This is a genomic window from Streptococcus sp. M334 (assembly GCF_000187745.1).
Lineage (GTDB): Bacteria > Bacillota > Bacilli > Lactobacillales > Streptococcaceae > Streptococcus.
In genome coordinates, this window is sequence record NZ_GL732491.1 from 1 (window position 1) to 57,671 (window position 57,671).

The window sequence follows — 57,671 nt, forward strand, 5'->3', positions numbered from 1 at the left end:
CAACATCTACTCTTATGCGGTATTAGCTATCGTTTCCAATAGTTATCCCCCGCTACCAGGCAGGTTACCTACGCGTTACTCACCCGTTCGCAACTCATCCAGAGAAGCAAGCTCCTCCTTCAGCGTTCTACTTGCATGTATTAGGCACGCCGCCAGCGTTCGTCCTGAGCCAGGATCAAACTCTCATTAAAAGTTTGAGTTCTCACTCATTTCTGTCACTGACAGATTTATTGTTTTTTCATTGTTCAGTACTACAACAGTTGTTGTAGTGCCCTGCACATTGGTTCGTCTTGTTCAGTTTTCAAAGGTCTTTGTCACTCGCTTCTCTCAAGCGACAACTATATTAGTATATCACAGTCACTTTCGCTTGTCAACACTTTTTTGAAACTTTTTTTAATTTTTTCAATCAGTATTTCATCTGCAACATACCATAGTCCGTACGGGATTCGAACCCGTGTTACCGCCGTGAAAAGGCGGTGTCTTAACCCCTTGACCAACGGACCTGAGCTGGTGTTTTCAACTCTTACTATTATACCGACTTTTTAAACTTTGTCAACACCTTTTTTAAACTTTTTTATTTTTTTGCATGAATTCCTAATGAGTACGGATGTCAAACTCTTTAAACACAATACGTAAGTCCTTTAGCACTCTTTGACGCCCTCGGAAGCGTTCATCTCTTAAGACGCGTTCTAACTCTTCTTGTTTGTCTTTACTTTGTTTGTTTCTGTAATCTCTCAATGTTTCATGAAAGAGATAATAATCATCTAGCCAGAGTCCTCCCTCACTTACACGATGACTTATCTCACCTACTTCTTCATACGGTTCTTTATCATATCTTCGTTTTTGACTTTCTTGTTTACGGATATAATCTAAAATCCGATTCCGGAACTTAGTCTTAAAATATTTCCTTAAACGAGGAATATCTTCTACTATTCCTTCTTCTCTACTAATCAATTCATGTAAGCAAATCATTCCCTCTTGGTCCCAATCCGATAACTCCCATAAATGAAGGTAATATTCATTTCTACACTTGTACACAATCCCTTGGACTTCTTCATACATTTTTTTAAGCATAATCTTCCCCTTTCTAGATACAGTCTAACAGATTCAGATACACTTTTGGCACATTTCATCCATTCTGCACCCTTTAGTTCCTCAACTGCACAAAAAAGAGAGGACATGCCTCTCTCAGGGTTATTTTTCATCATTCATTTTTGACTTTACTTCATCGTAAGATAGTGCATGTGATTCCTCTTCTACTGTTTCAGGCATCTTTCCTGTTTCGTAAAGAGATTTAATTTGTGTGCTATCCAATGTTTCGTATTTCAATAATGCTTCTGCAATCAACTTGTGAGTTTCACGATTTGACTGAATAATTTCAGCAGCTTTATTTCGTGCTTCATTTAATAATGAGCGAACCTCTTCGTCAATTTCATAAGCTGTTTGTTCTGAAATTGATTTTTGTGGGCTTTGTGCTCCAAACATAGCATGATTGCCCTCATATTGTACTGGGCCAAGTTTTTCACTCATACCGTACTCTGTAACCATTGCACGCGCCATTTGTGTCGCTTGTTCAAAATCGTTTGAAGCTCCTGTAGTTTGGACATTAAAGATAATTTCTTCAGCTACACGTCCACCCATTAATCCAGCCAATTGCTCTTTCATATCTTCTTTAGAAAGAAGCATTTGATCTTCTTTAGGAAGTGCAATCATGTATCCGCCTGCACGTCCGCGTGGTACGATAGTAACTTTATGAACAACACGGGCATTCGACAAGACTAGACCAACAATGGTATGTCCTGCCTCATGATAGGCAACCAATTCACGTTCTTTTTGTGAAACTGTCTTATCTTTCTTAGAAGGTCCAGCAATAACTCTATCTTCTGCTTCATCAATATCTGAGGAATCAATGATTGATTTATTACGACGAGCAGCAACTAAAGCTGCTTCATTCAAGACATTCTCTAAATCAGCACCAACAAAGCCAGGAGTTTGTTGAGCCACTAATTTCAAATCAACATTTTCTGCTAAAGGCTTGTTCTTAGCATGAACTTTCAAGATTGCTTCGCGACCTTTAACATCAGGACGGCCAACCAATACTTTTCTATCAAAACGTCCTGGACGCAGAAGGGCAGGGTCTAGTACATCTGAACGGTTCGTTGCAGCAATGACAATAATTCCTTCATTTCCCTCAAAACCATCCATCTCAATCAAGAGTTGGTTCAAGGTTTGTTCACGTTCATCATTTCCTCCGCCAAGACCAACTCCACGTTGACGTCCAACAGCATCAATTTCATCGATAAAGATGATAGCTGGTGCTGCTTTTTTGGCATCTTCAAAAAGAGAACGAACACGACTTGCACCAACCCCGACAAACATTTCTACAAAGTCAGAACCTGAAATACTAAAGAATGGAACACCTGCTTCTCCGGCGACTGCTTTAGCAAGCAAAGTCTTACCTGTTCCCGGAGGTCCCTCCAAAAGAACACCTGCTGGAATCCGAGCTCCAAGTTTTGTAAATCGTTTTGGATCTTTTAAAAATTCAACAACTTCAACTAGTTCTTGTTTTTCTTCCTCAGCTCCAGCCACATCTGAAAATCTTACTTTAATATCTTCTTTATTTGCGGCTTTAGCCTTACTTCGTCCAAAACTCATTGGGTTACGGCCATTATTTCCTCCCATATTTCCCATCATAGAGAATAGGAAGAAGAAAAGAATACCGAATGGCACAATGGATACAAGAATATTAATCCACATACCACTTGAACTTTCATGCTTAACAGTTACTTCCGCCTTATGGTCAGAAGCAAGTTTTTGCAATTCTGATACTGTAGTATCTGAAGGAAGAATAATACTTGAAAATTTCTCTACTGTTGTAGCAGAAGGAGAAAAGAACTGGATACCTGTTTCTTCTTTACTTGTTTTAGGATTTTTATAAACACCTGAAACTTCGATAACACTGCCATTTGGTTGGTAAGTCAATTCTTTTACATTGTCATCGGTAATTTCTTTTACCAATTCTGTATAATTAATTTGCTCACTTTTCCCTGCAACACTACCTGTACTAAAATACTGGTAACCTGTAACTAGGAGAAAAATAAGTAATAACCATAGAAAAGGATTTTTAATTAAACCATTATTTTGTTTTTTCATTAAAAATTGTTCTTTCTAATTTGAATACACTTCTTCTTTCAATACTCCAACATAAGGAAGGTTACGATAATTTTCTTTGTAATCTAAACCATAACCTACTACAAACTCATTTGGAATAGTAAAGCAGGTATAGTCTGCCTCAATTTCTACAACACGACCCTCTGGTTTATCCAACAAGGTTGCAATGTTAACAGAAGCTGCATCTCTTGCAATAAACATATCTCGCAAATTCTTCAAAGTTTGACCTGTATCAATGATATCTTCTACAAATAGAACATGTCTTCCTTTGATATCTTGAGTCACATCTTGTTTAATATTGATAACACCACTACTTGCTGTTCCACCATGGTAACTAGAAACCATCATGAAGTCCATTTCAATATGTGTGTCGATATGTTTGACCAATTCAGCCATAAAAGGAATAGATCCTTTTAAAATCCCAACTAAAATTGGATTTTTTCCTGCATAGTCCTTAGTTAATTGAGCACCTAATTTTTTAGCAGCTTCTGTAATTTCATCGTGTGAAACGAGGATTTTTTTAATATCGTTTTCTAACATTTTTTTACCTATCTATTTTTTCTATATAAAGTACAGTGTTCATTATATCATTTTTCGTGTTTTTACTCAAATTACTGGTCGCAATTCCCAAAATTGAGACAATTTCACCAAATTGCTCAATAATCAGGACAGAGTTTCGCTTTTCCATAGGAATTTTCAAATCAATAAATAGACGTCTGAGTTTTTTTCTATGCCCATTTTGAATCAAAACATCTCCTGGTTTTCGATGACGAATGTATATGGATGTTTCGCGTGAAACAGGTATTTGTTGAATTGACTCACCTTCTAAAGGAAGTCCAAAGGAAAATAAATATCCTTGATAAGTAACCTGATTTTGATAGTGTAACACAAATTCATCTTCCTTTTCATCAGCCTGCGGACTGATTTTACAAATCTGAAACTTTTGATACTCTTTTATCAATTCATAGCCATTTTTAAGCAGATGACGATACTGGCTTTTAATTTTTAAAATCTGCCGAACTTCTTCAAACTGAGCTTTTGTAAGATTCAAATCTGGAAAACGATTCAGATAAGTTTGAAGTAAAACTCTTTGTGTCGAATCAGAGTAAGACAATAGTTGCTCTAAATTTTCTACATCAATATTCTTTGATAGTTCAGCTATTGCCAAATCATAATCTAAAATTTCATTGCCGAGACTTAAGATTGCATCCCTAAATCGAGGATTTTCTTTTTCCAATTCTGGTAAATAAGAGTTTCGAATACGATTTCGAAAATAATGATTTTCCTGATTTGATATATCTTCAAAATGAAAAATTGATGGAAAGTCTTTTTTATGAAATTGCAAGAAGGGACGAATCATTTCTATATCCCCGACTACTTGCTTCTCCTTAATTCCTGATAGATAGCGCAAGCGAGTGCCTCGAATCAAACGCATCAAAATCGTTTCCACCTGGTCATCAGCATGGTGGGCAGTGACCAAGGCTGTAGCACCTGTCTTTTTCATGACCTCTTGAAAAAAATCATAACGAAAATCTCGAGCACGCGCTTCTGAAAATTCTCCTGAAAAATTGCTGATATAAATAGGAAGCTCTGCTTCAGCAGCTAACTTCCTTAATTCCTTTTCTTCCCAATCTGATTCTACTCTCTGCTTATGATTCACATGAGCTAGAATCAATTCAATTTCTAACTCTTCTTGATACGTAGACAATACCTTAAATAGAAACATAGAATCTAATCCACCAGAAAGAGCTAGCACCACCTTAGTATGTTTTTTAAAATATCCTCTCTTGAGAAAATGATTTAAAAAATCCTGTTCCCTCATTTTAGAACCTCATAAACATCTTTAGCTATCTGAGAAATCGTATCATAATCAGAATTTTTAGTGAAAATAGAAAGAACAAATGGAGAATCTGCATAGACAACACCCGTATCATGCTCAAATTCGTCCGCATCCCCAATTTTATGAGCTACCTTCACAGAAACACCTTTGGCAATTCGCTCATTATCAAAATCTGTTTTTGTTAAAGACTCCAATACAAATCCATTTTGATTATAAATAGCTTCCATGACTTTCCCAGCCATTTTAGAAGAAATCAATTTTTCTTTCGTATCCCAATCATCTCCCATAATAGCAGACATCTTGGACTTAAATGTTGTATCAGATTGATTTGAAATGTAATATCCCAATAGATTATGAGCTACATTGTCCGATTCTTTAGCTACTTTCGTAATTAAATCTTTTAAAGAATACTCTTTATTATCCTCTTTTTTAGGGAGACTACCACTTCCCTCTGGTTTATAAGAACCTGGAAAATCATTAACTGCTGATACGTATTTTACAGTCGTATCTAACTGATATAGACCCTCATTTATTTTTTCTTGCGTATAGTAGAGATAAGGGAGTTTTAAAACACTAGCTGCATACATCTTTTCATCTTGATTGATACCAGCTTCTTTTCCAGTAGTCAATTGCTTAACATAAATAGAGAAAGAATCTTTTTGATATTTTTCAGATAACATTTCTTGGACTTTACTCATCCGATTATCTTCTTCAGAAGTTGACTCTTTATCCACCCATCCGGCCTGATCAATATGTAGAAATTCTTTTCCTTCTACAAACATGGTCTTATCGATTGATACCTGCGAATAAGCTGATAAGAATGATTTCACCTCTTTTAAATCATAAGGACTATTATACAGTTTAAAACCTGATTCTAACCATACTTTTTTTATTGTTGGAGTTACCTCTGACTGATCATATAAAAATCGTTTGTCTGCAGCTATAAATTGATGGTTGGATAACTTAAATACTGGAATTCCTTGTTTATTTAAGCGCCACTCGGTTATTTGAAAACTTGTTTTAGGAGTCAATTTTCCAGATTCTACCACTAAATCTTCATTTGCATAGACAGGAACTTCTCCATAAACCATAGGAGTACTTAGCTTTTCTCTAAAATAAATACCAAAGTCAGATTGTGAAAGGTAATAAATTTCTTTCGAAGTATAGACAACTTCTTTTTCTGTGCTAACGACTTTTGAAATGGTCAAAAAACTCGGTAGCAACAAAATAATTAAGAATTTACGCATTCTTCCTTTCCTTTTCTTCTTGTAAACGCAATAATTGATTTTTATCAGCTAGCTCTTCCAGCTTTTCATCCGATAGACTCAAAAATTGCTCAATTACATCTAATAAATTTTCCATTTTATCACCTTGGAAGCAAGTCAGGAATCGTATAAACAGCTTCCCGATTCTTAGAATAATAATATTTTGCACGCATGTATTTAGCAGCGTAATCTTCATCTTTCAACTTTGTAGCAAAAGCTGTCTCCTTCTCCTTTTCCTCACTCAAGGTTTGATACTGAGTTTGCAAGTCTGACAACTGTTGACGTCTTTGGAGTAATTGGTGATAGCTTTGAGCAAGGTTATAAGTTGGTAAAATGAACAATAAAATCATCAAAATCAGAACCCAACCCATGAAACGATTACGTTTTTGTCGTTCTTTCATCAGATAGCGACGACGTTGGTGCTCATTTTGAATAAAAGAATTATTCAATTGTACGATATTTTTAGACATTTTCTTCTACCCGTGTTTCACTGATGATTTCATACATGCCTGCTGCATCTTCTTTTTTTGTACTATCTTTCATCTCCAGTACTTTGACAAGTAGCAACTTATTGCCAAAACGAATTTCAACTTGATCATTAACTTTCAAATCTGTTGAACTTTTGGCCAAGATTCCATTCACCTTGATTCTACCTTTATCAGCTACTTCCTTTGCGACTGTACGACGCTTGATAATTCTTGATACTTTTAAATATTTGTCTAATCTCATTTTTATTACCTCAAATTATTATTGTACCATTTTTATCCATTTTATAGAAGAAAAATGTTAAAGGGAATTGCTTTCTTTTGACTCTTTTATCTCTAATAAACTTTCTCCAAAAATGAGCAGACTTTCTAAAATTTCATAGTCCTTCTTGTTTCGGACATCAAATACGACTTCCATTAGTCCCTTATTCTCAGCTATGGCTGCTTTTAAATTCGTTGCGGATAAAGATTTAAAATAATCTTGAGCCAAGAACAGTCGCTGAGTAATTTTTTCAAATTGAACTGTAATCTTATTTTCTTTTCTTTCCACACGTTCTACAAAGACCTTATCAAAATATGACTTGACTAGACCAATTTCTAAAAGATAGGCTACAACGTCTGGATACTCTCCAAAACGATCCATCAACTCCTCTTGTAACTCTTCATAATTGACACGGTTGTCAATTTGACGAATTTTCTTGTAAATTTCGATTTTATGTCTTTGATCAGAAATATAAGTATCAGGAAGATAGGCATCAATTTGCAAAATCAATTCGGCATTCCCTTTGGTTCTTGTGTTAGTGTTAGCATTACCGTTTCTTCTAGCAATAGCTTCCTCTAGTAACTGCGAATATAATTCAAAACCAACAGAATCAATGAAACCAGACTGAGACTTTCCTAAAAGATTTCCTGCTCCACGAATCGAAAGATCTCGCATTGCAATCTTAAATCCGGAGCCCAATTCTGTAAATCCTTTAATTGCCTCTAATCTCTTTTCAGAGACCTCACTGATTGATTTTTCTGGACGATACATGAGATAGGCATAAGCAATGCGGTTGCTACGACCAACTCTTCCTCTTAACTGATACAAAGTTGACAAGCCCATATGGTCTGCATTTTCGATAAACAAGGTATTGGCATTTGGAATGTCCACCCCTGTCTCGATAATGGTAGTCGTCACCAAAATATCATACTGACCTTCAATGAAATCCAGTAGAGTATTTTCTAACTGAATCTCACTCATTTGCCCGTGAACATATCCAATCGAAGCCTCTGGAATCAACTCCTGTAATTCTGAAACCTTTTGGTCAATCGTGTCAACTTTGTTGTAAAGATAGTAAACTTGACCTCCACGCTCCATTTCACGCAAGACCGCATCACGAATGACACTATCATTCTTTTCCAAAACATAGGTTTGCACTGGATAACGATTAGTCGGCGGAGTTTCAATAACAGACAAATCTCTGATTCCCAGCATAGACATATGAAGGGTACGAGGAATTGGCGTTGCTGTCAAGGTCAGGACATCCACTTGTTTCTTCAGTTCTTTCAAGGTTTCCTTATGCTTGACACCAAATCGCTGTTCCTCATCTATAATCATCAAGCCCAAATCAGCAAACACAACATCTTTAGACAAAACACGATGGGTTCCAATCAAAATATCAACTTGACCGTTTTTCAATTTTTCAAGTGTTTCAGTCTGCTCTTTTTTACTTCTAAAACGACTTAACACATCAATATTAACTGCAAAATTTTGGAATCGTTCCTTAAAATTCGTATAGTGCTGTTGTGCTAAAACCGTCGTCGGAACTAGAACGACAACCTGTTTGTGATCATTGACTGCCTTAAAGGCTGCACGCATAGCAACTTCAGTCTTTCCAAAACCAACATCCCCAACTAAAAGTCGATCCATTGGCTGAGAATCCTGCATATCTCTCTTGATTTCCTCAACACTACGAAGTTGATCATCCGTTTCAACATAAGGGAAGGCATCATCAAAAGCATGTTGATCTTCATCATCAGATGAGAAAGCAAAACCCTTCAACTGGCTGCGTTCAGAATAGAGTTTGATTAAATCATCAGCTATATCCTCTACCTGATTCTTAACCTTTTGCTTGGCCTTTTTAAAATGACCGTCATTTAATTTATTGAGTTTGGGCGCTTTACCATCACTTGAAACATATTTAGATAGTAGATGAATCTGTTCCACTGGGATGGAGATTTGATCCCCATTTTGATACTGGACACTGACATAATCGCGGTGGATTCCTTTTATTTCAATTGTTTCAATTCCTAGATATTGACCAATTCCATGAATATGGTGAACAACGTAATCTCCTTTTTCAAGTTCATTGTAATCTTTTAATCTCTCTGCGTTTGAAACATGTTGTCTTCGAAAACGACGTTTCAATTTCTTTTGAAAAATCTCATGTTCAGTAATCAATAAAATCTTTTCATCTACAAAATGAAAACCATGTCTGAGATTACCCTCAATTAAGTTTACAGATTCTTTACAGATATTTGACTTATCTCTAGAATCCAATTTAATCTGGTATTCCTCTAAAACATCCTCCAATGTTTTACTTCCCATTGAATTGCTAGACTGCAGAATAATAGTGTAATCCATTTTTTTGTATCGCTCAATTTCTTCTTTTAGAAAAGAAAATTGATTGAAAAACTCCTGCATAGGATATTGATTAAATTGATAAATTTTGTCAAACTTGAGATTTCCTAACCCCTTTTGCAGATTAGAGAAAAAGGTAACCGGACTCTGTTTTTTATAGATCTGCTCTGTATCTGCAAAATACTGCATTTCAGAAACTGCTTTACCATTCTGTAATTCTTCTGTAAAGTATTGCGCTAATTCTCTTTCAAATATTTCATACTGATTCATCAATTTTTGATAATCATCAAAGAATATTGGGGTATCTTTTTCAATATAGTCAAAAACAGTCCATGTCTTGTCATAACACAAAGATAAAAATTTCCGTGAATCAGAATGAATTTGTTTTTGGTGAAAACTTGAAAGAATTTCTTCTAAGTATAATTTTAAAATAGGTGATAAAGTTTTTGAAATCTGTTTTTCTAAAACTGACTGACCTTGTTGATAATCCTTTTCTTTCAAAAGAATATCACTAGCTGGAAATATGGTGAGTTCTGTCTGATTTTTTTTCGATAATTGTGTTTCGACTTCAAATGACCTGATACCATCGACTTCATCACCAAAAAACTCAATTCGGTAAGGTTCTAACTGGGATATTTCAAAAATATCTAAAATATCTCCTCGCATACTAAATTCGCCTTGAGTTTGTACTTGTGTAACTTTTCGATAGCCTATTCCCTTTAACTGATGGATAAGCGCGTGTTGATCATATTCTTCACCAACTGAGATTTTTACAATACTATCTTTAAATACATTGGGAGACGGTAAAATCAATCGACTTGCTGCGATATTACAAACTAAAATCCCTTTCTTAGATGAATCAGTCAAAAAACGCAATGCTTCAACCCGTGAAATGATTTTTTCTTGTGAAGACATCAAAAACTCGACTATAGGGGAGTCATCTACCAAAAATGGATAGACAAGTTCCTCACCCAAGATAGAGATAAGATCACTAACAAGTCCTTCTGCTTCTCCATAAGTTGACGTCAACAACATAATCTTATCTTCTTTTTCTAAACTGCTTGCAATTGCAAAAGCCTTAGTAGACGTTGATAAACCAAGTATTAGTTGTCTTTTCTTATCTGTTAAACTTTGATGCCATTTTTTAATCTGATCATTTTCTGAGAATAAATCTAATAAGGTCACCATTTATCCGTTATACCTCTGCATTGTTTTCTCAAAATTTTTCTCTTGTAAATAGTAGTTTACAGAATCGTCAACTTTGTCAATAGACTGTAAAATACCAATATAATCATCCTTGTCAAACTTACTCAAAACATGGTGAACAACTGACATACCATTTTTAGGTCTTCCGATTCCAATCTTAACACGGTTAAAGACCTGAGTTCCAATATGTTGAATAATAGACTTAATACCATTGTGACCACCTGCAGAGCCCTTTGCTCTTAAACGAATCTTTCCAACTTCCATGTCAAGATCATCGTAAATGATAAGTAAATCTTCAATATCCAAACCATAGTAAGTCAATAAAGCATGAACTGCTTTTCCACTTTCATTCATAAAGGTCGTTGGTTTGACCAGATAAATTTTTTCTCCATTTAGGAAAAAAGATGCTAGGTCAGCTTGAAATATCTTATCGTGTGTAAAAGTGACATTTTGTTTTTTCGCTAGTTGATCAATCAGCATAAAGCCAACGTTGTGTTTGGTTTCAAAATATTTATCTCCTGGATTTCCCAATCCCACAAGTATTTTTGTCATTTATTTTTCCTTTCAAAAGCCAAAAGGGTTGGAATTATTTTCCAACCTAATTGACATTATTTTTAATATTGATTAAACGTTAAAGCGGAATTCCATAATATCGCCATCTTGCACGACATATTCTTTTCCTTCTTCACGCAAGCGTCCAGCTTCTTTTACGGCTTTTTCAGATCCGTATTTCACTAAATCCTCATATGACATGGTTACTGCACGAATAAAGCCTTTTTCAAAGTCTGAGTGGATAATACCAGCTGCTTGTGGAGCCTTCATACCACGTTTGAATGTCCAAGCTCGAACTTCTTTTTCACCAGCTGTGAAGTAAGTTCCCAGTCCAAGCAAGTGGTAAGCTGCACGAGTCAACTTGTCAACGCCTGATTCTGTCAAACCAAGTGCTTCAAGAAACTCTTGCTTGTCTTCTTCGTCTAACTCAGAAATTTCTTCCTCAGCACGCGCAGAAATAACAACTACTTCAGCATTTTCTGTCGCTGCGAATTCACGAATTTGTTTAACATAGTCGATAGAGTCAGGATCTGAAACCACATCCTCGTCCACATTCGCTACATAAAGAACTGGTTTAGTCGTCAACAGGAAGAGACCTTTGACAACTTTTTGTTCTTCATCTGTAAACTCGATTGTACGAGCTGATTTTCCATCTTCAAGGACTGGTTTAATCTTTTGAAGAACATTAAATTCTGCTACAGATTCTTTATCTTTTTGCGTACGTGCCATCTTTTCTACACGCGCATAGCGTTTATTGACTGATTCCAAGTCAGCAAGAATCAATTCTAGGTTAATGGTATCAATATCTGCAAGTGGATCCACAAAGGCATCTTCACGTCCTTGCTCGCGCATGACGTTTTCATCATCAAAAGCACGAACTACGTGAACAATCGCATCTACTTCACGAATATTGGCCAAAAATTTATTCCCTAGTCCTTCTCCTTTTGAAGCTCCTTTTACAATCCCTGCAATATCTGTAAATTCAAATGTTGTTGGAACTGTCTTTTTAGGAGTAATCATTTCAGTTAGTTTTTGTAGGCGTTCATCTGGAACTTCTACCATTCCAACGTTTGGATCAATCGTCGCAAATGGGTAGTTTGCTGCCTCTGCTCCTGCTTTTGTAATTGCATTAAATAGTGTTGATTTACCAACGTTTGGCAAACCAACGATACCTGCTGTTAAAACCATATTTTCTCATTCTCCGTTTTCATTTCAATCCCTAATATTATAACACAAAAAGGGAAAACTTGCTAACCCTCTAACTAAGGGTTTTCAGTCAATAATTTTATTCATTTTTCGATCAAAATCATAGCGTCCCATCATGACAACATGGTCACAATTACTGCATTTGATTTTGATATCTGCCCCTACACGTGTAATTTCCCAACGATTTGCTTTTTTACCAGTTGACTTGATAGTACAAGCATGTGGTTTTTTCATCTCAACAAAATTTCCAACTTGATACATACTACTCTCCTTTTCTTTTTCGATTATATCATAAAAGAGGCGAGCTAGGCTCAACCTCTTTCACTTAATTTGTACGAACTGGTGTAATGAGTTGCATGAAGTCCTCGTCAGTATCTGCTGGTACAAGAGTAAATGGACGAACAGCTGAGATAAAGCTAATAGTCACCTTTTCGCTATTTAAAGCCTTAAGAGAATCAATCAAGTAAGTTGGGTTGAAACTAATGGTCAAATCTTCACCAGTAACCTGGTCAGTATCAATTTCTTCGTTTACTTTACCAACTTCTGGAGAGTGAACATGAGCGCTAACAACCCCATCTTTTATTTCAAGTTTCACAGTACCATTTTGAGTAGCACTTGATAAAAGACGAGCACGTTCCATTGACTGGCGTAAGTTTACAACATCAAAAGTAATTGTAGTGTTAAAGTCTGTTGGAATCAAACGATCTGTATCAGGATAGTTACCTTCTAACAAACGAGTATAGAAGCTAATATTTTCGCTTCTAAAGAGGATTTGGTTATTGGCAAAGAAAATCTCTACAGTTTCAATATCATCTGTAAATACCGCTGAGAATTCGCGTAGAGAACGGCTAGGAATCACGACATCAAAATCATCACTATTTTTTTCAAGAGTCAATTTTTTCTGGCTTAGACGATGAGAGTCTGTTGCAACTGTTTTTAACTCTTTGTGTTGGCTCAATACAAAATGAACACCTGTTAAAATCGGACGACTTTCTTGTGTACTTGCAGCAAATGCTGTTTCATTGATAATTTTCTTGAGTAATTTTGTTTCAAGAACCAAAGGAGTACTTGCTGAAATTTCTTGAATTCGTGGATATTGTTCGCTATCTTTTCCTTTTAGGGTAATTTCTGATTTGCCACTGGTTAAAACAATTTGATTTTGTTCAATTTCTTTAAAATCAAGAGTCACATCAGGTAGACTAGATACCACATTGATGAAGAAAGAAGCTTCAAGAAGGATAGAACCTAAAGAAGTAATTAACAAACCAGCATCTTCATTTTTTTGAGAAATAAAATTTTCAATTGAAATTTGACCATTTGAACCAATTAAAGTAACACCTTCATTGGTTACGTCAATTTTTACGGTTGATAAAATAGGAATGGCATTTTTAGAGCTAATAGCTCTCTTAGTAGTATTTAAGGCTTGTAGAAATAAATTTTTATTAATTGAAAAATGAATCATGGATTCTCCTTTATTTATTTTTAGTATTAGAAGGATAATAGTAATAATAGAGTCTGTGAAATCTGTGGAAAACAGACTTAAAGCAAGTCATATCAAGATTTTTGGATTGTTTAAAAAATGTGGATAAAAAAGATAAAAATGCGAAAGTTATCCACAAGTTATTTTATTTTCTTTTTGATTGATTCAATTTCTAAACGTAAATTATCGTCTTCATCAATCAAAGATTTAATTTTTGCATGGGCATGAATGACTGTTGTATGATCTTTTCCTCCAAATTCCTTCCCAATTTTTGGAAGACTATTATCTGTTAGTTCTCTAGATAAATACATGGCTACTTGACGGGCTAACACAATATTTTGAAGGCGTCTGCTTCCCTTCATTTCTTTGATACTGACACCATAAAAGTTACCAACTTCATTTTGGATTTTGTCAATTGGGATGACGAGCATTTGGCTAACATCTTGTTTGCGAGCTCTAATGGCTTCTGCAGCAATATCAATAGTGATATCCTTGATTTTTTTTACTCTGGCAATTAAAGTGATGTCGTTGATGGCTCCCTCAAGATCTCGAACATTTGAATCAAATTGCCCAGCTAGGTATTCTAGAGTATCACTTTGGAAATTGTAGCCTAAATGTTCCGTTTTACTTTGTAAAATGGCAATACGTGTTTCAAAGTCAGGAGGTGTGATAGTTTGGGTTAACCCCCAACTAAAGCGCGTGACAAGCCTTTCTTCGAGCCCTTCTAAATGTTTTGGACTACGATCACTCGTTAGGACAATCTGTTTTTGCTTGTCATGAAGGGCGTTAAAGGTATTGAAAAATTCTTCCTGAGTTGCGACTTTTTTTCCGCTGAGTGACTGGATATCATCGATTAACAAAAGATCAAGGCTACGGTATGTCTTTTTAAACTTTTCCATTTCCCCTAGTCTTAAGTGATCAAGAAAGTCATTAATAAAACTTTCAGCAGGTATATATTTGACACGTGCATTCGGAATATTTTTTAGAATTTCATTTCCAATAGCGTTTAATAAGTGAGTCTTACCAAGCCCAGGTCCTCCATAGATAAAAAGAGGGTTATAGGTCAGAGCCAAATCTTCAGAGACAGCTAAAGCGGCTGATACAGCCCAAACATTTCCATCCCCTTGGATAAAATTATCAAAGGTATACTTCTCTTTTAATCCAGTATCCGAATAAGGAATAGATGCCAACTTTGGACTATAGTCATAAAGAGTTGAATTGGTAGCTTCTTCAACTTGTGAGATAGTCGTATCTTGAGGTTTAGTGAAAATATAGTGGGGAGTAATCTCAGCATCATAAATTTCAAATCCAGCAACGACAATAATATCTTTTAGTTGTTTTTCCCAGACCATTTCCATTTCAGATCGTGGTAAAAATATAGTAGCAACATTTTCCTCTACCTTGATGAGTTCAGCTTGAATAGCATAGAAATCATACATGGATCGAGTCAGTCTTTCTTGCGCAAATTCTAAGATACGATTCCAAAATTGTTTTTCTTTCAATTCTTTCTCCTCCTTTACTATTTAAAAGTTTAATACTAGACCTATTTTACCATAGAGAGCAAGAATTTTCCACAAGCTGTGAAAAATAATCCACAATGTTACCAAGTTTTATCCACAGGTTGGGGATAAAACCAAAAACTATTGACTTTTTAAGCTTTTTATTGAAAAAAAATAGTGGATAACCTTGTGAGATAAAAAAATAAAAGAACAGCCTTATTTCAGGCTGTTGATAATTCTACTGTATTCTTCTTGATTTGAAAAAGAAATAATGATTTTTCCACTATCTTTTTTAGACAGTTTGATTTCTACATCTAATCCGAGTAGTTTTTTTAATTGTTCTTCCTCATTTTGTATGAAATGATTCGTTTTTTGAAGTTTCTTTTGTTTTTTCTCTGTCAGAAGAGCTTCTAACTTCCTTACAGAAATATCTTCCTCGATGATTCGTTGAAAGAAATAGTCTTGTTGTTCCTTATTCAAACCAACTAGCGAACGTGCATGTGCTTGTGATAGTTTGCCATTTTCTACTTCTGAGAGGATCTGTTCTGGCAAGGAAAGCAAGCGAATGGAGTTGCTGATGTAAGGACGAGACTTGCCCATTTTATCTGCAATTTCAGCATGGGTAAATCCTTTCTCTACGAGAGATTCATAGGCGCGTGCTTCTTCTATTGGATTTAAATTTTCTCTCTGTAAATTTTCAATGATGGACTGAACCATCATCTCTTGGTCTGAAAGCTGCTTAACAACAGCTGGGATAGACGTTAGACCTGCTAAAAGTGAAGCCCGATAGCGTCTCTCTCCTGCAAGGATTTCATAACCAATTACAGGAGATTGACGAACAATAATCGGTTGGATGACCCCATTTTCTTTAATAGACTGTGATAGTTCATGTAATTTTTCTCTATCAAATTCTTTTCGGGGTTGATAGGGATTTTTTTGTATATCTGTGATAGAAATCATTTCAAATTTTTCCATGATTCTACACTAACACATCTTTTCTCTTATGTAAAGCTTTCTTTACATAGATGTCAATTAAGATTCTAAATCACCTGAACTCTTGTCAAGTTTGATAGATGTAGTTTCTTCTTTACCGTTACGATAGTAAGTTATCTTAATGGTGTCTCCGATAGAATGATTGTAAAGAGCACTTTGTAAGTCTGTTGATGAAGCAATCTCTTTGTCATCTACTTTTGTAATAACGTCGTATTTTTCAAGATGGCCATTAGCAGGCATATTGCTCTGCACAGAACGAACAACTACACCAGATGTTACATTACTTGGAATATTCAATCTTCTAATATCACTTGTATTAATATTTGAGAGATTGACCATTTGGATGCCCAAAGCTGGACGCGTCACTTTTCCGTTCTTTTCTAATTGTTCAATAATATTGATAGCATCATTTGCAGGGATTGCAAAACCAAGACCTTCTACAGAGGTTCCTCCATTTGTGGCAATTTTACTTGAGGTAATTCCGATAACCTGTCCTTGAATATTGATAAGTGGGCCACCAGAGTTACCTGGGTTAATAGCAGTATCAGTTTGGATGGCTTTTGTAGAAATGGCTTGTCCATCTTCAGATTTTAAAGATACATTTCGATTAAGACTAGATACGATACCTTGAGTAACAGTATTTGCATATTCAGAACCTAACGGGCTACCGATGGCAATAGCAGTTTCTCCTACGGTTAACTTGCTAGAATCACCAAACTCAGCTACTGTTGTCACTTTTTCTGAAGAGATTTTGATGACAGCAATATCAGAGAAAGTGTCAGCTCCGACAATTTCTCCAGGTACTTTAGTTCCATCTGACAAACGAATATCTACTTTGCTGGCACCATTTATAACGTGATTGTTGGTGACAATGTAAGCTTCTTTGTCATTCTTTTTATAAATAACTCCAGATCCTTCACTAGAGATTTGTTGAGAATCTGTATCAGTATCATCATTACCAAATACGCTATTTTGTCTGTTTGCTGAATAAGTAATAACAGAAACAACGGCATCTTTTACTTTATTAACAGCCTGAGTTGTTGAATTTTCGTTCTTATAGGCAGTCTGTGTAATAGTACTATTGTTGTTAGAGGTACTTACAGTACTTTTTTGAGTTAGTTGAGCTATTGAAAAACCACCCAAGGATCCACTAAAAAAGCTAATGACGATAACGACTAATAATTGAAACCCTTTTTTGTAAAATGTTTTTAGATGTTTCATATTTGCCTCCATTTATTTGAAATTACTGAAAGTATAAACTGACTAGCTTAATTATAACTTAAACACAAAAGTTTTTCACAGATTGTGGATAACTTTCAAAAATCTGTGATTTTCTCGGCTAAAATTAACCTTTTATTTTGTGAATAAGATGTGAAAAAATAGAGAATATGTTAGAATAGAGTCATGAAAATTAAAGTTGTAACAGTTGGGAAACTGAAAGAAAAGTATTTAAAAGATGGTATCGCAGAATATTCAAAACGAATTTCTCGATTTGCTAAGCTTGAAATGATTGAGTTAGCAGATGAAAAAACACCAGATAGGGCCAGTGAATCAGAAAATCAAAAGATTTTAGAAATAGAAGGTCAGAGAATTTTATCAAAAGTTGGTGACCGTGATTTCGTTATTGTCTTGGCTATAGAAGGGAAAACTTTCTCCTCGGAAGAATTTAGTAAGCAGTTAGAAGAAGCTTCTATAAAAGGATTTTCTACTCTTACTTTTATTATTGGGGGAAGTTTAGGATTGTCATCATCTGTAAAAAAGAGAGCTAATCTTTCTGTCAGTTTTGGTCGTCTAACTTTGCCCCATCAGTTAATGAGACTAGTCCTTGTTGAACAAATCTATCGCGCTTTTACGATTCAGCAGGGATCCCCCTATCATAAATAGAAAATTGACTTTTAATTGAATTTTTGGTAGAATGATTGTGTTAGGTCTCATAGCTCAGCTGGATAGAGCATTCGCCTTCTAAGCGAACGGTCGCAGGTTCGAATCCTGCTGGGATCAATATAGTAGCAAAGCTGGGAATTTTCCCGGCTTTTTTCTTAAAAAAAGTACACTTGGGGAGAAAAAAATGACAGTTGAGAGAATTTTATCTAAAATGAAATTCCATTTTGTATAATGGTTTTTGTAAGTTAGCTTACAAGAAAAAAACATTTTAGGAGATTTTATTATGAAAAACACAGTTAAATTGGAACAGTTTGTAGCCTTGAAGGAAAAAGACTTGCAAAAGATTCAAGGTGGGGAGATGAGGAAACTAGATGATGCTTTGTTTAATTTGTTTAATTTCTTTAGAAGAAGATAAAGGAGTGGCAGAATGGATTTTTTCTTAGTAGTAGATTTTATATTATATTTTTTAATTATTAGTCACAGTTACCATTTAATTTGTAAAGGTCAAATAAAATCAAAGGAATTATACATTTTTGGTGCTTATACACTACTATTACAAATAGTCCTTGGTCTTCCTTTTTATTTTCTATCTTTAGATGGGTTAGGGATTGCAACATTTTTATTTCCTTTGGGCCTATATTCCTATTTTCGATGGATTAAACAGTATGAGAGGGATAGAGGACTATTCCTAAGTTTACTACTATCTCTTTTATATGAGAGTCCTCACACCTTTCTGTCCGTAACTTTTTCCTCTATAACAGGAGACAATTTTGTTTTACAATATTATGGGTTATTCTTTTTCGTTGTAACGGTGTTGACTTATGTCGTTATCGTAACAATCATTCATTATTTCCATTTGGAACTAGCCTATTTTGACAAGGACTACCTTTATCCCTTCTTGAAAAAAGTATTTTTTGCTTTACTACTGCTCCATACTGCATCTTTCGTTTCAGATATGGTAAGTACGATTAAACATTTGAATAGTTTTGGAAGTATTTTATCATCTATTGTCTTTATTTCTCTCCTTTTGACCTTCTTTGCAATGAATTCGCATAAAGAACAAATAGAAAAAGAGATTGCTTTGAAGCAGAAGAAATTTGAACAGAAACATTTACAAAACTACACAGATGAAATTGTCGGTCTGTATAATGAAATTCGTGGTTTTCGACATGACTATGCTGGGATGCTTGTCAGTATGCAGATGGCAATTGACAGTGGTGATTTACAGGAAATTGACAGAGTTTACAATGAAGTTTTGGTCAAAGCAAATCATAAACTGCGTTCAGATAAGTACACTTACTTTGATTTGAACAATATAGAAGATTCAGCTTTACGAAGCTTGGTTGCACAGTCAATTGTCTATGCTCGAAATAATGGTGTAGAGTTTACACTGGAAGTAAAAGATACGATTACCAAGCTCCCAATTGAACTATTGGATTTGGTTCGTATCATGAGCGTTTTATTGAACAATGCTGTCGAAGGATCGGCTGATAGCTATAAAAAGCAGATGGAAGTAGCAGTTATTAAGATGGAAACTGAAACAGTTATTGTGATTCAGAATTCATGTAAAATGACGATGACTCCTTCAGGAGATCTATTTGCTTTAGGATTCTCCACTAAGGGAAGAAATCGCGGAGTAGGATTAAATAATGTGAAAGAACTACTAGATAAGTACAACAATATTATTTTAGAAACAGAGATGGAAGGAAGTACATTTAGACAAATTATTAGATTTAAGAGGGAATTTGAATGAAAGTTTTAATTTTAGAGGATGTTATTGAACATCAAGTGAGACTAGAAAGAATATTGGATGAAATTTCGAAAGAATCGAATATTCCAATATCATACAAGACAACGGGAAAAGTCCGTGAATTTGAAGAATACATTGAAAATGATGAAGTAAATCAGCTTTATTTCCTAGATATTGATATTCATGGAATTGAGAAAAAAGGATTTGAGGTTGCTCAGCTCATTCGTCATTACAATCCTTACGCTATTATCGTCTTTATCACCAGTCGATCAGAGTTTGCGACTCTAACCTATAAATACCAGGTATCAGCCCTAGATTTTGTTGATAAGGATATCAATGATGAGATGTTTAAGAAGAGAATTGAGCAAAATATATTCTACACGAAGAGTATGTTACTTGAAAATGAAGATGTTGTAGATTATTTTGATTACAATTACAAGGGAAATGATTTAAAAATTCCTTACCATGATATTTTGTATATTGAAACGACAGGTGTCTCTCATAAATTACGCATTATTGGTAAGAATTTTGCAAAAGAGTTCTATGGAACAATGACAGATATTCAGGAAAAGGACAAACATACTCAGCGATTTTATTCTCCTCATAAGTCATTTTTGGTAAATATAGGCAATATCAGAGAAATTGATCGAAAAAATCTGGAAATTGTTTTCTATGAAGACCATCGTTGTCCTATTTCAAGGTTAAAAATTAGAAAATTAAAAGATATTCTAGAGAAAAAATCTAAAAAGTGATTGACAATTAGTAAGAAATTGATATAATGGTTATATCTGCTACAGATAGAAGGTCCGTTGGTCAAGGGGTTAAGACACCGCCTTTTCACGGCGGTAACACGGGTTCGAATCCCGTACGGACTATTTTATCCGCCATAGCTCAGTTGGTAGTAGCGCATGACTGTTAATCATGATGTCGTAGGTTCGAGTCCTACTGGCGGAGTATAGATAAAAGGGAACATAGTGTTGTTCCCTTTTTTGTATCAATTTGTATCACCAAGCATCTTCATAAGGAAGTCTGTTATTTCTTGAGGACTTTCTTTTTTTCCATGTGCAATCCAAGTTTGGCAGACACCAAAAAGTGCGTGAGTTAGATAGATGCTACTATATTCTAATTCAGTGGTATTGAGATTCAGTTGCATAAAGCGTTTTTGTAAATCTGTGCTGAGCATGATATGAAGTTTATTTCTTAAGAAATTTTGGATTTCTTTGGTACCATTTTCAGAAAGCAGAGCAGCCAGAAGTGGTTCTGACTCTAGATATTCAAATACTTCTAAAATAGCATCTCTTTTGTGCTGAGCATGTTTTTGAAAAATATATTCAAATGTATGAAATAGCTTGCTTTGATAGTGCTCAATCATATCATACTTATCCTTATAGTGAGTATAGAAGCTGGAACGACTAATTCCGGCTTTTTCTGCTAACTTGACAGTAGAAATTTGATCAAATGGCTGTTCCATCAGTAGTTGTACCATAGCATTTTCAATAGTTTGCTTTGTTTTTAAGCGTTTGTTACTTTCTTGCATACTTCCTCCTTGTAAACAAATTAGACTATATGTCTAAAAATAGATTTTTTATCTTGTAATTTAGATTTTTTAATGTATAATCTATTATATCAAAATTTTAGACAATATGTTTAAAAAAGGAGAAACTATGTTTAAAGAATGGAAAGCAATTTTTAAAAAACCAACCTTTATTATTGTCATGATAGGAATTTCTCTTGTTCCAGCTCTGTACAATGTCATATTTTTGTCCTCAATGTGGGATCCATATGGGCAATTGTCTGATTTACCTGTGGCAGTTGTCAATAATGATAAAGAGGCTTCCTATAATGGTAATAGCATGTCTATAGGAAAAGACATGGTGTCCAATTTAAAAGAAAATAAAACTTTGGATTTTCATTTTGTAGATGAAGAAGAAGGTAAGAAGGGCTTAGAAAATGGTGATTACTATATGGTAGTGACTTTACCAAGTGATTTATCTGAAAAAGCAGCTTCTATTTTAACGGATCATCCAGAGCAAATGCAAATCGATTATCAGACTTCAAGTGGTCATAGTTTTATTGCTAGCAAGATGAGCGATTCTGCTATGACACAATTAAAGCAGAATGTTTCTACTAATGTAACCAAGACCTATACCAAAGCTTTATTTAACAAAATGATTGATTTAAAGGATGGTATGAATCAAGCAGCTTCAGGCAGTGAAAAATTAACTGATGGAGCGAATCAGTTAGTGGCAGGAAGTCAAACATTAACAACTAACCTAAACTCTTTAGCAGATTCAAGTTTAACATTTTCAAATGGAACGGAGCAGTTTACTAAAGGATTATCCTCATATGTCTCTGGTGTTGAACAACTTCATCTTGGCTTAGGGAATTTTAATAGTGGTTTAGTTACATATACTGGTGCAGTGAGTCAGTTATCTAGTCAATCAGCTACCCTTCAAATGGGTGTGGAGCAATTAAGTGAAGGGATTCAACAACTTTCTAGTAAGTTAGATGCTTCGTCTGGGCAAAAAGATCAAATTAATCAATTATCTTCTGGTCTGAATCAGTTAAATCAAGTTATTCAAAATATTGATGTTGGAGATACAAAACAGTTAGATTCTGTTTTATCAAGTATAGTATCTCTTTCTAATCAAATGCTAGTAAGTGCTCAGTCTGAAAAAGCAACTACATTAGCCAATATTCAATCAACAGCAGCTTATCAATCCTTGACAAGTGAGCAACAAGCTGAGATAAGTGCTTCTGTATCTCAAAATTCGACTGATAGTATTCAATCGGCTCAGTCAATTATAGCTTTAGTACAAGGTTTACAGGGAAGTTTAGAAAACTTACAAAATCAATCTTCTAATCTTTCGACGTTAAAAAATCAAGCTAATCAAGTATTACCGCGTGCTTCTACTTCTTTGACAGGATTGTCAAGTGGATTAACAGAGATACAAGGAGCTGTTACTAGTAAATTAGTTCCTGCCAGTCAGTCAATTGCATCAGGTGTAAACGCATATACTACAGGTGTTGATAAAGTTTCTCAGGGCGCAAGTCAACTAAGTGAAAAGAATTCCACCTTGACAGGTAGTTTGGATCAACTAGTTTCAGGCTCAACTACCTTGACACAAAAATCTTCTAACTTGACAGCAGGAGTTGGTCAATTAGTTGAAAAAACTCCAGAATTAGTGTCTGGTATTGAAAAATTATCAACTGGCTCTAACCAATTGAATCAAAATAGCCAAGAATTAATAGCAGGAGTTGATAAATTGCAGTTAGGATCGGGCCAATTAGCTGATAAATCCAGTCAGTTACTTTCAGGTGCTTCTCAATTAGAGAATGGAGCTAATAAATTGGCAGATGGAGCTGGGAAACTAGCAGAAGGTGGAACAAAGTTAACTTCCGGATTGGAAGGTCTACAGACAGGACTTGCTTCTTTAGGACAAGGATTGAGTAATGCTAGTGATCAACTCAAATCAGCATCTACGGAATCTAAAAATGCAGAGATTTTATCAAATCCTCTCAGTCTTTCTAAAACAGACAATGATCAAGTTCCTGTAAATGGAGTTGCAATGGCTCCTTATATGATATCAGTTGCTCTTTTTGTTGTAGCAATATCAACGAATATGATCTTTGCGAAGCTGCCTTCAGGACGTCATCCAGAGAGCCGTTGGGCTTGGTTGAAATCTAGAGCTGAAATAAATGGTATTATAGCTATTTTAGCAGGGATTTTGGTATATGGAGGAGTTCATCTTATTGGTCTAACTGCTAATCATGAAATGAGAACATTTATTCTCATCATCTTAACAAGTTTAGTATTCATGTCTATGGTGACTGCTTTAACAACGTGGAATAGCCGTATAGGAGCTTTCTTCTCTCTTATCTTGCTTTTATTACAGTTGGCATCAAGTGCCGGTACTTATCCACTTGCTTTGACAAATGATTTCTTTAGAGCTATTAATCCTTGGTTACCAATGAGTTATTCAGTTTCGGGATTACGACAAACAATCTCTATGACAGGAAATATTCATCATCAAGTCATTTTCCTTGCTGTGATACTAGCTCTATTTATTGGTTTAGGTATGCTAGCCCATCAATCTAAGAAAATGGAAGAAGATTAAAAAAATCGACCGCTTAACTGGTCGATTTTTTATGTCTTAGATGACTTTCGTTTGTGATTATAGATTCCAAATAGTAAGAGAGAAGTAAAGGAACAGATTGCTCCAACAACAAACCCATTAGGAATAAAGGAAAGTGTAATAGTTCCTTTTCCCTTAGGAACGTCAACTTTCATAAAACCAGTTTGAGCTTGTTTAATTTCTATTTTCTTACCATCTTGGTAGGCAGACCAGCCTTTGTCATAAGGAATGGTGAAGAAAATGGACGTATCTTGTTTAACATTATATCTAGCAAAGACCTTGTTTTTAGAAGTTGATACTGTTACAGGTTGCTCTTTAATTTTTTGAATGGCCTCAGTTAAAGTTTGGGGATCTAAACGATAGAAGGTAGGAGGTTCAAATGATACTTGTGAATTTCCAGGGAAACTAACATGAATATTGAAAGTTTTTTTCTCTTTTGTATAGCCTAGATTAAAGAAGGAGAAGGCATTATCAGTTGTAAAAGTTTTCTTCTCCCCATTGACAAGAATGTCAACCTTTTTTTGTTTATCATTAGAAAAGTGAAGGTTTGTGAACGAAAGATAAACCTGGCTGTTTTCTGGTATTTCAATTTGATACTGGATTGCTGCATCCTCATTTGAAGAACTTGTAAGACTAATCAAATCATTAGTATTTTCTATTTTGTCATGAGGGATTGGAGAAAAATAATCAAAATTGACGTTAGCAAGTTGATTTAAAAACGAGGCCTGATTATCCAAGGTATGTTCATTGAACTTGACATCATTGTAAACAGATTGACTAGCAAAGGCAATCGGAAGAGAGAATTGATTTTCATATAGGGCAAGATTATCTTTTTGATATACAACTTGGAAACCATACTTATCAATAGGGTTTTCTGAGATATTGTACTGAATTCCAAATAAACTATCAGCTAAAATGCTATTATTGGCATAACGGAGATTGAGATTGGTCCCAGAGGATTTAAACCCAAGTTTATCTAAAGTAGAGCTTGCTGAACGATTTCGAACAGAAGAAAATTGAGAGATTCCATTGTAATTGAATTTCATACTGTCATTTCCTGTTTGAGTTTCTAGTTTTTCAGTACGAGTAAATTGATTTCTAATATATGTTGAGAAAGAGTCCATAGCTGGGATATCTCGATTATAAGCACTTCGAGAAGCAAATCCCCATTCCTTAGCAATTCCGTCCATTTGAGATGAGGCATTTAAACTCATTTCAACCATTATAAATAAAGAGATTAGAATGGCAAATAGATTTACAGTGATAAACTTTTTAATAACTGCAAGGAGTAAAAGCGAATAGACAACCAAAAATTCAAGAGTCAGTAGAATATTCAAATCTGTTAAAAAAGAATAATGCGATTTGAGATAGATGGTAGCTAAAAATCCTGTTACTGCAAGAAAAAGCGAAGATAAAAAATTCCATACTTTAAGTTCTTTCAGACGATTTAAGACTTCTGCTGCTGTGTAAATTAACAAGGTAGAAAAAATCCAAGCATAGCGATGTAAAAACATATTTGGAGTATGCATGCCTTGCCAAAATAAATCAAGCACTTCTATATAAAAGCTTGCAATTAGAAATGTAAAGAAAATTGCATAGATAAGTTTCACGTGAAACTTAATAGATTTCAGTGTAAAAAATAAAATGGTCAAAATAAAGGGAAGTAGTCCGACAAAAATCATTGGAATAGCCCCATACTTTGTTGTATCAAAGGAACCAATGAATTGCTTAGCAAAGAGATCAAGATACCAGCTACTTTCAGTTTGAAACTTTGTAACTTCAGTTAATTTTTCTCCATGTGTCTGTAAATCAAATAGAGTAGGAAGAGTCAGAATCAAACTAGCCATACCAGCTAAAAAGGATGTGACTATGAAATCAAGAACCGATGATTTTCGAGTCTTAAAGTCCCAAGAAATTTGGCAGAGATACCAGAAAATAAGAAACAATGCTGTCATATAGCCAAAATAATAATTTTGAATAAACAAAATTGACAGACTTGTAAAGTACAATAGGAATTTCTTTTCAGTGATAAGCAGGTATAAACCAGTTATAATTAAAGGAATTAAGATAAAAACATCTAGCCAAGTTTTTATCTCTAGTTGACTGACAGAGAAACTCATCAGAGCATAGGAAGTAGATAAAGTTAGTTTTAAAGGCTTAGGAATCGATTGAAATAATTTATTTAAACTAAAATAGGTTGACAGTCCAATCAATCCAAATTTTAAGAGAGTTGTCAGATAGACAGCATCTGGCATATTCGACAGATTAAAAAAGTAAACTAGAGGTGAAAGGAAACTTCCCAAGTAATAACTAGATAGGGCATAGAAATTTAATCCGAGGCCACTTGTAAAGGTGTAAAACAGACTACCATTTCCATGTAGGATATTTCGTAAAGCTACATCAAAAATAACGTATTGATGAAACCCATCTCCTAATAGTGGAGATGTATCGCTATTCCAGTAGATACCTTGAGATAGATATACTCCTATCATAATGACTACGGGAATGATGAAAGAAACAAAATAGGTCCAATATGTTTTAAAAAATAATTTCATGTTACCTCATAAAATGTTAGAAAACCCAGCTGGTTAACCCAACTGAGTTTTGAAGTTTTATTTAGTCTTTCCAAAGTTCTTTAACTTTTGCTTGTACTTCTGCATTTTCTAGGAATTCATCATAGGTTTCATCGATACGATCGATGACGCCATTTTTAGACAAGACAATGATATGGTTGGCCAAAGTTTGAATAAACTCGTGGTCATGACTGGCAAAGATGATTGATTCTTTAAAGTTTTTCAATCCGTCATTCAAGCTTGAGATAGATTCTAAGTCCAAGTGATTGGTTGGATCATCGAGGACAAGGACATTTGATTTCAAGAGCATGAGTTTTGAAAGCATGACACGAACTTTTTCTCCTCCTGATAATACGTTTACAGGTTTGTTAACCTCGTCTCCAGAGAAGAGCATACGGCCAAGGAAACCGCGTAGGAAAGTATTGTCATCTTCTTCTTTACTTGCGAATTGACGCAACCAGTCAAGAATTGATTCTCCCCCTGCGAAATCAGCTGAGTTATCTTTTGGCAGGTAAGATTGACTAGTTGTAACTCCCCACTTGACAGTTCCTTCATAGTCAATATCTCCCATGATTGCACGAATCAAGGCAGTTGTTTGGATATCGTTTTGTCCGATAAGAGCTGTCTTATCACCTGGACGCAAGATAAAGCTAATGTTATCTAAAATAGTCTCACCATCAATCTTTACAGTTAGATTTTCTACTGTCAAGAGATCATTACCAATCTCACGTTCAGCTTTAAAGTTGATAAATGGATATTTACGACTAGATGGCACAATTTCTTCTAGCTCAATCTTATCAAGCATTTTCTTACGCGATGTTGCTTGTCTTGATTTAGAAGCATTGGCAGAGAAACGAGCAACGAATTCTTGCAATTGCTTAATTTTTTCTTCTGCTTTAGCATTACGGTCTGCTAGCAATTTAGCAGCGAGTTCAGAAGATTCCTTCCAGAAGTCGTAGTTTCCGACATAGAGTTTGATTTTTCCAAAGTCAAGGTCGGCCATGTGAGTACATACTTTGTTTAAGAAGTGACGGTCGTGGGATACTACGATAACGGTGTTATCAAAGTCAATCAAGAAGTCTTCTAACCAAGTAATCGATTGGATGTCCAAACCGTTGGTAGGCTCGTCCAAAAGAAGAACATCTGGTTTACCAAAAAGTGCTTTGGCGAGGAGAACCTTTACTTTCTCACCGTTGGCCAATTCGCTCATGTTTTGATAGTGCAATTCTTCTGAAATGTTTAGGTTTTGAAGTAGTTGAGAGGCTTCACTTTCTGCTTCCCAGCCCCCAAGCTCGGCAAATTCTCCCTCGAGTTCGGCAGCACGCACTCCATCCTCATCTGAGAAATCTTCCTTCATGTAGATAGCATCTCTCTCTTTCATAATGCTATAAAGTTTTTCATTTCCCATGATAACGACATCAATGGCACGTTCATCTTCATAGTCAAAGTGATTTTGACGAAGAACAGAGAGACGTTCATCTGGACCAAGAGAGATGTGACCAGTAGTAGGTTCGATATCTCCAGCTAAAATTTTTAAAAAGGTTGATTTTCCGGCACCATTAGCACCGATTAATCCATAAGTATTTCCTTCTGTAAATTTGATATTGACATCATCAAAAAGTTTGCGATCACTAAAACGTAGTGAAACATCAGATACTGTAAGCAATATTTTTCTCCTATATGTGTAATATATTTATTCTACTAGAAAATACGGAAATATTCAAATTTTTATCTGTCAATTTTATGTAAATTATATTTACAGTATACTTTACACAAATCCGTAAATAGCAAGGTTGATTTATTTTGATAAATTGCGGTTATTTCATTAAAAAAATGCTATAATTGAAGGGACCATATCGAAGGAGAACAAAATGACTAAACCCATTATTTTAACAGGAGACCGTCCAACAGGAAAATTGCATATTGGACATTATGTTGGAAGTCTCAAAAATCGAGTATTATTACAGGAAGAGGATAAGTATGATATGTTTGTGTTCTTGGCTGACCAACAAGCCTTGACAGATCATGCAAAAGATCCTCAAACCATTGTAGAGTCTATCGGAAATGTGGCTTTGGATTACCTTGCAGTTGGATTGGATCCAAGTAAATCAACAATCTTTATTCAAAGCCAGATTCCAGAGTTGGCTGAGTTGTCTATGTATTATATGAATCTAGTTTCATTAGCTCGTTTGGAACGAAATCCGACAGTAAAAACAGAGATTGCTCAGAAAGGCTTTGGAGAAAGTATTCCGACAGGATTCTTGGTCTATCCAATTGCTCAAGCAGCTGACATCACAGCTTTCAAGGCTAATTATGTTCCTGTTGGAACAGATCAGAAACCAATGATTGAGCAAACTCGTGAAATTGTTCGTTCGTTTAACAATGCATATAACTGTGATGTCTTGGTAGAGCCAGAAGGTATTTATCCAGAAAATGAGAGAGCAGGGCGTTTGCCTGGTTTAGATGGAAATGCTAAAATGTCTAAATCACTCAATAACGGTATTTATTTAGCTGATGATGCGGATACTTTGCGTAAAAAAGTAATGAGTATGTATACAGATCCAGATCATATTCGAGTGGAAGATCCAGGTAAGATTGAAGGAAATATGGTTTTCCATTATCTAGATGTTTTTGGTCGTCCAGAAGATGCTCAAGAAATCGCTGATATGAAAGAACATTATCAACGAGGTGGTCTTGGTGATGTGAAGACCAAGCGTTATCTACTTGAAATATTAGAGCGTGAACTTGGTCCTATTCGTGAGCGCCGTATCGAATTTGCTAAGGATATGGGAGAAGTTTATAATATGCTTCAAAAAGGTAGTGAAAGAGCGCGTGAAGTTGCGGGTCAAACTCTATCTGAGGTTAAAGGGGCAATGGGACTTCATTACTTTAACTAAGTTTATTTTAAAAGGAACTATCATTTCTATCAGGAAGAAAAGATAGTTTTTTATTTAACCCTGTATCATTTGACAAATTTTTATAGAATGGTATGATAGATACAATATAAAAAGAGTCAAGCTCAAAAAGAAAGAAAAGAGGAAACTTCGAATGTCTAATTGGGACACTAAATTTTTGAAAAAAGGTTTTACCTTTGATGATGTATTGCTTATTCCAGCTGAAAGTCATGTGTTGCCTAACGATGCAGATTTAACAACTAAACTGGCAGATAATCTGACTTTAAATATCCCAATTATTACCGCTGCCATGGACACAGTTACAGAGAGTCAAATGGCCATTGCTATTGCTCGTGCAGGTGGTCTCGGAGTTATCCATAAAAACATGTCAATTGCTCAACAAGCAGAAGAGGTTCGTAAGGTAAAACGTTCTGAAAATGGAGTTATTATTGATCCGTTCTTCTTGACGCCTGAACATACAATTGCTGAAGCAGATGAGCTTATGGGTCGTTACCGCATCAGTGGTGTTCCAGTTGTTGAAACACTTGAAAATCGTAAATTGGTTGGTATTTTGACAAACCGAGATCTTCGTTTTATTTCAGACTATAACCAACCAATCTCAAATCATATGACCAGTGAAAATCTTGTTACTGCTCCTGTGGGTACAGATCTTGCAACGGCTGAAAGCATTCTTCAAGAACACCGTATTGAAAAACTTCCGTTGGTAGATGAAGAAGGCCGTCTTTCTGGTTTGATTACTATTAAAGATATTGAAAAAGTTATTGAGTTTCCAAATGCGGCTAAAGATGAGTTTGGTCGTCTTCTGGTTGCTGGTGCAGTAGGTGTTACTTCAGATACATTTGAACGTGCAGAGGCTCTTTTTGATGCAGGAGCAGATGCAATTGTTATCGATACTGCGCATGGTCATTCAGCAGGTGTCTTGCGTAAAATTGCTGAGATTCGTGCTCATTTCCCAGATCGTACTTTGATTGCTGGAAATATTGCTACTGCTGAAGGTGCACGTGCTCTTTATGAAGCAGGTGTAGACGTTGTCAAGGTTGGTATTGGGCCAGGTTCAATCTGTACAACTCGTGTGATTGCAGGTGTTGGTGTTCCGCAAGTAACAGCTATCTACGATGCTGCAGCTGTTGCGCGTGAATATGGTAAAACGATCATTGCTGACGGTGGAATCAAGTATTCTGGAGATATTGTAAAAGCCCTTGCTGCAGGTGGAAATGCTGTTATGCTTGGATCTATGTTTGCTGGAACTGATGAAGCTCCAGGAGAAACTGAAATCTTCCAAGGACGTAAATTTAAGACATACCGTGGTATGGGTTCAATCGCTGCAATGAAGAAAGGTTCAAGCGACCGTTACTTCCAAGGCTCTGTCAATGAAGCAAACAAACTTGTTCCAGAAGGAATTGAGGGTCGTGTTGCTTATAAAGGAGCGGCAGCTGATATTGTCTTCCAAATGATTGGAGGTATTCGCTCTGGTATGGGTTACTGTGGTGCAGCTAACCTTAAAGAACTACACGATAATGCTCAATTTATTGAAATGTCTGGTGCTGGTTTGAAAGAAAGCCACCCTCACGATGTACAAATTACGAATGAGGCACCAAATTATTCTATGTAAAAAACAATGAAAAGAACTCCCGTGGGAACAGGAGTTCTTTTACAATGTTGTCAATTTTTGTTTACAACAACTTGACCACCCTGAATAGTGAAGATACTTAGATTTTCTGGCAGATTTTGAAGATGGTCTAAGCTTGTTGTTGTGATAAAGGTTTGGATTGAATGAGAAATCGTTTCTAATAATTTTAGTTGTCTAGTGTTGTCAAGTTCACTCATAACATCGTCAAGCAATAATATCGGAGATTCTGTAGTAATGCTTTCCATTAACTCAATTTCTGCTAATTTTATTGAGAGGACGAGACTACGATGTTGGCCTTGACTTCCGAAACTAGCATCCATCCCATTTATATAAAAAGAAATGTCATCTCGATGAGGACCGACACCAGTATTCTTTTTAAATAAATCTCTGGACCTACTTTTTTCTAAAGCAATTTTGAAAGATTCTGATAAGTCTTCTTTGTCAGTTATCTTGACAGAAGATTGATAGGATATTGACAACTCTTCAATCTGATTAGAGAGTTCAAAATGTTTCTTACGACCAAATGCTTCTAGTTTTTTTATGAAATCTAAGCGGTGATTCATTACACGACATCCATAATCAACTAGCTGTTCATCTAACACTGAAAGGAATGTTTCATCTATTTTTTGAGTTGATTTTAGGTAAGTGTTTCTTTGCTTTAGGATGTGGTTATAATTGGTTAAGTCAGATAAATAAATTGGCTTGATTTGTCCAAGTTCCATATCAATGAATTTTCGTCGAACCGAAGGTGCTCCTTTAATTAGTTGTAGATCTTCAGGAGCAAATAAGACAACATTCATGTGTCCTACATAATCTGAAAGGCGTGCCTGTTTTAAGTGATTAACTTTTGTTACACGGCCTTTTTGTGTTAGTTTGATTTCGAGAGGAACGGATCCCGTTTTTTTCTGAACAAGACCTGAAAGATGAAGTTGTTCCTCATCAAAATGAATGAGATTTTTATCTGTTCGAGTTCGATGACTACGGGTTAAGGATAAAAAATAGATAGCCTCTAACATATTTGTTTTACCTTGAGCATTACGTCCTAAAAAGACATTCAATTTAGGATTAAAGTCTATTTTCGTCTCTTTATAATTACGAAAAGTTTTGAGAGATATGTGTTGTAGCCACATGATTATCTACCAGGGAATCGTGGAGCTTGTTTGCTTTTTGGTGATGAAGTAGGTTTAGAGTTGTCTTTTTTTACTCCCTTATTCATCTCTTTAACAAGCTTAGCAATTCGCTCTTTTTCAACTTTATCAGCTTGGTATTCCTCTTGCTCCTCAGAAGTAGGTTGTGTCAACAAGATGTCAATATTCATGTCAGGGATGTCAACTTTATCACCAATACGAAGTTTTTTACCACGACGATTCTCTAATTCCCCATTAAAGTAAACAGAATGTTCAGAGAGAAATGATTTGATAGCTCCTCCGCTATGTGTAATTCCAAGTTCTTTGAATAGTGCTTGGAGGGTAATAAATTCTTCAAATAATTTGTATTCCATAATTCACCTCAATCTTTGGTATTATACCATATTTTCCTAAAAATAGTGAGAGAAATTGGGAAAAATGTAAGCGATTTTTATTTCAAAAGTGTTACAGGGAACAAGAAAATTTCAGGTTTTCGTGATATAATAGAAGTCTGTATATAAGGAGGTAAATCATGGAGTTAGTGCATGGAATTTCAACACATTTTATCCAATCAAAAAAGTTTAAAACGAACAAAATCACCGTGCGTTTTACCGCTCCATTATCCCTTGATACGATTGCAGGTCGCATGTTGAGTGCGAGTATGCTAGAGACTGCTAATCAGGTGTATCCCACTTCTCAAAATTTGAGAAGACACTTGGCCAGTCTATACGGTACAGATATGTCAACTAATTGTTTCAGAAGAGGGCAAAGTCACATTGTAGAATTGACATTTACCTATGTTCGTGATGAGTTTTTAAGTAGGAAAAATGTTCTAACTTCACAGGTTTTGGAACTTGTAAAAGAAACTCTTTTTTCACCTGTAGTAGTTGATAATGGGTTTGAATCGGCCTTATTTGAAATTGAGAAAAAACAATTGCTAGCAAGTTTAGCAGCTGATATGGATGATTCTTTTTATTTTTCACATAAAGAATTAGATAAATTATTTTTTCATGATGAACGTCTCAAATTGGAATATAGTGATTTACGAAATCGTATTTTAGCTGAAACTCCACAAAGTTCTTATTCTTGTTTCCAAGAATTTTTGGCCAATGATCGAATCGATTTCTTTTTCCTAGGTGATTTTAATGAGGTTGAAATTCAAAATGTATTAGAATCATTTGGCTTTAAAGGTCGAAAAGGAGATGTGAAGATTCAGTATTGTCAACCTTATTCTAATATCCTTCAGGAAGGTATGGTTCGGAAAAATGTGGGACAATCCATTTTAGAGTTGGGCTATCATTGCTCTGTTGAATATGGTGATGAGCAACATTTACCCATGATTGTAATGAATGGTTTACTTGGTGGATTTGCTCATTCTAAACTATTTACAAATGTCCGTGAAAATGCTGGATTAGCTTATACTATTTCAAGTCAGCTCGATTTATTTAGTGGATTCTTGAGGATGTATGCTGGTATCGATCGAGAAAATCGGAACCAGGCTCGTAAAATGATGAATAATCAACTGCTTGATTTAAAAAAAGGATATTTTACAGAGATTGAGTTAGAGCAGACCAAAGAAATGATTCGTCGGTCTTTATTACTTTCTCAAGATAATCAAGGTTCATTGATTGAACGTGCTTATCAAAATGCCTTACTTGGAAAATCTTCAGCAGACTTTAAAGGTTGGATTGCAAAACTCGAGCAAGTTGACAAAGATGCTATTTGTAGAGTAGCTAATAATGTGAAACTACAAGCGATTTACTTTATGGAAGGAATAGAATGACAAAGGTTATTTTTGAAGAAAAATACTATCCAGCTGTAAAAGAAATGGTTTATCGAACCCGTTTATCAAATGGATTGACAGTTGCTCTTTTGCCTAAAAAGGAATTTAAAGAGGTTTATGGGAGTGTAACTGTACAGTTTGGTTCGGTAGATACGCTTGTCACAGAAGTTGATGGAGATGTAAAACAATATCCTGCAGGAATTGCTCATTTTCTTGAACATAAATTATTTGAAAGAGAAGATTCTAGCGATTTGATGTCGGCTTTTACGAGTCTAGGTGCAGATAGTAATGCCTTTACAAACTTTACAAAAACAAGTTATCTTTTTTCAGCAACGGATCATTTTTTGGACAATTTAGACTTACTTGATGAATTGGTAACATCAGCACACTTTACTGAAGATTCCATTTTAAGAGAGCAGGATATTATACAGCAAGAACGAGAAATGTATCAGGATGATCCAGATTCGTGTTTATTCTTTTCAACTTTAGCGAATTTGTATCCTGGTACACCTTTAGCAACTGACATAGTTGGAAGTGAGGAGTCCATTTCCCAAATCAATCTAACTAATTTGCAAGAGAATTTTACAAGGTTTTACAAACCTGTAAACATGTCTCTGTTTTTAGTTGGTAATTTTGATGTGGAGCTAGTTCAGGGATACTTTGAAAGAAAAGAACGGAAAGATTTAGATGTTCAGGAAGTAGTAAGAGAAAAATTTGTTTTACAGGCTGTAAAGCAAACAGACAGTATGAGAATGGAAGTATCTTCTCCCAAACTAGCGATTGGGATTAGAGGTAAGCGAGAAGTTGCTGAGGCGGATTGCTATCGACATCATATTTTATTAAAATTATTGTTTGCAATGATGTTTGGTTGGACTTCGGATCGTTTTCAAAAATTATATGAATCAGGTAAAATTGACGCATCCTTATCTCTTGAAATTGAAGTAACAAGTCGCTTTCATTTTGTCATGTTGACAATGGATACAAAAGAGCCAGTTGCTTTATCTCATCAGTTTAGGAAGGCTATTCGTAATTTTGCAAAGGATTTAGATATTACAGAGGATCATTTGGATACTATCAAAAGAGAGATGTTTGGAGAATTTTTCAGTAGCATGAACTCTCTTGAATTTATTGCAACGCAATATGATACTTTTGGACAAGGTGAGACAATCTTTGATTTGCCGAAGATTTTACAGGAAATCACTTTAGAGGATGTCCTTGATGCTGGACATCATTTAATAGATGATGGTGATATAGTTGATTTTACAATATTCCCATCGTAGTAACCTATCATAATTGATACTAGAAAGAAGGAATGACAAGTATGAGGAAAAAAACAATTGGTGAGGTTTTACGTTTAGCTAGAACCAACCAAGGGTTGACTTTAGAAGAATTACATAAAAAAACAGAAATTCAGTTGGATATGTTGGAGGCAATGGAAGCTGATGATTTTGATCAACTTCCTAGTCCATTTTATACTCGTTCTTTTTTGAGAAAGTATGCGTGGGCAGTTGAGCTAGATGAGAGAATTGTCTTGGATGCTTATGATTCTGGGACCATGATTACTTATGAGGAAGTAGATGTTGATGAAGACGAGTTGACAGGCAGGAGACGTTCCAGTAAGAAAAATAAGGCATCATTTTTACCTTTATTTTATTTTATACTCTTTGCACTATCGATTGTTATTTTTGTGACCTATTATGTTTGGAATTATCTCCAGACTCAACCGGAGCGTTTATCTGCCTCTAGTTATAGTGTAGTTCAAGCAACAAGCTCAACTAGTTCTGTAACTTCATCTTCAAGTAGTAGTTCATCAAGTAGCTCTTCGAATATTGAACCAACTATAAGTGTATCAGGTGAGGGAAATCGAGTAGAAATCGCTTATAAAACAAGTAAGGAAACTGCAAAATTGCAATTATCGGTTTCAGATGCTAGAAGTTGGGTTAGTGTTTCAGAAAGTGAGCTTGAGGGTGGTGTGACCTTATCACCGGATAATAAAAGTGCGGAAACAACAGTTTCAACAAAAAATCCTGTGACCATTACTTTAGGTGTTGTCAAAGGTGTTGCCTTAACAGTAGATAATCAGACTGTTGATTTATCGAAATTAACAGCTCAGACTGGACAAATTACTGTAACCTTTACTAGAAATTAAGGAAAAACGAATGAAAAAAGAACAAATTCCCAATCTCTTAACAATAGGTCGAATTCTCTTTATACCTATTTTTCTCTTTATTTTAACGATAGGAAATTCGATAGAGAGTCATATAGTGGCAGCTACTATCTTTGCTATTGCCAGTATTACAGATTATTTAGATGGATATTTAGCTCGTAAATGGAATGTGGTCAGTAATTTTGGTAAATTTGCAGATCCCATGGCGGATAAGCTACTAGTTATGTCAGCTTTTATTATGCTGATTGAGTTAGGTATGGCTCCTGCTTGGATTGTTGCAGTGATCATCTGTCGTGAGTTGGCTGTGACAGGTTTAAGGCTTTTACTGGTTGAAACTGGCGGAACAGTCTTAGCAGCAGCAATGCCTGGAAAAATTAAAACTTTCAGTCAGATGTTTGCGATTATTTTCTTGCTATTACATTGGAATTTGCTTGGTCAAGTTCTACTTTATGTAGCCTTGTTTTTCACTATCTACTCTGGCTATGATTATTTCAAGGGTAGTGCCTATATATTTAAAGGGACATTTGGTTCGAAATGAAATCAATAATTGATGTAAAAAATCTTTCTTTTCGCTATAAGGAAAGTCAGGAATACTATGATGTGAAGGATATTACGTTTCACGTGAAACGTGGAGAATGGCTTTCGATTGTAGGGCATAATGGTAGTGGTAAATCAACGACGGTTCGCTTAATTGATGGCTTACTGGAAGCAGAATCTGGAGAGATTGTAATTGATGGTCAACTGTTGACTGAGGAAAATGTTTGGAATATACGTCGTCAAATCGGTATGGTTTTTCAAAATCCAGACAATCAATTTGTTGGAGCGACTGTTGAGGATGATGTTGCCTTTGGTTTGGAAAATCAGGGACTTTCTCGTCAGGAAATGCAAAAGAGAGTGGAAGAAGCTCTGGATTTGGTTGGCATGTTGGACTTCAAAAAGAGAGAGCCAGCGCGTCTATCAGGTGGTCAAAAGCAACGTGTTGCTATTGCAGGTGTTGTAGCCCTAAGACCAGCTATTTTAATCCTAGACGAAGCGACAAGTATGTTGGATCCTGAGGGACGTAGAGAACTGATTGAGACAGTAAAAGGAATTCGAAAAGACTATGATATGACGGTCATTTCCATTACACATGATTTGGAAGAAGTTGCCATGAGTGATCGTGTATTGGTCATGAAAAAAGGGGAAATTGAATCAACCAGTGGCCCAAGAGAACTTTTCTCTCGAAATGATTTAGATCAAATTGGATTAGACGATCCTTTTGCTAATCAATTAAAATATTCTTTGAGCCAGAATGGCTATGATTTACCTGAAAATTATTTGACAGAAAGTGAGCTAGAGGATAAGCTATGGGAATTGCTCTAGAAAATGTGAGTTTTACATATCAAGAAGGGACTCCCTTAGCTTCAACAGCTTTGTCAGATGTTTCTTTTACGATTGAAGATGGTTCTTATACGGCTTTAATTGGGCATACAGGTAGTGGTAAATCAACTATTTTACAACTATTAAATGGTTTATTGGTGCCAAGTCAAGGGAGTGTGAGAGTTTTTGATACCTTAATCACCTCGACTTCTAAAAATAAAGATATTCGTCAAATTAGAAAACAGGTTGGCTTGGTATTTCAGTTTGCTGAAAATCAGATTTTTGAAGAAACGGTTTTGAAAGACGTTGCTTTTGGACCGCAAAATTTTGGAGTTTCTGAAGAAGATGCGGAGCAGATTGCGCGTGAGAAACTGGCTCTGGTTGGAATTGATGAATCACTTTTTAATCGTAGCCCGTTTGAGCTGTCAGGTGGACAAATGAGACGTGTTGCCATTGCAGGCATACTTGCCATGGAGCCATCTACATTAGTCTTAGATGAACCCACAGCAGGCCTGGATCCTCTGGGAAGAAAAGAGTTGATGAACTTGTTCAGAAAACTCCACCAGTCAGGGATGACTATCGTCTTGGTAACGCATTTGATGGATGATGTTGCTGAATATGCGAACCAAGTCTATGTGATGGAAAAGGGACGTTTGGTTAAGGGTGGTAAACCGAGTGATGTCTTTCAAGATGTTGTCTTTATGGAAGAAGTGCAGTTGGGAGTGCCTAAAATTACAGCCTTTTGTAAACGATTGGCTGATAGAGGTGTGTCATTTAAACGATTACCGATTAAGATAGAGGAGTTCAAGGAGTCGCTAAATGGATAGTATGATTTTGGGACGTTATATCCCAGGGGATTCGATTGTTCACCGATTGGATCCACGTAGCAAATTGCTTGCTATGATGCTACTGATTTTGATTGTGTTTTGGGCTAATAATCCATTGACGAATCTGATTCTTTTTATAGCGACAGGGATATTTATTGCCTTGTCAGGAGTATCTCTTTCATTTTTTATTCAGGGCTTGAAGTCTATGTTTTTCTTGATTGCCTTCACAACTATTTTTCAATTGTTTTTCATTTCTAATGGGAATGTTTTATTTGAGTTTTCGTTTGTGAGAATCACGGATTATGCTTTGCAACAAGCTGGAATTATTTTTTGTCGCTTTGTATTGATTATTTTCTTTTCAACTTTGTTAACCTTAACGACTATGCCATTAAGTTTGGCATCAGCTGTCGAAGTTTTGTTAGCACCTTTAAAGCGTGTGAAAGTTCCAGTTCATGAAATTGGCTTAATGCTATCTATGAGTTTGCGTTTTGTTCCGACATTAATGGATGATACGACGCGGATTATGAATGCACAGAAAGCGCGTGGAGTGGATTTTGGTGAAGGAAGCATTGTTCAAAAGGTGAAGGCGATGATTCCTATTTTGATTCCTCTTTTTGCGACAAGTTTAAAACGTGCAGATTCCTTGGCTATCGCCATGGAAGCGCGTGGTTATCAGGGTGGAAAAGGCAGAAGTCAATACCGACAATTGAAATGGACTCGAAAGGATACGCTAGCAATTCTTGCTATTCTCGTACTTGGTTGTTGCTTATTTTTCTTAAAATCTTAGTAGCGTTTAAAGAATTGATTAAAAGTTACTGTAACAGTTTTTGATATAAAGGTAGGGATATGAACCGTTTTAAAAAATCAAAATATGTCATTATTGTTTTTGTCACTGTTCTGCTTGTGTCAGCTCTCTTAGCGACGACTTATTCAAGTACAATTGTGACAAAATTAGGAGATGGAATCTCATTGGTTGACAGAGTTGTACAAAAACCTTTTCAGTGGTTTGATTCTGTCAAATCAGATTTGGCTCACTTGACACGAACATATAATGAAAATGAAAGTTTGAAGAAACAGATTTACCAATTAGAAGTTAAATCGAATGAGGCGGAAAGTTTAAAGACAGAAAATGAACAACTGCGTCAATTGCTTGATATGAAGTCTAAATTACAAGCCACAAAGACTTTAGCAGCAGATGTTATTATGCGTTCTCCAGTATCTTGGAAACAGGAGTTGATCTTAGATGCAGGTAAATCAAAAGGTACTTCTGAGAACATGTTAGCTATTGCAAATGGTGGCTTGATTGGGAGTGTTTCAAAAGTGGAGGAGAACTCTACTATGGTCAACCTTCTGACAAATACGGAAAATGCTGATAAGATTTCTGTAAAGATTCAACATGGTTCTACTACAATTTATGGAATTATTGTTGGTTATGACAAAGAAAATGAAGTTCTTAAAATTAGCCAATTAAATAGTAATAGTGATATTAGTTCGGGAGATAAGGTGACCACTGGTGGATTAGGAAACTTTAATGTTGCGGATATTCCAGTTGGAGAAGTGGTTGCTACAACGCATAGTACGGACTATTTGACACGAGAAGTAACTGTGAAATTGAGTGCAGATACTCATAATGTGAGTGTGATAGAATTAGTGGGGAATTCATAATGAGACAGTTGAAGCGAGTTGGAGTATTTTTATTGCTTCCTTTCTTTGTTCTAATTGACGCCCATATTAATCAGCTTTTGGGATCATTCTTTCCCCATGTGCAGTTAGCTAGTCATTTTCTATTTTTGTTTCTCTTATTTGAGACGATTGAAGTATCAGAGTATTTCTATTTAGCCTATTGTTTTGTAGTGGGTTTGGTTTATGACATCTACTTTTTCCACTTGATAGGAATTGCGACTCTGTTGTTCGTCTTGTTGGGGGTATTTCTCCATAAATTTAATAGTGTTATTTTATTGAATCGTTGGACGAGAATGTTGGCAATTATTGTCATGACTTTTCTATTTGAGATGGGGGCATATATACTTGCAATAGTGGTAGGTTTAACTGTGGATAGTATGTCTTTGTTCATAGTCTACAGTTTAGTACCATCAATGATTTTAAATCTTATATGGATGATTGTTTTTCAGTTTATTTTTGAAAAATTTTATCTATGAGAAAGAAATACAAATGTAATAAAGGCGTAATATTTATTATGTCTTTTTTGGTATACTAGTATTGTCTTAAATAGAAGGAGTATCTACGTAATATGAAGAAAAAAATCTTAGCGTCACTTTTACTAAGTACAGTAATGGTTTCTCAAGTTGCTGTTTTAACAACTGCGCATGCAGAAACTACTGATGACAAAATTGCTGCTCAAGATAATAAAATTAGTAATTTAACAGCACAACAACAAGAAGCTCAAAAACAAGTTGATCAAATTCAGGAGCAAGTATCTTCTATTCAAACAGAGCAATCAAACTTGCAATCTGAAAATGATAGACTACAAGCAGAATCTAAAAAGCTTGAGGGTGAAATTACAGAACTTTCTAAGAATATTGTATCTCGTAATGATTCATTGCAAAAACAAGCTCGTAGTGCTCAAACAAATGGAGCTGCAACAAGCTACATCAATACAATTGTAAACTCAAAATCGATTACAGAAGCTATTTCACGTGTAGCTGCAATGAGTGAAATCGTATCTGCAAACAATAAGATGTTGGAACAACAAAAAGCAGATAAAAAAGCTATTTCTGAAAAACAAGTAGCAAATAATGATGCAATTAATACAGTTATTGCAAATCAACAAAAATTAGTTGATGATGCTCAAACATTAACTACAAAACAAGCTGAATTGAAAGCTGCAGAATTGAATCTTGCTGCTGAAAAGGCTACAGCAGAGGATGAAAAAGCAAGTTTACTTGAGAAAAAAGCTGCAGCGGAAGCAGAAGCTAAAGCAGCAGCAGCAGCAGAAGCTGCTTATAAAGCTAAACAAGCAAGTCAAGAACAAACAGTTGTTGCTTCTGGGAATACAACTTTTACAGCAGAAGTTCAAGCAGTCTCTGAATCATATTCAAGCTATACTCCTGCACTAGTGAAACATCATCCAACATATAGCACAAATGCGTCAAGTTATCCAACTGGTGAGTGTACATGGGGAGCTAAGACATTGGCACCTTGGGCTGGAGACTACTGGGGTAATGGAGCACAGTGGGCTACAAGTGCAGCTGCAGCAGGATTCCGTACAGGATCTACACCTCAAGTTGGTGCGATTGCATGTTGGAATGATGGTGGCTATGGACACGTAGCCGTGGTTACAGCGGTTTCATCATCAACAAGTATACAAGTTTCTGAATCAAACTATGGTGGAAACCGTACAATCGGAAATAAACGTGGATGGTTCAATCCTACTACAACTTCAGAAGGTTTTGTAACATATATCTATCCAAACTAATGAATGAAACGAAGAGGCTCTATTCGAGTCTCTTTTATGATGATTTATGTAGTGAACTATAGTTAACTTACTTTAAAAATCTACTAAAATAGCTTGAAAATATTGGAAAAGTATGGTAGAATGAAACTTGTCGTGTGAACGATAATACTCATTCTTGATGAATTGTGAAGCAGTTGCCCTTGGGTCGTTTTGCGAGTTGAAGTCAAGAAGAGGAAAAAAACAAAAAGGAGAAATACTCATGGCAGTAATTTCAATGAAACAACTTCTTGAGGCTGGTGTACACTTTGGTCACCAAACTCGTCGCTGGAACCCTAAGATGGCTAAATACATCTTTACAGAGCGTAACGGAATCCACGTTATCGACTTGCAACAAACTGTAAAATACGCTGACCAAGCATATGACTTCATGCGTGATGCAGCAGCTAACGATGCGGTTGTATTGTTCGTTGGTACTAAGAAACAAGCAGCTGATGCGGTTGCTGAAGAAGCAGTACGTTCAGGTCAATACTTCATCAACCACCGTTGGTTGGGTGGAACTCTTACAAACTGGGGAACAATCCAAAAACGTATCGCTCGTTTGAAAGAAATCAAACGTATGGAAGAAGATGGAACTTTTGAAGTTCTTCCTAAGAAAGAAGTTGCACTTCTTAACAAACAACGTGCACGTCTTGAAAAATTCTTGGGTGGTATCGAAGATATGCCTCGTATCCCAGACGTAATGTACGTAGTTGACCCACATAAAGAGCAAATCGCAGTTAAAGAGGCTAAAAAATTGGGAATTCCAGTTGTAGCGATGGTTGACACAAACACAGATCCAGATGATATCGATGTAATCATCCCAGCTAACGATGATGCTATCCGCGCTGTTAAATTGATTACAGCTAAATTGGCTGACGCTATCATCGAAGGACGTCAAGGTGAAGATGCAGTAGCAGTTGAAGCAGAATTTGTAGCTTCAGAAACTCAAGCAGATTCAATTGAAGAAATCGTTGAAGTTGTAGAAGGCGACAACGCTTAATTAATATAAATAGTAATTACCTAGGAGGGCGGGGCTTAGCCCAGCTCTCCTATTTTTAAAAAATATAGGAGAATCAAAATGGCAGAAATTACAGCTAAACTTGTAAAAGAGTTGCGTGAAAAATCTGGTGCTGGTGTTATGGACGCTAAAAAAGCGCTTGTAGAAACAGACGGTGACATCGAAAAAGCGATTGAATTGCTTCGTGAAAAAGGTATGGCTAAGGCAGCTAAGAAAGCTGACCGTGTTGCTGCAGAAGGTTTGACTGGTGTTTATGTCAACGGTAATGTTGCAGCAGTTATTGAAGTAAACGCTGAAACTGACTTCGTTGCAAAAAATGCTCAATTTGTTGAATTGGTAAATACCACAGCTAAAGTTATTGCTGAAGGAAAACCTGCTAATAATGAAGAAGCACTTGCTTTGACAATGCCTTCAGGTGAAACTCTTGAAGCTGCATACGTATCTGCAACAGCAACTATCGGAGAAAAAATCTCATTCCGTCGCTTTGCTTTGATTGAAAAAACAGATGCACAACACTTTGGAGCTTACCAACACAATGGTGGACGTATCGGTGTTATTTCAGTTGTTGAAGGTGGAGACGAAGCTCTTGCTAAACAATTGTCAATGCACATTGCAGCGATGAAACCAACAGTCCTTTCTTACAAAGAATTGGATGAGCAATTCGTTAAAGATGAGTTGGCACAATTGAACCACGTTATCGACCAAGACAACGAAAGCCGTGCAATGGTTGGTAAACCAGCACTTCCACACTTGGCATACGGATCAAAAGCTCAATTGACTGATGAAGTGATCGCTCAAGCTGAAGCTGATATCAAAGCTGAGTTAGCTGCAGAAGGAAAACCAGAAAAAATCTGGGACAAAATCATCCCAGGTAAAATGGACCGTTTCATGCTTGATAATACTAAAGTTGACCAAGCTTATACACTTCTTGCACAAGTCTACATCATGGATGACAGCAAGACAGTTGAAGCATACCTTGAATCAGTTAACGCTTCAGTAGTTGAGTTTGCTCGCTTTGAAGTTGGTGAAGGTATCGAGAAAGCTGCAAACGACTTCGAAGCTGAAGTTGCAGCTACAATGGCAGCAGCCTTGAATAACTAATAATAAAAAGGAAGCCAAATCGCTTCCTTTTTATTATGCAGTAGATTCCTATAGGGAGATTTTCCTATTTTCAAGGTATAAATAAAAAGCCCTATAAGGGCTACGTGCATTTAGGAGACTACACTTCAAATTCATAGAGTGCTGTAGACAAATAACGTTCGCCGTTATCTGGTGCTAGAGCAAGGACTTTCTTACCTGTGCCTAATTTCTTAGCAACTTCAATTGCTCCGTAGATAGCTGCAGCTGAAGAAATACCAACAAGGAATCCTTCTTTTCCGCCAATCTCACGGCCAAGTGCCAGAGCGTCGTCTGATGTTACACGAACAATACCATCATAGGCGTTTGTATCAAGTGTATCAGGAATAAATCCAGCTGAGATACCTTGAATTTTGTGAGGACCAGGTTTTTCACCAGATAGAATAGCAGATTCGTCTGCCTCTACTGCAAAAACTTGAATGCTTGAATTTGCTGATTTGAGTGCATGAGAAACACCAGAAATTGTTCCACCGGTACCCACTCCAGCAACAAAGGCATTTAGTCCATCTTTACCGAAAGCAGCTAGTATTTCAGCTCCTGTTGTTCTTTCGTGTATTTCTGGATTAGCTGGATTGTCAAATTGAAGAGGAAGGAAACCATCGCGTTCAGCAGCGATTTCTTGAGCCTTAGCAATAGCACCTTTCATTCCCTCACTACCAGGAGTTAGGACGAGTTCAGCACCATAAGCCTGGATAATCTTACGTCGTTCTACACTCATAGTTTCAGGCATAACGATGACAACTTTATACCCTTTAGCAGCACCTACCCATGAAAGTCCAATACCAGTATTTCCACTTGTTGCTTCAACAATAGTAGAACCTGGTTTCAGAATACCGTCTTGTTCAGCTTTTTCAATCATGCTAAGAGCAATACGGTCTTTTACAGATGAACCAGGGTTAAATGCTTCAAGCTTTACATAAACGTCCGCAGCACCTTCTGGAACAATGTTGTTGAGTTTAACGATCGGAGTTTGACCGATTAATTCAGTAATGTTGTTATAAATAGACATATGAATACCTCTTTGTATAAGATATTTCTAGTATAACGCTATCTATATCATTTGTAAAATATAGAAATCCTATCGAAGTGATAGGATTTTTTTATATCATAGGTCTAAGCCATTAATTTTCAAGCGATTGTGATAAGCTAATTCTAGTAAATATGTATACAGAGGAACGATATCTGTTTTCTTAGGAAATTCAAATTTATGAGCATTAAAATGCTCATTATGTGCTTTTAGAAAAACATTTTCTAGATAAGTAATCGTTATTTCACTATCATCTATACCTGCTCCTGCAGTTTCCATTTCAACGTTAACAATATTCATCAAAAAAATAGATTTAACGGACATCTTACGACCAGTAGCGCCTTGTTTATCTGTAAAGATAATACGGATATTTGTAAATATAATTGAGTCACGAATCAGTTTATATCCACTTTGAATTTCTTCATTTTCTAGTAGATATTGTCCATATTCTTTGATAAGAGTTTCTTTGTTTTGCTCGCTAAGGTTACCAGCGAGTCCCTGAATGAATTTTCCAAATGCCATATTTTTCTCCTTTGTTTACACTAAGTTTACAGGAACTTCAACTTCTCGTAAACCTTGATCAGTTAAAGTGACTTTTCCATTAAAAAACTCCACAAGTGCAGCTTTAATAGTTTCTTTTTCTTCTTTATCAACATAAATCATCGTATCAACTTGATCTGTAAAGTTTGTCTCAAGTTCCATGAGCTCATGTTCTTTAAGAAAGTTACTGTACTCTTGGTACTGAGCATAAGACATTTGAATAGCAATGCCAGCCTGTTCTTTTATTTCAATAATACCAATTTCTTTGACAGCTAAGGCAACACTGCCGGCGTAAGCACGAATTAGTCCTCCAGCGCCTAGTTTAATACCACCAAAGTAGCGTGTCACGACCACACAGACATTGGTAAGATTATGATTTTCTAGTACCCCAAGCATGGGAACACCAGCAGTACCACTAGGCTCACCATCATCACTTGTACGTTTAATTTCACTACGTTCTCCAATAATAAAGGCAGAGCAGTTATGTGTCGCTTTGTAGTGTTCTTTTTTGATGGCAGTAATGAAGTCACGAGCCTCTTCTTCGCTATAAACACGCTTGGCATGACAGATAAAGCGTGATTTTTTGATTTCTTCTTGGACTTGTCCGTCCTCTTTAATTGTTCTAAATTCCATGATTTAATTGTACTAAAAAATCATCTAAAGCGCTAGGTTTTTACGAATAAAGAAGTATGAAAGTAAATCCAAATTATCTCGGTCGTTTGTTTACTGAGAATGAATTAACTAAAGAGGAGCGTCAGTTGGCGGAGAAAATTCCAGCAATAAGAAAGGAGAAGGGGAAATTGTTCTGCCAACGTTGTAATAGTCTTATTCTAGAAGAATGGTATTTGCCCATAGGTGCTTACTATTGTCGGGAGTGCTTAATTATGAAGCGAGTCAGGAGTGATCAAGCTTTATACTATTTTCCACAGGAGGATTTTCCGAAGCAAGATGTTCTTAAATGGTGTGGTCAATTAACTCCCTTTCAAGAAAAAGTGTCAGAGGGATTGATTCAAGCAGTAGACAATCAGGAACCAACCTTAGTTCATGCAGTGACAGGAGCTGGAAAGACAGAAATGATTTACCAAGTTGTGGCCAAAGTGATTGATGAAGGTGGTGCAGTTTGTTTGGCCAGCCCTAGAGTCGATGTGTGTTTGGAGCTATACAAGCGCCTGCAACAGGATTTTGCTTGCGAGATAGCTTTGCTACACGGAGAATCAGAGCTGTATTTTCGAACACCACTAGTTGTTGCAACAACCCATCAGTTACTGAAGTTTTATCATGCTTTTGATTTGCTGATAGTGGATGAAGTAGATGCTTTTCCTTATGTTGATAATCTTACGCTTTACCATGCTGTCAAGAATAGTGTAAAGGAGAATGGACTGAGAATCTTTTTAACAGCGACTTCTACTGATGAGTTAGATAGGAAGGTCCGTTTAGGAGAATTAAAACGATTGAGCTTGCCTAGACGATTTCATGGAAATCCGTTGATTATTCCAAAACTAGTTTGGTTATCGGATTTTAATCGCTACTTAGATAAGAATCGTTTGTCACCAAAGTTAAATTCCTATATTGAAAAGCAGAGAAAGACAGGTTATCCGTTACTCATTTTTGCATCAGAAATTAAGAAAGGGGAGCAGTTAAAAGAAATCTTACAGGAGCAATTTCCAAATGAGAAAATTGGCTTTGTATCTTCTGTAACAGAGGATCGATTAGAGCAGGTACAAGCTTTTCGAGATGGAGAACTGACAATACTGATCAGTACGACGATATTGGAGCGTGGAGTTACTTTCCCTTGTGTGGACGTTTTTGTAGTAGAGGCCAATCATCGTCTGTTTACCAAGTCTAGCTTGATTCAGATTGGTGGACGAGTTGGACGAAGCATGGATAGACCGACAGGAGATTTGCTTTTCTTCCATGATGGGATAAATGATGCAATCAAGAAGGCAATTAAGGAAATTAAGCAGATGAACAAGGAGGCGGGTCTATGAAGTGCTTGTTATGTGGGCAGACTATGAAGTTTTTTTTAACTTTCAGTAGCCTCTTACTTCTGAAGAATGCTGACTCTTGTCTTTGTTCAGACTGTGATTCTACTTTCGAGAGAATTGGAGAAGAGTACTGTCCAAACTGTATGAAAACAGGCTTGTCAACAAAGTGTCAAGATTGTCAATTTTGGTGTAAAGAAGGAATTAAGGTCAGTCATAGAGCGATTTTTACTTACAATCAAGCTATGAAGGATTTTTTCAGTCGGTATAAGTTTGATGGGGACTTTCTTTTAAGAAAAGTGTTCGCTTCATTTTTAAGTAGGGAGTTGAAAAAATACAAAGAGTACCAATTTGTCGTCATTCCCCTAAGTCCTGAAAGATTGCTTGAGAGGGGATTTAACCAGGTTGAAGGTTTAGTTGAAGCAGCAGGATTCTCTTTTCAAGATTTACTAGAGAAGAGAGAAGAGCGGGCCAGTTCTTCTAAAAATCGTTCAGAACGCTTGGCAACAGAACCTCCTTTCTTTATTAAAAATGGAGCCACTATTCCTAAAAAAATCCTACTTATAGATGATATTTATACTACTGGAACAACTATAAATCGTGTGAAGAGACTACTGGAAGAAGCTGGTGCTGAGGATGTAAAAACATTTTCCCTTGTAAGATGAGGAAAAAATTTGCAAAAATAAAATGAAAGCGTTATAATGAAATCAGAAAAACAAAAATGTTTAGAAAGAAGGTACTCATATGATTAAATATAGTATCCGTGGTGAAAACCTAGAAGTAACAGAAGCAATTCGTGATTATGTAGTTTCTAAACTCGAAAAGATCGAAAAGTATTTTCAAGCTGAACAAGAGTTGGATGCTCGAGTTAACTTGAAGGTGTATCGTGAAAAAACTGCTAAAGTGGAAGTAACGATTCCGCTTGGCTCAATTACTCTTCGTGCAGAAGATGTGTCTCAAGATATGTATGGTTCAATTGACCTTGTAACTGATAAAATTGAACGTCAGATTCGTAAAAATAAAACAAAAATCGAGCGTAAAAATAAAAACAAGGTAGCAACTAGTCAATTATTTACAGATGCATTGGTGGAAGATCCAAATGTTGTCCAGTCTAGAGTTGTTCGTTCAAAACAAATTGATTTAAAACCAATGGATTTGGAAGAAGCTATTCTACAGATGGATTTGTTGGGACATGATTTCTTTATCTATGTGGATGTTGAAGATCAGACAACCAATGTGATTTATCGTCGTGAGGATGGCGAGATTGGCTTGTTAGAAGTTAAAGAATCTTAATTTCAATATGTGTAAAGGTAGGTTTACTGAATTGTAAACCTCCTTTTTCTTACAATGGATGGAATTACTGATTACACTTTTAAAAAGTCGCTTTTTGGTGGTTATTATGGTATAATGGGTGCCAAGAGGTTTGGAATGAAAAAATTTTATGTAAGTCCTATTTTTCCCTTAATATTAGGAATAGTGGCGTTCGGAGTGCTATCTGTGCAACTTGTTTTTGTAACGAATACACTGGTAACGCTATTTCTTTTGCTACTTATTTTGGGTTCATATATTTTACTATTCATCCATCAGAGAGACTACTACTCAAGGAGTGAGGTAGAACAAATCCAGTATGTAAACCACCAAGCTGAAGAAAGTTTGACAACCTTGTTAGAACAGATGCCTGTTGGAGTTATTAAGTTAGACTTGTCGTCAGGTGAAGTTGAATGGTTTAATCCTTATGCTGAATTGATTTTGACTAATGAAGTGGGCGAGATTGATGTGGCATTAATTCAAACAATTATCAAGGCATCGGTAGGAAATCCGGGATCCTATGCCACCTTGGGTGAGACTCGCTATTCGGTTCATATGGACAAGGTATCTGGAGTTCTTTACTTCTTTGATGTGTCTGGAGAATATGAAGCGAATGTTGAGTTAGTAACGAGTCGACCTGTGATTGGAATCGTCTCTGTTGACAACTACGATGATTTAGAAGATGAAACATCAGAGTCTGATATCAGTCATATCAATAGTTTTGTAGCCAATTTTGTTTCAGAATTTGCTGGTAAACATGCCATGTTCTCCCGTCGAGTGAGTATGGACCGCTTTTATCTATTTACGGACTACACGGTACTTGAGGGATTGATGAATGATAAATTTTCTGTTATCGATGCTTTCAGAGAAGAGTCGAAACAGAGACAGTTGCCCTTGACCTTAAGTATGGGATTTTCTTATGGTGATGGAAATCATGATGAGATAGGGAAAGTTGCATTGCTCAACTTGAACTTGGCTGAAGTGCGTGGTGGTGACCAAGTGGTTGTCAAGGAGAATGACGAAACTAAAAATCCAGTTTATTTTGGTGGTGGATCTGCTGCCTCAATCAAACGTACACGGACTCGTACGCGTGCTATGATGACGGCTATTTCAGATAAGATTCGTAGTGTGGATCAGGTTTTTGTAGTTGGTCACAAAAATCTGGATATGGATGCTTTGGGCTCTGCTGTAGGTATGCAGTTATTTGCCAGTAATGTGACTGAAAATAGCTATGCTCTTTATGACGAAGAACAAATGTCGCCGGATATTGAACGAGCTGTTTCATTCTTAGAAAAAGAAGGAGTTACGAAGTTGTTGTCTGTTAAGGATGCAATGGGGATGGTGACCAATCGTTCTTTGTTGATTCTTGTAGACCATTCAAAGACAGCCTTAACATTATCAAAAGAATTTTATGATTTGTTTACCCAAACTATTGTTATTGACCATCATAGAAGGGATCAGGATTTCCCAGATAATGCAGTTATTACTTATATCGAAAGTGGTGCAAGCAGTGCCAGTGAGTTGGTAACGGAATTGATTCAGTTCCAGAATTCTAAGAAAAATCGTTTGAGTCGTATGCAAGCAAGTGTTTTAATGGCTGGTATGATGTTGGATACTAAAAATTTCACCTCAAGAGTGACTAGTCGGACATTTGATGTTGCTAGCTATCTCAGAACGAGAGGAAGTGATAGTATTGCTATCCAAGAAATCGCTGCGACAGATTTTGAAGAATATCGCGAGGTCAATGAACTGATTTTACAGGGGCGTAAATTAGGTTCAGATGTATTGATAGCAGAGGCTACGGACTCGAAATGCTATGATACAGTTGTTATTAGTAAGGCAGCAGATGCCATGTTAGCTATGTCAGGTATTGAAGCGAGTTTTGTTCTTGCGAAAAATACACAAGGCTTTATATCCATCTCAGCTCGGAGTCGTAGTAAACTGAATGTACAACGGATTATGGAAGAGCTGGGAGGTGGAGGCCACTTTAATTTGGCAGCAGCTCAAATTAAGGATTTAACCTTGTCAAAAGCAGGTGAAAAACTGACAGAAATTGTATTAAATGAAATAAAGGAGAAAGAAGAATGAAAGTAATCTTTTTAGCAGATGTTAAAGGAAAAGGTAAAAAAGGCGAAATTAAGGAAGTACCAACAGGGTATGCGCAAAACTTTCTTATCAAAAAGAATCTAGCAAAAGAAGCGACTGCTCAAGCTGTAGGTGAACTTCGTGGTAAACAAAAATCTGAAGAAAAAGCTCACGCTGAGATGATTGCAGAAGCAAAAGCAATTAAAGCCCAACTTGAAGCAGAAGAAACGGTTGTAGAATTTGTTGAAAAAGTTGGTCCAGATGGCCGTACCTTTGGATCTATTACGAATAAGAAGATTGCAGAAGAATTGCAAAAGCAATTTGGAATTAAGATTGATAAACGTCATATTCAAGTACAAGCTCCGATTCGAGCGGTTGGTTTGATTGATGTACCAGTGAAAATCTATCAAGATATCACAAGTGTAATCAATCTTCGTGTGAAAGAAGGGTAAGTTTACACCTTCTTGACAAGATTGTAAAAGGAAGGGAAGTCTGATGGCAGAAGTAGAAGAGTTACGAGTACAACCTCAAGATATCTTAGCTGAGCAATCCGTTTTAGGGGCTATCTTTATTGACGAGAGTAAGCTTGTTTTTGTTCGAGAATATATTGAGTCTCGGGACTTTTTTAAGTATGCCCATCGTTTGATTTTCCAAGCCATGGTAGATTTATCCGATCGTGGCGATGCTATAGATGCAACAACGGTTCGTACCATTCTTGACAATCAAGGTGATTTGCAGAATATTGGTGGCCTGTCTTACTTGGTTGAGATTGTCAATTCTGTGCCAACTTCTGCTAACGCGGAGTATTATGCTAAGATTGTTGCAGAAAAGGCTATGTTACGGCGCTTAATCGCCAAGCTGACAGTGTCTGTCAATCAAGCTTACGAGGCTTCGCAACCAGCTGATGAAATCATTGCTCAGGCAGAAAAAGGACTGATTGATGTCAGTGAAAATGCTAATCGAAGTGGATTTAAGAATATTCGAGATGTGTTGAATGTCAACTTTGGAAATCTGGAGGCTCGCTCTCAACAAACGACAGATATTACAGGGATTGCGACAGGTTATCGTGATTTAGATCATATGACGACGGGTCTTCATGAGGAGGAGTTGATTATCTTAGCAGCTCGTCCGGCGGTTGGTAAGACAGCTTTTGCCTTGAATATTGCTCAGAATATTGGGACTAAGTTGGACAAAACAGTTGCTATCTTTTCGCTCGAGATGGGTGCAGAAAGTCTAGTAGACCGTATGTTAGCTGCAGAAGGTTTGGTAGAGTCTCACTCTATCCGTACGGGTCAATTGACCGATGAGGAATGGCAAAAGTATACCATTGCTCAAGGCAATTTGGCTAACGCAAGTATCTATATTGATGATACGCCAGGGATTCGGATTACAGAGATTCGTTCTCGTTCTCGTAAACTGGCTCAAGAAACTGGAAATCTTGGTTTGATTTTGATAGATTACTTGCAATTGATTACAGGTACAGGCCGAGAAAATCGTCAACAAGAAGTTTCAGAAATTTCACGTCAGTTGAAAATTTTAGCAAAAGAACTGAAAGTTCCAGTAATCGCTCTAAGTCAGCTTTCTCGTGGTGTAGAACAACGTCAGGATAAGCGACCAGTCTTGTCAGATATTCGTGAATCTGGGTCTATTGAGCAGGACGCTGATATCGTAGCCTTTCTTTATCGCGACGACTACTATGAGCGTGGTGGTGAAGAAGAGGAAGGCATACCAAATAATAAGGTAGAAGTTATTATCGAGAAAAACCGCAGTGGAGCTCGTGGAACGGTGGAATTAATTTTCCAAAAAGAATACAATAAATTTTCAAGTATCTCAAAGAGGGAGGCATAAGATGTCAGATGCATTTACAGATGTAGCCAAGATGAAAAAAATCAAAGAAGAAATCAAGGCACATGAGGGACAAGTCGTAGAAATGACTTTGGAGAATGGTCGTAAGCGCCAAAAAAATAGATTGGGTAAGCTAATTGAAGTTTATCCATCCCTATTTATCGTTGAATTTGGAAATGTTGAAGGAGATAAACAAGCTAATGTTTTCGTTGAATCCTTTACTTATTCAGATATTCTTACAGAAAAGAATTTGATTCATTATCTTGACTAAAGTGAGAAATTTTCTCACTTTTTCTTTTTTCTCCGAATAGTTTAGGTGAAGGCAATCTTCGATTTATATTATTTTCAAGGAGGAAGAATGAAAGTTTTACCATTCAAAGTAACAGAGATAAGGTTTTCTTTTAGAAAATCAGTTAAAAAGGTTGTTCCTTTTTTAGTAGTAGGATTGATGCTAGCAGGGGGTGATAGTGTATATGCCTATTCCGGAGGAAATGGATCGATTGCACGTGGGGATGATTATCCTGCTCATTATAAAAATGGGAGCCAGGAGATTGATAAGTGGCGCATGTATTCTCGTCAGTGTACTTCTTTTGCAGCCTTTCGTTTGAGTAATGTCAATGGTTTTGAGATTCCGGCAGCTTATGGAAATGCGAATGAATGGGGCTATCGTGCTCGTCGTGAAGGATATCGTGTAGACAATACACCAGCTATTGGCTCCATTGCTTGGTCTACTGCAGGGACTTATGGTCATGTTGCTTGGGTGTCAAATGTAATGGGAGATCAGATTGAGATTGAAGAATACAACTATGGAATAAGGGAATCTTATAACAAGCGTGTTGTGAAGACGAATACTATGACTGGTTTTATTCATTTTAAAGATTTATCTGGTGGCAGTGTTGGGCACAGTCAATCCTCGGCTTCAACAGGAGGAACACATTATTTTAAGACCAAATCTGCTATCAAAAATCAGCCTCTAGCTAGTGCAACTGCGATTGATTACTATTATCCTGGGGAGAATGTTCATTATGATCAAATTCTCGAAAAAGATGGATACAAGTGGTTGAGTTATACAGCTTATAATGGAAGCCGTCGCTATGTTCAGTTGGAGGCTGTGAATACAAATCCTCTTGATTCTCACGTTCTAAATGATTCTCGTATCTCTTCCACAGGAGGAACACATTTTTTTAAGGCTAAATCTGCTATCAAGACTCAGCCCCTAGCTAGCGCAACTGTGATTGATTACTATTATTCTGGGGAGAATGTTCATTATGATCAAATTCTTGAAAAAGATGGATACAAGTGGTTGAGTTATATATCTTATAGTGGAAGTCGTCGCTATATCCAGCTAGAGGGGGTGACTTCTTCACAGAATTATCAGAATTAATCAGGAAATAGCTCTAGCTATGGATCCAATAGTAGTTTAACTGTTGGTTGGAAGAAAATAAATGATAGTTGGTATCATTTCAAATCAAATGGGTCTAAATCAACGGGATGGCTGAAAGACGGTTCTAACTGGTATTATTTGAAATCGTCAGGCGAAATGCAGACAGGCTGGTTACAGGAGAAAGGATTTTGGTATTATCTAGATGACTCAGGAGCAATGAAAACGGGCTGGTATCAAGTATCTGGTAAGTGGTATTATTCTTACTCTTCAGGTGAGCTAGCTGTTAATACAATAGTGGACGGTTATACTGTAAATCATAACGGTGAGTGGGTTTAATTTTAAGTAATTGAATCTGAACAGGAGAGAAATCTCCTGTTTTTTTGTTTAAACTAGAGTTTTTATGAAGAGTTAAGATATCTGAATTGGATTCGAAACTATAATTTACTATAGAAAATGAAAGTGATGAAAAGAAAGAAAAAAGAAAGCTAGTAAAACATGCGTTACTTTCTTGAAGTTTTTTATAGCCTTGAAATACAACATATTAATAATAAAGTATACATAATATGACATATTTCTTGATTTCACTCAAAGAAGGGTTTATAATGTACATAAGTATGATTCTCAAAAAGAGGTACACAAGATGAACAAAAAGAAAATGATTCTAACCAGTTTGGCTAGTGTGGCTGTTTTAGGTGCTACATTTGTTGCATCTCAACCGTCAGTTGTGAAAGCTGATGACAAACCTACAGCTGCTCAACCTACTGGAGAAACTAAGCCTACACCTGCGGCTGAAACACCAAAAACTGAGGTTGAAAAAGCCAAGGAAGCTGAAAAAGAAGCTAACGCTAAAGTTGATGAAGCTCAATCTAAAGTAGATAGAACAACTACTACAGCAACTGATGCAGCTACTAAACTTGAAACAGAGAAAAAAGAATCTGCTGAGGCTGATGCTGCAAAAACTAAAGCTGAAGAAGCTAAGAAAACAGCTGACGATGAATTAGCTGATGCTAAAGCTAAAGCAGCTGAAGCTGACGCTAAAGCAAAAGAAGAAGCCGCAAAAGAAGAAGCTGCAGCAAAAGAAGAAGCTGAAGCTAAAGAAGGTTTAACCGAAGCTTTGAAACAAATTCCTGATAACGAATTGCTTGATAAAAAAGCAAAAGAAGAATTATTAAAGGCTGTTGAATCTGGTGAATTAAATGCTTCTGATATTCTTGCTGAGTTAGCAGATGATGCTGAAAAAGCACAAGATACTAATCCAACAATCAAAACAGAAACTCCTGTATCTAAGGATAAGCTTCCTGAAGAGGTGCAAGCGGGAATTGAAGAAGGTGAAGCAGCGGATGCTGCTCGTCCTGAATCAGAAAAATTGCAAGACAAGGCTGATGATTTAACTGAAACAATTGAAAACTTAACGGATGATGCTGAGCAATTAAAAGCTGATGCTGAAAAGAAAGCTGAAACACTAAAAAAACAGGAAGATACTTTAAAAGAAGCAAAAGAAGCTCTTAAATCCGCTAAAGATAATGGATTTGCTGAAGATATCACAGCACCGTTAGAAAAAGCTGTAACTGCGATTGAAAAAGAACGTGATACTGCGAAGTCTGAATTTGATGAAGCTGATGAAAAAATTCAAGCTGCTGCAGCTGAAATTCAAGATTTAACTGAAAAACGTGATAATCTTCTTGAAGAAGTAAAAAAAGCAGAAGCAAAAGAAGCTGCAGAACCAGCTAAACCAGCAGAAGAAACTCCAGAGGAAGAAGCAGAACCAACAGAAGCTGAAAAAGCTGCTAAAGCTAAAGCAGAGGCTGATGCTAAAGTTGCTGAATTAGAGAAGAAAGTTGCTGAAGAAGCTAAAAAAGTAGAAGAAGCTACGACTAAAGCTAAAAAAGAAGCTGCTGATGTAACTGTTGCTGAGACTGTAAAAGCAGAAGCAGACAAAGCTAAAGCTGATGCAGAAGCTGAATTAGCTAAGGCTAAAGAAGAAGCAGCTAAAGCAAAAGCTAAAGTTGAAGAAGAAGTTAAAAAAGAAGAAGACGCTAAAAAAGAAGAAGCAGATAACTTAGAAGCTTTGAAAGGTGCTTTAGAGCAACTTGAAAAAAAAGCTGAAGATAAAGTCAACAAGGATGCTAGCATCAAGCCAGAAGATAAAGCGAAAGCTATCGAAGAAGCAAAAGCTGAAATCGGTAAAGAAGCTTTATTAAAAGCGATTGAAGATGGAGTTCTTACAGCTACTCAAGCTATAGATGAATTCCTCAACGATGCCAACACAAAAGATAAAGCTCCTGAAGCTTATAAAACTAAAGAATTAACTGCTGACGAAACTAAAAAAATTGAAGAAGCTGCTAAAAAAGAAGCTTCTAAACCAATTGTTAAAAAACTTACAGACATTGCTGATGATTTAGCTGAAAAAATTAAAAAATTAACTAAAGAAGCTGAGGCAGATAAAGCTAATGCTGCTGAAAAAGCTAAGGTAGTAGAAGAGAAAAATGCTACATTAGAGAAACAAAAAGAAACTTTAGAAAAAGCTAAAACTGCTCTTGAAACTGCTAAGAAAAACAATGCGGATCAAGCTATCCAAGATGGATTGCAAGATGCTGTAACTAAACTAGAAGCTTCAGTTGCTTCTGCTAACGTAGCTGCGGATGAAGCTAAAGCCGATTTCGACGAAGTGAATGAAGCAGTTCAAGAGGGTGACGATGCAATTGCCAAACTAACTGATGCTTACAACGCAACTGTAGGTTACATCGAAAACTTAAAAGAAGTTCCTAAGGGTGAAGAGCCGAAAGACTTCAGTGGTGGTGTAAATCCTAGTGATGCACTTTCTGATGATGCTAAACAACCTGACCAAGTTCCAAGTGCTCCTAACGCTCCTGAATTCAATGGTGGTGTGAATCCTAGTGATTCTCCTTCTGGAAATAATGGCTCTGATTTCAATGGTGGGGTAAATGATGCAACAGCTCCTACTGTAGCCGATGCTCCTGAGCATACTGGTCCGCTAGCTACTGATATTCCAGTTTCTGAGAATGGAGAAGCTGTAGATGCTCCTAAAGCAGATACTCCTGACTATAAAGGCCCACTAGCTACTAATACTCCTGTAAATGAAAACGGAGAAGCTGTGGAAGCTCTTAAAGCAGAGATTCCTGAGTATACTGGACCTTTATCTACAAATGGTGAAGACCTTGTAGTGAACAATGTTCCAGCATACGGAGAAACAGGCGCACCAGCAATTAACGAAGTTCCAGCATATGCAGAAACAGGTGCACCAGCAATTAACGAAATTCCAGCGTATGCAGAAACAGGTGCACCAGCAATTAATGAAGTTCCAGAATATACTCTTACAACAGCAGGTACTAACAAGGATAATACTTATCAAGCACCAGCAGCAAAAGTAGAAGATAAAAAAGAACTTCCAAATACTGG

At 36.3% G+C, this 57,671-nt stretch carries 51 protein-coding genes, 4 tRNA genes, 1 rRNA gene and 1 pseudogene (1 of these 57 running past the window's edge); 31 read left to right on the plus strand and 26 right to left on the minus strand.

The genetic code is table 11. The annotated features are described in order from the left end of the window. The 18 genes from HMPREF0851_RS0104280 to HMPREF0851_RS13135 all read right to left on the minus strand — a co-directional run. Nucleotides 1–191, minus strand: a 16S ribosomal RNA gene (locus HMPREF0851_RS0104280); the annotation flags it as partial. A gap of 240 nt (nt 192–431) precedes the next feature. Beyond that, nucleotides 432–503 (minus strand) — tRNA-Glu (locus HMPREF0851_RS13055). 91 nt (nt 504–594) lie between these two features. Further along, a complete protein-coding gene (locus HMPREF0851_RS13060) occupies nt 595–1,074 on the minus strand; it encodes a sigma-70 family RNA polymerase sigma factor (protein ID WP_000914533.1) in 480 nt (159 codons plus the stop codon). Nucleotides 1,075–1,194: 120 nt separating this feature from the next. Beyond that, nucleotides 1,195–3,153, minus strand: coding sequence for an ATP-dependent zinc metalloprotease FtsH (ftsH, locus tag HMPREF0851_RS13065; protein WP_000744573.1), 1,959 nt, complete (start codon nt 3,151–3,153; stop codon nt 1,195–1,197). Between the two features lie 15 nt (nt 3,154–3,168). Further along, nucleotides 3,169–3,711, minus strand: coding sequence for a hypoxanthine phosphoribosyltransferase (gene hpt, locus HMPREF0851_RS13070; protein ID WP_000892172.1), 543 nt, complete (start codon nt 3,709–3,711; stop codon nt 3,169–3,171). 4 nt (nt 3,712–3,715) lie between these two features. Further along, nucleotides 3,716–4,993: a tRNA lysidine(34) synthetase TilS gene (tilS, locus tag HMPREF0851_RS13075; protein WP_001209060.1), complete on the minus strand. Its 1,278-nt coding sequence runs from the start codon at nt 4,991–4,993 to the stop codon at nt 3,716–3,718. Further along, complete coding sequence (locus tag HMPREF0851_RS13080; protein WP_001224765.1) at nt 4,990–6,258, minus strand: serine hydrolase; 1,269 nt, start codon at nt 6,256–6,258, stop codon at nt 4,990–4,992. Before HMPREF0851_RS13080 ends, tilS begins: the two co-directional genes overlap by 4 nt. Continuing rightward, the gene (locus tag HMPREF0851_RS16670; protein WP_000429334.1) at nt 6,251–6,373 is read right to left on the minus strand and encodes an SP_0009 family protein; all 123 of its coding nucleotides are present in this window, start codon (nt 6,371–6,373) and stop codon (nt 6,251–6,253) included. The genes HMPREF0851_RS13080 and HMPREF0851_RS16670 overlap by 8 nt, the downstream gene beginning before the upstream one ends. A 4-nt stretch (nt 6,374–6,377) precedes the next feature. Continuing rightward, entirely contained in the window at nt 6,378–6,746 is a 369-nt protein-coding gene (locus HMPREF0851_RS13090) for a septum formation initiator family protein (RefSeq protein WP_000041905.1), read from the minus strand. Further along, nucleotides 6,739–7,005 carry an RNA-binding S4 domain-containing protein gene (locus tag HMPREF0851_RS13095; protein ID WP_001234978.1) on the minus strand — a complete coding sequence of 89 codons (267 nt, stop codon included), beginning with the start codon at nt 7,003–7,005 and terminating at the stop codon, nt 6,739–6,741. The genes HMPREF0851_RS13090 and HMPREF0851_RS13095 overlap by 8 nt, the downstream gene beginning before the upstream one ends. A gap of 57 nt (nt 7,006–7,062) precedes the next feature. Next, entirely contained in the window at nt 7,063–10,572 is a 3,510-nt protein-coding gene (mfd, locus tag HMPREF0851_RS13100) for a transcription-repair coupling factor (protein WP_000258127.1), read from the minus strand. Then, nucleotides 10,573–11,142 carry an aminoacyl-tRNA hydrolase gene (pth, locus tag HMPREF0851_RS13105; protein WP_000161511.1) on the minus strand — a complete coding sequence of 190 codons (570 nt, stop codon included), beginning with the start codon at nt 11,140–11,142 and terminating at the stop codon, nt 10,573–10,575. It lies immediately after the preceding gene. Nucleotides 11,143–11,214: 72 nt separating this feature from the next. After that, the gene (gene ychF / locus HMPREF0851_RS13110; protein ID WP_000244522.1) at nt 11,215–12,330 is read right to left on the minus strand and encodes a redox-regulated ATPase YchF; all 1,116 of its coding nucleotides are present in this window, start codon (nt 12,328–12,330) and stop codon (nt 11,215–11,217) included. An 84-nt stretch (nt 12,331–12,414) separates the two neighbouring features. Next, entirely contained in the window at nt 12,415–12,609 is a 195-nt protein-coding gene (locus tag HMPREF0851_RS13115) for a DUF951 domain-containing protein (RefSeq protein ID WP_000285186.1), read from the minus strand. A 64-nt stretch (nt 12,610–12,673) separates the two neighbouring features. Next, nucleotides 12,674–13,810 (minus strand): DNA polymerase III subunit beta, encoded by a 1,137-nt coding sequence (dnaN, locus tag HMPREF0851_RS13120; RefSeq protein WP_000581173.1) that lies wholly within the window; start codon nt 13,808–13,810, stop codon nt 12,674–12,676. Nucleotides 13,811–13,968: 158 nt separating this feature from the next. Next, entirely contained in the window at nt 13,969–15,330 is a 1,362-nt protein-coding gene (gene dnaA, locus HMPREF0851_RS13125) for a chromosomal replication initiator protein DnaA (protein WP_000660609.1), read from the minus strand. Between the two features lie 213 nt (nt 15,331–15,543). Beyond that, nucleotides 15,544–16,302, minus strand: a complete 759-nt coding sequence (locus HMPREF0851_RS13130; RefSeq protein WP_000410389.1) for a ParB/RepB/Spo0J family partition protein — start codon at nt 16,300–16,302, stop codon at nt 15,544–15,546. 57 nt (nt 16,303–16,359) lie between these two features. After that, nucleotides 16,360–17,541 carry a S1C family serine protease gene (locus HMPREF0851_RS13135; protein ID WP_000681588.1) on the minus strand — a complete coding sequence of 394 codons (1,182 nt, stop codon included), beginning with the start codon at nt 17,539–17,541 and terminating at the stop codon, nt 16,360–16,362. 183 nt (nt 17,542–17,724) lie between these two features. Here HMPREF0851_RS13135 and rlmH point away from each other — a divergent pair, with 183 nt between their 5' ends. From rlmH to HMPREF0851_RS13165, 7 genes are all read left to right on the plus strand, one after another. Beyond that, nucleotides 17,725–18,204 carry a 23S rRNA (pseudouridine(1915)-N(3))-methyltransferase RlmH gene (rlmH, locus tag HMPREF0851_RS13140; protein ID WP_000695938.1) on the plus strand — a complete coding sequence of 160 codons (480 nt, stop codon included), beginning with the start codon at nt 17,725–17,727 and terminating at the stop codon, nt 18,202–18,204. 43 nt (nt 18,205–18,247) lie between these two features. Next, nucleotides 18,248–18,321, plus strand: a tRNA-Arg gene (locus HMPREF0851_RS13145). Between the two features lie 166 nt (nt 18,322–18,487). Then, nucleotides 18,488–18,619 carry a competence-stimulating peptide ComC gene (comC, locus tag HMPREF0851_RS0104290; protein ID WP_025169899.1) on the plus strand — a complete coding sequence of 44 codons (132 nt, stop codon included), beginning with the start codon at nt 18,488–18,490 and terminating at the stop codon, nt 18,617–18,619. A 12-nt stretch (nt 18,620–18,631) separates the two neighbouring features. Then, nucleotides 18,632–19,957 (plus strand): competence system sensor histidine kinase ComD, encoded by a 1,326-nt coding sequence (gene comD, locus HMPREF0851_RS13150; protein ID WP_009014409.1) that lies wholly within the window; start codon nt 18,632–18,634, stop codon nt 19,955–19,957. Next, the gene (gene comE, locus HMPREF0851_RS13155; RefSeq protein ID WP_000866064.1) at nt 19,954–20,706 is read left to right on the plus strand and encodes a competence system response regulator transcription factor ComE; all 753 of its coding nucleotides are present in this window, start codon (nt 19,954–19,956) and stop codon (nt 20,704–20,706) included. Before comD ends, comE begins: the two co-directional genes overlap by 4 nt. A gap of 51 nt (nt 20,707–20,757) precedes the next feature. Next, nucleotides 20,758–20,829, plus strand: a tRNA-Glu gene (locus HMPREF0851_RS13160). A 5-nt stretch (nt 20,830–20,834) separates the two neighbouring features. Next, nucleotides 20,835–20,908: transfer RNA gene (locus HMPREF0851_RS13165), tRNA-Asn, on the plus strand. A gap of 40 nt (nt 20,909–20,948) precedes the next feature. Here HMPREF0851_RS13165 and HMPREF0851_RS13170 read toward each other — a convergent pair. Beyond that, nucleotides 20,949–21,491 (minus strand): TetR/AcrR family transcriptional regulator, encoded by a 543-nt coding sequence (locus tag HMPREF0851_RS13170; protein WP_001158256.1) that lies wholly within the window; start codon nt 21,489–21,491, stop codon nt 20,949–20,951. Between the two features lie 127 nt (nt 21,492–21,618). Between HMPREF0851_RS13170 and HMPREF0851_RS13175 the strand changes: the two genes are divergently transcribed. After that, nucleotides 21,619–24,072, plus strand: a complete 2,454-nt coding sequence (locus tag HMPREF0851_RS13175; RefSeq protein WP_000472078.1) for a YhgE/Pip domain-containing protein — start codon at nt 21,619–21,621, stop codon at nt 24,070–24,072. Between the two features lie 29 nt (nt 24,073–24,101). On the opposite strand, the gene HMPREF0851_RS13180 is transcribed toward HMPREF0851_RS13175, so the two are convergent. Together HMPREF0851_RS13180 and HMPREF0851_RS13185 are read right to left on the minus strand one after the other, a co-directional pair. Next, on the minus strand, nt 24,102–26,645 hold the full coding sequence (locus HMPREF0851_RS13180; protein ID WP_000764983.1) for a YfhO family protein: 2,544 nt from the start codon (nt 26,643–26,645) through the stop codon (nt 24,102–24,104). A 61-nt stretch (nt 26,646–26,706) separates the two neighbouring features. Beyond that, nucleotides 26,707–28,329, minus strand: a complete 1,623-nt coding sequence (locus tag HMPREF0851_RS13185; RefSeq protein ID WP_000958784.1) for an ATP-binding cassette domain-containing protein — start codon at nt 28,327–28,329, stop codon at nt 26,707–26,709. A gap of 205 nt (nt 28,330–28,534) precedes the next feature. On the opposite strand from HMPREF0851_RS13185, the gene trpS reads away from it, so the two are divergent. Together trpS and guaB are read left to right on the plus strand one after the other, a co-directional pair. Further along, nucleotides 28,535–29,560, plus strand: coding sequence for a tryptophan--tRNA ligase (trpS, locus tag HMPREF0851_RS13190; RefSeq protein WP_000165457.1), 1,026 nt, complete (start codon nt 28,535–28,537; stop codon nt 29,558–29,560). Between the two features lie 151 nt (nt 29,561–29,711). Continuing rightward, nucleotides 29,712–31,190, plus strand: coding sequence for an IMP dehydrogenase (gene guaB / locus HMPREF0851_RS13195; protein WP_000073436.1), 1,479 nt, complete (start codon nt 29,712–29,714; stop codon nt 31,188–31,190). A 50-nt stretch (nt 31,191–31,240) separates the two neighbouring features. Here the strand turns inward: guaB and recF are convergent, their stop codons facing one another. After that, on the minus strand, nt 31,241–32,338 hold the full coding sequence (gene recF, locus HMPREF0851_RS13200; protein ID WP_000266645.1) for a DNA replication/repair protein RecF: 1,098 nt from the start codon (nt 32,336–32,338) through the stop codon (nt 31,241–31,243). 2 nt (nt 32,339–32,340) lie between these two features. Further along, nucleotides 32,341–32,709: a S4 domain-containing protein YaaA gene (gene yaaA / locus HMPREF0851_RS13205; protein WP_000455866.1), complete on the minus strand. Its 369-nt coding sequence runs from the start codon at nt 32,707–32,709 to the stop codon at nt 32,341–32,343. Nucleotides 32,710–32,867: 158 nt separating this feature from the next. Here yaaA and yfmF point away from each other — a divergent pair, with 158 nt between their 5' ends. From yfmF to tsf, 12 genes are all read left to right on the plus strand, one after another. Then, nucleotides 32,868–34,118, plus strand: coding sequence for an EF-P 5-aminopentanol modification-associated protein YfmF (yfmF, locus tag HMPREF0851_RS13210; protein WP_000424289.1), 1,251 nt, complete (start codon nt 32,868–32,870; stop codon nt 34,116–34,118). Next, entirely contained in the window at nt 34,115–35,398 is a 1,284-nt protein-coding gene (yfmH, locus tag HMPREF0851_RS13215; protein ID WP_000169847.1) for an EF-P 5-aminopentanol modification-associated protein YfmH, read from the plus strand. Before yfmF ends, yfmH begins: the two co-directional genes overlap by 4 nt. A 41-nt stretch (nt 35,399–35,439) precedes the next feature. Then, nucleotides 35,440–36,267 carry a cytoskeleton protein RodZ gene (rodZ, locus tag HMPREF0851_RS13220; protein ID WP_001227987.1) on the plus strand — a complete coding sequence of 276 codons (828 nt, stop codon included), beginning with the start codon at nt 35,440–35,442 and terminating at the stop codon, nt 36,265–36,267. A gap of 10 nt (nt 36,268–36,277) precedes the next feature. Then, a complete protein-coding gene (pgsA, locus tag HMPREF0851_RS13225; RefSeq protein ID WP_000712142.1) occupies nt 36,278–36,823 on the plus strand; it encodes a CDP-diacylglycerol--glycerol-3-phosphate 3-phosphatidyltransferase in 546 nt (181 codons plus the stop codon). Then, a complete protein-coding gene (locus HMPREF0851_RS13230) occupies nt 36,820–37,647 on the plus strand; it encodes an energy-coupling factor ABC transporter ATP-binding protein (RefSeq protein WP_000835724.1) in 828 nt (275 codons plus the stop codon). Before pgsA ends, HMPREF0851_RS13230 begins: the two co-directional genes overlap by 4 nt. After that, a complete protein-coding gene (locus HMPREF0851_RS13235) occupies nt 37,632–38,471 on the plus strand; it encodes an energy-coupling factor transporter ATPase (protein WP_000510418.1) in 840 nt (279 codons plus the stop codon). The genes HMPREF0851_RS13230 and HMPREF0851_RS13235 overlap by 16 nt, the downstream gene beginning before the upstream one ends. After that, the gene (locus HMPREF0851_RS13240) at nt 38,464–39,258 is read left to right on the plus strand and encodes an energy-coupling factor transporter transmembrane component T family protein (RefSeq protein ID WP_000377897.1); all 795 of its coding nucleotides are present in this window, start codon (nt 38,464–38,466) and stop codon (nt 39,256–39,258) included. Before HMPREF0851_RS13235 ends, HMPREF0851_RS13240 begins: the two co-directional genes overlap by 8 nt. Before the next feature lie 59 nt (nt 39,259–39,317). Further along, on the plus strand, nt 39,318–40,136 hold the full coding sequence (gene mreC, locus HMPREF0851_RS13245; RefSeq protein ID WP_001078978.1) for a rod shape-determining protein MreC: 819 nt from the start codon (nt 39,318–39,320) through the stop codon (nt 40,134–40,136). Continuing rightward, nucleotides 40,136–40,630: a rod shape-determining protein MreD gene (gene mreD, locus HMPREF0851_RS13250; protein WP_001249444.1), complete on the plus strand. Its 495-nt coding sequence runs from the start codon at nt 40,136–40,138 to the stop codon at nt 40,628–40,630. Before mreC ends, mreD begins: the two co-directional genes overlap by 1 nt. Nucleotides 40,631–40,722: 92 nt before the next feature. Continuing rightward, nucleotides 40,723–41,907, plus strand: coding sequence for a peptidoglycan hydrolase PcsB (gene pcsB / locus HMPREF0851_RS13255; RefSeq protein ID WP_000727022.1), 1,185 nt, complete (start codon nt 40,723–40,725; stop codon nt 41,905–41,907). Nucleotides 41,908–42,145: 238 nt separating this feature from the next. Beyond that, entirely contained in the window at nt 42,146–42,925 is a 780-nt protein-coding gene (gene rpsB, locus HMPREF0851_RS13260; protein ID WP_000268470.1) for a 30S ribosomal protein S2, read from the plus strand. A gap of 78 nt (nt 42,926–43,003) precedes the next feature. Then, nucleotides 43,004–44,044: a translation elongation factor Ts gene (tsf, locus tag HMPREF0851_RS13265; RefSeq protein WP_000808069.1), complete on the plus strand. Its 1,041-nt coding sequence runs from the start codon at nt 43,004–43,006 to the stop codon at nt 44,042–44,044. A gap of 118 nt (nt 44,045–44,162) precedes the next feature. Here tsf and cysK read toward each other — a convergent pair whose 3' ends face one another. The 3 genes from cysK to HMPREF0851_RS13280 form a co-directional block, all read right to left on the minus strand. Beyond that, nucleotides 44,163–45,089, minus strand: a complete 927-nt coding sequence (gene cysK / locus HMPREF0851_RS13270) for a cysteine synthase A (RefSeq protein ID WP_000029879.1) — start codon at nt 45,087–45,089, stop codon at nt 44,163–44,165. Nucleotides 45,090–45,185: 96 nt separating this feature from the next. Next, a complete protein-coding gene (locus HMPREF0851_RS13275) occupies nt 45,186–45,629 on the minus strand; it encodes a PH domain-containing protein (RefSeq protein ID WP_000863912.1) in 444 nt (147 codons plus the stop codon). Between the two features lie 15 nt (nt 45,630–45,644). Continuing rightward, nucleotides 45,645–46,280, minus strand: coding sequence for a YigZ family protein (locus HMPREF0851_RS13280; protein WP_000395741.1), 636 nt, complete (start codon nt 46,278–46,280; stop codon nt 45,645–45,647). 56 nt (nt 46,281–46,336) lie between these two features. Between HMPREF0851_RS13280 and HMPREF0851_RS13285 the strand changes: the two genes are divergently transcribed. The 9 genes and pseudogenes from HMPREF0851_RS13285 to HMPREF0851_RS13325 all read left to right on the plus strand — a co-directional run. Then, complete coding sequence (locus HMPREF0851_RS13285) at nt 46,337–47,635, plus strand: DEAD/DEAH box helicase (RefSeq protein WP_000867724.1); 1,299 nt, start codon at nt 46,337–46,339, stop codon at nt 47,633–47,635. Next, nucleotides 47,632–48,294 carry a ComF family protein gene (locus HMPREF0851_RS13290; protein WP_000649960.1) on the plus strand — a complete coding sequence of 221 codons (663 nt, stop codon included), beginning with the start codon at nt 47,632–47,634 and terminating at the stop codon, nt 48,292–48,294. Before HMPREF0851_RS13285 ends, HMPREF0851_RS13290 begins: the two co-directional genes overlap by 4 nt. Before the next feature lie 79 nt (nt 48,295–48,373). After that, nucleotides 48,374–48,922: a ribosome hibernation-promoting factor, HPF/YfiA family gene (hpf, locus tag HMPREF0851_RS13295; protein WP_000599100.1), complete on the plus strand. Its 549-nt coding sequence runs from the start codon at nt 48,374–48,376 to the stop codon at nt 48,920–48,922. A gap of 135 nt (nt 48,923–49,057) precedes the next feature. Further along, nucleotides 49,058–51,025, plus strand: a complete 1,968-nt coding sequence (locus HMPREF0851_RS13300; RefSeq protein ID WP_000715139.1) for a DHH family phosphoesterase — start codon at nt 49,058–49,060, stop codon at nt 51,023–51,025. Beyond that, nucleotides 51,022–51,474, plus strand: coding sequence for a 50S ribosomal protein L9 (gene rplI / locus HMPREF0851_RS13305; protein WP_000864214.1), 453 nt, complete (start codon nt 51,022–51,024; stop codon nt 51,472–51,474). Before HMPREF0851_RS13300 ends, rplI begins: the two co-directional genes overlap by 4 nt. Nucleotides 51,475–51,517: 43 nt before the next feature. Continuing rightward, nucleotides 51,518–52,870 (plus strand): replicative DNA helicase, encoded by a 1,353-nt coding sequence (dnaB, locus tag HMPREF0851_RS13310; RefSeq protein WP_000852496.1) that lies wholly within the window; start codon nt 51,518–51,520, stop codon nt 52,868–52,870. 1 nt (nt 52,871) lies between these two features. Beyond that, entirely contained in the window at nt 52,872–53,138 is a 267-nt protein-coding gene (locus HMPREF0851_RS13315) for a Veg family protein (RefSeq protein ID WP_001278168.1), read from the plus strand. Nucleotides 53,139–53,225: 87 nt separating this feature from the next. Beyond that, a pseudogene (cbpD, locus tag HMPREF0851_RS13320) lies at nt 53,226–54,587 on the plus strand (choline binding-anchored murein hydrolase CbpD). 304 nt (nt 54,588–54,891) lie between these two features. Further along, on the plus strand, nt 54,892–57,671 hold the 5' portion of the coding sequence (locus tag HMPREF0851_RS13325) for an SIALI-17 repeat-containing surface protein (protein ID WP_001035393.1). It continues 85 nt past the right edge of the window; 2,780 of the gene's 2,865 nt are visible here — the first part of the coding sequence; it begins with the start codon at nt 54,892–54,894; its stop codon lies beyond the right edge, outside the window.

Bases quoted from the DNA above. Each gene is read 5' to 3' on its own strand.
- trpS (WP_000165457.1), top strand. From the start codon at position 28,535: ATGACTAAACCCATTATTTTAACAGGAGACCGTCCAACAGGAAAATTG.
- HMPREF0851_RS13060 (WP_000914533.1), bottom strand. From the start codon at position 1,074: ATGCTTAAAAAAATGTATGAAGAAGTCCAAGGGATTGTGTACAAGTGT.
- ftsH (WP_000744573.1), bottom strand. From the start codon at position 3,153: ATGAAAAAACAAAATAATGGTTTAATTAAAAATCCTTTTCTATGGTTA.
- HMPREF0851_RS13090 (WP_000041905.1), bottom strand. From the start codon at position 6,746: ATGTCTAAAAATATCGTACAATTGAATAATTCTTTTATTCAAAATGAG.
- HMPREF0851_RS13300 (WP_000715139.1), top strand. From the start codon at position 49,058: ATGAAAAAATTTTATGTAAGTCCTATTTTTCCCTTAATATTAGGAATA.
- recF (WP_000266645.1), bottom strand. From the start codon at position 32,338: ATGTGGCTACAACACATATCTCTCAAAACTTTTCGTAATTATAAAGAG.
- HMPREF0851_RS13175 (WP_000472078.1), top strand. From the start codon at position 21,619: ATGTTTAAAGAATGGAAAGCAATTTTTAAAAAACCAACCTTTATTATT.
- tsf (WP_000808069.1), top strand. From the start codon at position 43,004: ATGGCAGAAATTACAGCTAAACTTGTAAAAGAGTTGCGTGAAAAATCT.
- hpf (WP_000599100.1), top strand. From the start codon at position 48,374: ATGATTAAATATAGTATCCGTGGTGAAAACCTAGAAGTAACAGAAGCA.
- ychF (WP_000244522.1), bottom strand. From the start codon at position 12,330: ATGGTTTTAACAGCAGGTATCGTTGGTTTGCCAAACGTTGGTAAATCA.
- comC (WP_025169899.1), top strand. From the start codon at position 18,488: ATGAAAAACACAGTTAAATTGGAACAGTTTGTAGCCTTGAAGGAAAAA.
- HMPREF0851_RS13115 (WP_000285186.1), bottom strand. From the start codon at position 12,609: ATGTATCAAGTTGGAAATTTTGTTGAGATGAAAAAACCACATGCTTGT.
- pcsB (WP_000727022.1), top strand. From the start codon at position 40,723: ATGAAGAAAAAAATCTTAGCGTCACTTTTACTAAGTACAGTAATGGTT.
- mreC (WP_001078978.1), top strand. From the start codon at position 39,318: ATGAACCGTTTTAAAAAATCAAAATATGTCATTATTGTTTTTGTCACT.
- guaB (WP_000073436.1), top strand. From the start codon at position 29,712: ATGTCTAATTGGGACACTAAATTTTTGAAAAAAGGTTTTACCTTTGAT.
- pgsA (WP_000712142.1), top strand. From the start codon at position 36,278: ATGAAAAAAGAACAAATTCCCAATCTCTTAACAATAGGTCGAATTCTC.
- rodZ (WP_001227987.1), top strand. From the start codon at position 35,440: ATGAGGAAAAAAACAATTGGTGAGGTTTTACGTTTAGCTAGAACCAAC.
- tilS (WP_001209060.1), bottom strand. From the start codon at position 4,993: ATGAGGGAACAGGATTTTTTAAATCATTTTCTCAAGAGAGGATATTTT.
- HMPREF0851_RS13135 (WP_000681588.1), bottom strand. From the start codon at position 17,541: ATGAAACATCTAAAAACATTTTACAAAAAAGGGTTTCAATTATTAGTC.
- hpt (WP_000892172.1), bottom strand. From the start codon at position 3,711: ATGTTAGAAAACGATATTAAAAAAATCCTCGTTTCACACGATGAAATT.
- HMPREF0851_RS13130 (WP_000410389.1), bottom strand. From the start codon at position 16,302: ATGGAAAAATTTGAAATGATTTCTATCACAGATATACAAAAAAATCCC.
- HMPREF0851_RS13315 (WP_001278168.1), top strand. From the start codon at position 52,872: ATGTCAGATGCATTTACAGATGTAGCCAAGATGAAAAAAATCAAAGAA.
- HMPREF0851_RS13080 (WP_001224765.1), bottom strand. From the start codon at position 6,258: ATGCGTAAATTCTTAATTATTTTGTTGCTACCGAGTTTTTTGACCATT.
- mfd (WP_000258127.1), bottom strand. From the start codon at position 10,572: ATGGTGACCTTATTAGATTTATTCTCAGAAAATGATCAGATTAAAAAA.
- HMPREF0851_RS13240 (WP_000377897.1), top strand. From the start codon at position 38,464: ATGGATAGTATGATTTTGGGACGTTATATCCCAGGGGATTCGATTGTT.
- HMPREF0851_RS13280 (WP_000395741.1), bottom strand. From the start codon at position 46,280: ATGGAATTTAGAACAATTAAAGAGGACGGACAAGTCCAAGAAGAAATC.
- HMPREF0851_RS13235 (WP_000510418.1), top strand. From the start codon at position 37,632: ATGGGAATTGCTCTAGAAAATGTGAGTTTTACATATCAAGAAGGGACT.
- HMPREF0851_RS13285 (WP_000867724.1), top strand. From the start codon at position 46,337: ATGAAAGTAAATCCAAATTATCTCGGTCGTTTGTTTACTGAGAATGAA.
- HMPREF0851_RS13095 (WP_001234978.1), bottom strand. From the start codon at position 7,005: ATGAGATTAGACAAATATTTAAAAGTATCAAGAATTATCAAGCGTCGT.
- rpsB (WP_000268470.1), top strand. From the start codon at position 42,146: ATGGCAGTAATTTCAATGAAACAACTTCTTGAGGCTGGTGTACACTTT.
- HMPREF0851_RS13170 (WP_001158256.1), bottom strand. From the start codon at position 21,491: ATGCAAGAAAGTAACAAACGCTTAAAAACAAAGCAAACTATTGAAAAT.
- rplI (WP_000864214.1), top strand. From the start codon at position 51,022: ATGAAAGTAATCTTTTTAGCAGATGTTAAAGGAAAAGGTAAAAAAGGC.
- comD (WP_009014409.1), top strand. From the start codon at position 18,632: ATGGATTTTTTCTTAGTAGTAGATTTTATATTATATTTTTTAATTATT.
- pth (WP_000161511.1), bottom strand. From the start codon at position 11,142: ATGACAAAAATACTTGTGGGATTGGGAAATCCAGGAGATAAATATTTT.
- HMPREF0851_RS13290 (WP_000649960.1), top strand. From the start codon at position 47,632: ATGAAGTGCTTGTTATGTGGGCAGACTATGAAGTTTTTTTTAACTTTC.
- HMPREF0851_RS13230 (WP_000835724.1), top strand. From the start codon at position 36,820: ATGAAATCAATAATTGATGTAAAAAATCTTTCTTTTCGCTATAAGGAA.
- mreD (WP_001249444.1), top strand. From the start codon at position 40,136: ATGAGACAGTTGAAGCGAGTTGGAGTATTTTTATTGCTTCCTTTCTTT.
- yaaA (WP_000455866.1), bottom strand. From the start codon at position 32,709: ATGGAATACAAATTATTTGAAGAATTTATTACCCTCCAAGCACTATTC.
- dnaN (WP_000581173.1), bottom strand. From the start codon at position 13,810: ATGATTCATTTTTCAATTAATAAAAATTTATTTCTACAAGCCTTAAAT.
- HMPREF0851_RS16670 (WP_000429334.1), bottom strand. From the start codon at position 6,373: ATGGAAAATTTATTAGATGTAATTGAGCAATTTTTGAGTCTATCGGAT.
- cysK (WP_000029879.1), bottom strand. From the start codon at position 45,089: ATGTCTATTTATAACAACATTACTGAATTAATCGGTCAAACTCCGATC.
- HMPREF0851_RS13275 (WP_000863912.1), bottom strand. From the start codon at position 45,629: ATGGCATTTGGAAAATTCATTCAGGGACTCGCTGGTAACCTTAGCGAG.
- yfmF (WP_000424289.1), top strand. From the start codon at position 32,868: ATGGAGTTAGTGCATGGAATTTCAACACATTTTATCCAATCAAAAAAG.
- HMPREF0851_RS13180 (WP_000764983.1), bottom strand. From the start codon at position 26,645: ATGAAATTATTTTTTAAAACATATTGGACCTATTTTGTTTCTTTCATC.
- dnaB (WP_000852496.1), top strand. From the start codon at position 51,518: ATGGCAGAAGTAGAAGAGTTACGAGTACAACCTCAAGATATCTTAGCT.
- rlmH (WP_000695938.1), top strand. From the start codon at position 17,725: ATGAAAATTAAAGTTGTAACAGTTGGGAAACTGAAAGAAAAGTATTTA.
- comE (WP_000866064.1), top strand. From the start codon at position 19,954: ATGAAAGTTTTAATTTTAGAGGATGTTATTGAACATCAAGTGAGACTA.
- yfmH (WP_000169847.1), top strand. From the start codon at position 34,115: ATGACAAAGGTTATTTTTGAAGAAAAATACTATCCAGCTGTAAAAGAA.